Origin of the sequence: Pelagibius sp. CAU 1746 (genome assembly GCF_039839785.1) — a bacterium.
Lineage (GTDB): Bacteria > Pseudomonadota > Alphaproteobacteria > Kiloniellales > Kiloniellaceae > Pelagibius.
Genome location: NZ_JBDOQT010000002.1, coordinates 453,321 through 507,802 on the forward strand (window position 1 = coordinate 453,321; position 54,482 = coordinate 507,802).

A 54,482-nucleotide genomic window follows, 5' to 3' on the forward strand; every position below is an offset into this window, starting at 1 on the left:
TGATACCTGGGAGGGTATCATGACCACCTACCGCGACGATTCCACCGAGGCGGACCCGTTATCGATCCCCGCCGAGCGCCTTCGCGGCATGATCCGGGCTCGCGACGCGAAAACCGACCGTCAGCCCTTGCTCGCCGCCCTGAGGCTGCGCAGCGACATCACACCCGCGGAAAAGGTCGTCGACTTCGCCGCCGTGCTGCGCGACCGGGAAGAGTCGCCCTCTCTGCGGTTCACCGCCGCGGCGGAGCTGGGACGGCTGTCCACCCGCGAAAGCCGCGCGGCGCTCGCCGAAGCGCTCTCACTGGCGGCGGCGCGCGACGAACCCGAAATCGTCGTCCGCGGGGCGGCTTGCGCCCTGCTCACGGACGATGCCGCGGATCCGGAAGAGATCGCCGCCGCCATCGCCGAGCGGCCGGAATTGGCCAGGAGCCTGCGCTTCCCCTTGACGCTTTTCGCCCTGCGCCACGACCTGGCCCCGGAAGAGCTGAATGCCCCGCCGCTGGACCTGGGGAGCCTGAAAGGCACGCGCGTGAGAAAAGAGGAAGCGCGGCCCATGGCCGTCTTGCCGGCCTCACCCGAAGTCGTATCGCGCATCGCCGCGGGAGCGGCCCCGATCCTGGGCGCCGCCGAACTCGATCCCCGCACCGTCACCTGCCTGCAGTGCGGCGATCAGCAGCTCGCCGTCGCGGTCACGGCAGGCACGCTCTCCGAAAGGGGCCTGCTTCGGCTGCAACGCCGGCGGGGCGTTATCGGAGTTGTCTCGGTCCACTACCACCTGGAAAGCGATAGCTGGGAGCCCAAGTACGCGCTGACGACGCGCCCCGGTGCGAAGAAAGGGACACTGGAACTGATCCTCCTGGACACCGCAGGCACACCGGCCTTCTTGGGCGAGGCCGCCGTCAACCGCTCGGAAGTCCGCTTTTCCCTCAAGGCGCTGCGGAAGCCCGGGGCCATACCTGCCCGGCTGAAAGGCCGGGTCCGCCAGGGCCGCCTGGAATTCGACGAGGCGCTTTCCGAACTGCACAAGATCGGGCGCCGCAAGCCGCGCCGCCTGGCCCCGCCAAAGCGTTAGCCTGCAGCCAGGACAACCTCGCCGATATCTGCTTCGGTTGATTGCAACACGATAAAGTTCGCCTTGAACAAGGCAATATCGACGCCAGGCTGAAGTCGCTACCGGGCGCGCAACCGGAATGCGGTAGGTTTCCCATTTTCGCCTCCGATGCCGCGTAGTTGTCACGGTTTGAATCAACTCTTCACCAGCGATTAATGCCAGACTGGGAAGCTTTCACCGTGAGAAGCGTCGGCTTCATTGATGGGTCTCCGCAGGCAGCGGAGACGACAAAAGAGGGAGATGCGTATGACACGATACGGTAGCGCCACGAAGCTCGCCCTGGCGGCCTTGTTTGCCGCCGGCATGACAGCGGCGCCGCTTTCCGTTTCCGACGACCTGGGCCTCGATTCCGCGGCCGCCTTTGCCAAGGGCGGCAACGGTGGCGGCAACGGCGGCGGAAATGGCGGCGGCAACGGTGGGGGTAACGGTGGCGGTAACGGTGGCGGTAACGGCGGCGGCAACGGCGGCGGCAACGAATCCGCCAGCGCCAGCGGCCGCGAGGAGGCCCCCGGCCAGAACAAGCCCGAAGACGGCAGCAGGAATGGCGGCCTTGGCAGCCTGAGTGCCAGCAACGCCTCCGAGACGGCCCGCCAACATGCCGCCGAGGGCTCGCAGGTCGGCAAGATGCGCGACTACGAGAACGCGATGGCCGCCGGCGATCTGGATGCCGCCGCGGCCGCGCTTGGTTCGGCCGCCAATAAGGAGATCACACCGGAGGTGGTCCACGAGGTGAACCAGAACATAGGCATCGAGGCCACGCCGGAGGAAGAGGAAGAGGTCGCCGGAAAGGCCGAGGCGGCGCGGACCGCCGCGCCGGCCGAAGCCGAGGGTGAGCCCGGGGAAGACGGCGAGATGGCCGCGGGCGAAGGCGAAGAGGGTGACCCGGACGATGAGCCGGATGAGATCGCCCAGGCGGCCGACGAGTTGGTCGATGGCGGCGCTCAGTAATCGCTTCCTACGGCAGGCAGCCTGAACGGACGTGCAATGGCGGGGCCTTCTGGCCCCGCCGTTTTTTTTATTCCGCCCGCCTCCCGTTCCGCTCCGCTATCACGTGCCCGATCTTCGCGGTAGAAGGGAGCAGGAACAAAACGCTGCGGGAGCCGGCCCATGACCTATACCACCCTCGACTACGACGTTCGCGACGCCGTCGCCTGGATCAGCTTCAACCGGCCGGACCGCTTCAACGCCCTGGATCCGGTCATGGCCCGCGAACTCTGCGATGCGGCCAACCGCTGCAGCAGCGACCGGGGCGTGCGCGCGGCGGTATTGACCGGCAGCGGCGAACAGGCCTTCTGCGCCGGCGGCGATGTCGCCGTCTTCGGTGAACATCTCGACTCGCTGGACCTGCTGGTCAAGGAGATCACCGCCTATCTGCACGCCGCGATCTCCCGCTTCACCCGCATGCGCGCACCTCTGATCGGCGCGGTCAACGGCGTCGCCGCCGGAGCGGGTCTGGGGCTGGTTGCCGCCTGCGACCTGGTCGTCTCCGCCGAGAACGCCACCTTCACCAGCGCCTACACCCGCATCGGCCTGGCGCCCGACGGCAGCTCGACCTACTTCCTCAACCGGCTGCTGGGGCCGCGCCGGGCCATGGAGCTGTTCCTCACCAACCGCGTGCTCTCCCCGGCCGAGGCCCTCGACTGGGGCCTGGTGAACCGGGTGGTGGCCGCCGACAAGCTGGCCGAGGAGGCCGGCGCCCTGGCCCGTCAACTGGCCGAGGGGCCGACCGGCGCCCACGGCAGCGTCAAACGGCTGCTGGAGAGCGCCGCCAGCGCCGGCCTGGAGACCCAGATGGAGCTGGAGTCCCTCGCCATCGCCGCCGCCGGCGCCAGCACCGACGGCCAGGAAGGCATCCGCGCCTTTCTGGAAAAGCGGACACCGAGTTTCACCGGAGGCTGAGACCCCAGCGGCACTCCCGCAACCCTCGCCGCGGCTGGGCGGCCACAACACAGGCTTCGGCCCTTGACGTTGATAATACTGCGAGTCATTCTCATTCGCATGATTTCATCAATGGATGCCGAGATGCCAGCCAATACCGACCTGCCCGACGGCTTCGCCGGGTCGCACTTTCATCGCGCCAAGGGCGCGGCCCCGCGCCATGTCGCCAACCTGGCCTTCCCCGAGGTGCTGGTGATCTGGGCACTGCGCCGCTACGCCAACAGCCGACAGCCGGCGGAGACGCGCAGCGCCGTCGTCGCGCCGGAGTTCTCCCGCGCGCTCGGCCTCGCCCGGCTGGAGGAGACCCTGGCCGCCTTCTCGGCGCTGGCGGAGAGCCTCATGGCCGCGGCCCGCCTGCCGCAGGCGCTCTCGGTCATCGAGGACGACCGCGTCAACCCGACCGAGGAAGCCCTGCTCTCGGTGCTCGCCGCCTTCCAGCAGGGCGAGACGGCGCAAGCCCGCGCGCTGGGTGAATGGTGCCTGCTGCCGCCCGGGCGCCGCCGGTTCATCGATGGCGCCGAGCGTCTGGCGCAGAGCCTGCGCGCGGCCGGACAGATGATCCCCTACCAGGCGCCACGCCGCCGCGCGCTGATGCTATCGGGCCGGACCGATGACGCCCCGCCGATGCCCTCCGCGACAAACATGGCGGCCCTCGAGGGCGCCGAACGCGGAGTGGTGACGGCAACCCGGCTCTGGGTCGCCGCCTACCGACAGGATCAGGACGCCCTGGCCGCCGCACGGCGGCACTTCGAACGCCAATTCAACGCCTCGGACGCATTATGGGGCGACCGGCGCAGCGGCGATGCCGCCGGGCTCCACCTGCACGCCATCCTGCGCAACACCACCCTGGCGGCGAGCCGCCCGGTGGACGTGCGCTGTCCGACCTGCCCAGGCCTCTCGCCGGACGAGGCCCGCCTGCTGGAGGCGCTCGCCTGGCTGCAGCGCGACCTCGGCGAGCCCGCCGCCGCGGCGCTGGGCGATTGGCTGACGCCGGCCGCGCTGCGCCTCTCGCTGCCCGCCGCGCGCGGCCTCGCCCAGGGCCTGCTGGCGGCCGAGCAGCCGCTGCCGCCGCGCGCCTGGGATCTGGCCGCCCTGGAAGCCGCCGCCGCCGAGCCGCACCATCCCGCAAAGCCTGCCGCCGAGCCGCGCCAGGCCGACCGTCCGGCTGGCACGCCCACCCTGCATTGATTCCGATGCATCGAAGAAACCAAGGAGCGAAGAACATGCGCGAGGCCGGCGAGCGCCTGCCCCAGGTCACCTTCAAACTGCGCCAAGACGGTGCCTGGTCGGAGAAGACCAGCGACAGTCTCTTCCGCGGCCGCCGCGTGGTGCTCTTCGCCCTGCCCGCGGCTTTTTCCACCACCTGTAGCGCACGACACCTGGCTGGCTACGTCGCCCTGGCGCGCAACATTCGCGCCATGAGCATCGACGAAATCTTCTGCCTTGCCGTCAACGACGCCTTTGTCATGAATGCCTGGGCGCGCGACCAGGGCCTCGCCGGCGAAGTCACCCTGCTGCCCGACGGCAGCGGCGCCTTCACGCGCGAGATGGGCATGCTGACCGACAGGTCGGCAGAGGGCTATGGCCAACGATCCCGACGCTACTCCCTGTTGGCCGACGACGGCACCATCGAGCGGATCTTCGTGGAAAGCCGGGAGGGCGGCATGAATGCGCTGGACGTCAGCGACGCCATCACCATGCTCGACCATCTGGATGACCGGCGGCTGGCCGCCCGCCAGCGCGTCGCTGCCGAATAGGTCGCTCCGGGCTCAAGCCTTGACGGCCCCGGCTTGAGGCATCTCAATGCCGCTCCGGCTGCGGCTGCTAGGTTGCCCGCAGCCAGGACGAAACCAGCGGAGAGGGCCTTGCCGAGCAAAGCGGCGCCGAAGACGGCAACCCATGTGACCGGCGACCAGAGCGCCGTCCTGCGTCTGCTTGCCGATCCGGCAACCTATGGCCCGGAGGTGAAATCGGTCGAACGCATCGACACCCACGGCGCCGTAGTCTTCCTGGCGGGACCACGCGCCTACAAGATCAAACGCGCCGTCGCCTATCCCTATATGGACTTCTCGACCCTGGAGAGGCGGCACCGCTTCTGCCTGCAAGAGCGCACAACAAACACGCGCAGCGCGCCGGGACTCTATCTCGATGTGGTTCCGGTCACCGAAACCGACGGCCGTCTGTGCCTGGACGGGGATGGAGAACCCGTCGAGTGGGTGCTGGTCATGCGCCGCTTCGAGCAGGACTGCCTGCTGAGCTCCCTGGCGCGGGCCGGCGAGTTGACGCCGGAGATCATGACCGCCCTGGCCGACGCCATCGCCGCTTTCCACGAAAAAGCGGAGGTCCGCCGCGGCCGCGCCGCCGGCGCCGGGGCCATGACCTGGGTGGTGCGCGAAAACGGCGAGGAATTCCTGGAACGCCAAGACATCTTCAATCGCGGCGATGCGGAAAGACTGACCCGGGCGGCCCTGTCGGAGATCGACCGCCTGGCGGCGCTCCTCGATGCCCGCGCGGAGGTCGGGCGGGTGCGGCTCTGCCACGGCGACCTGCACCTGCGCAACGTGGTGCTGCTGGACGGTAGGCCGGCCCTCTTCGACGCCATCGAGTTCAACGACGCCATCGCCTGCATCGACGTCCTCTACGACCTCGCCTTCCTGCTGATGGACCTGGACCACCGCGGCTTGAGGCCCTTCGCCAACCTGGTGCTGAACCGCTACCTGGAGCAGACGGAGGAGGCCGGGGCCCTGGCTTTGCTGCCGCTCTTCCTCGCCACCCGCGCGGCGGTAAGGGCCAAGGTGGCGGCCAGCCTGGAAGCGGTCGGCGAAACCGAGCCCGCGAAGCTGCAACACCGCGCCGAGGCCGCGGCCTACTTCCAGCGCGCCGCCAGCTACCTGACGCCAGAGAAGGCCCGCCTGGTCGCCGTCGGCGGCCTTTCGGGCAGCGGCAAGACCACCCTCGCCCGTGCCCTGGCGCCGGCGCTGGGCCGCGCGCCCGGCGCCCTGCACCTACGCAGCGACGTGCTGCGCAAGCGCCTGGCCGGGGCGGCGGAGCTGGAGCGGCTGCCCCCCGCGGCTTACACCCAAGAGGCCAGCGACCGCGTCTATGCCGAACTGCACGAACGCGCCGCCGCCGCCCTGCGGAGCGGCCAGTCGGTCATCGTCGACGCGGTCTTCGCCAAGCCCGCGGAGCGGGATGCAGTGGCGCGAACCGCGGCCCAGGCCGGGGCCGAATTTACCGGGCTGTGGCTGGACGCCGCGCCGGAGACCCTCACCGCCCGAGTGACACAACGCCGGGGCGATGCTTCCGACGCCGATGCCGCGGTGGTCGAGCGGCAACTCGCCTACGACCTGGGACGCATCGACTGGCCCCGCCTGGAGGCCGGCCGTCCGCTTCGCGAATTGCAGCGCGCGGCCACACGGATCCTGACCGCCGTTCCCTGATTTCCGTCTCGCCTTTGCCGCTTGTTAACTTCAGCGTGCGAGGGTCCAAGCAGGTCCCGGCAGCGCCGCCGCCCGCCTCGCCATGCGGAAAACGCAGAGGCGGGTCGCGCAAAGGGAGCTTGCCGCAACGGCAGCCTTTCCTTACGGAACGGCGCCGCCCGAGACGGGCGCACCTCCGGGAAGAAAGGCCGCCGTTCGCCGTCTATCCGGTGAGAACTTTGGTAGCGATTAGGAGTAGCGTCAGGATGACTTCCATAGCGGCAGGTAGCGGCCACAGCGGCCAGGACCCCGAGGAAGCAGAGCAACAAAACACGCCCCGCGCCGGGGACCTTGCGGCACTGGCCCGCGACCTGGTGGACAAAGTGGGCATCGAGGGAGCCATCCGCTATTGCAGCAGCCTGGGCTGGCGCGGCGTCCTGGACCAGGTCGAGCTTCTGCGCCGCAGCCACTAGGTCGATCCACGATCCGGTGGACTCATCCGATCGAGGAAGAACTGATCAGTCCTAGAAGGTTAGAGCAGTTTGTCCGCGGCCGCCTGGACGCGGGCCGATCCTGCGGGGAACCTGGGCACGCCGCTGCCCTTTAGAGGCAGCGCTTCCCACTCCGGGCTACTCCCTCTGCCCAGCTTGAGACCATAGCCGCCCCAACGCAGACTGGTCCCCACGCCGAACGCGATGAAGCCTCATCGGAAGTCTTCTTCGGCGTGTCCGTTTTTTGCCCGACACTCCCTGTTTCGACGACTCCCCCGGCGTTCGCGCGCCGGGGCCTTCTTCAGCGACACTCAGTCCAGCAGGAACCCCTCGGCGAGGGGATCCTCGGGCTCCAGAGTGAACCGCGCCTCGCCGTGGTAGTGGGCCTGGCCGGAAACTTCGACCGTGACGGCGCGATAGGGCCCGGCGCGGGTCTCCTCCACCGCGGTGCCGGTGAAGCGCGCGCCGGTCAGGCTCTCGAAGCGGCGCGCCTGCCCGAGGCCGATCTCGCCGCGGGTCCACTGCAGGGCGAGCCGCGCGGAGACGCCGGAGCCGGTCGGGCTGCGGTCCACTTGGCGGCCGGCGAAGACGCAGGCGTTGCGCGTTGGCGCCTCGTCGTCGTAGGCGTCACGCCCGTCGGTGAAGATGGTCCCGTAGAGGAAGGCCAGGTCCTGGTCGTCGGGATGCGAGAGGCGCACTTGCATCGCCGCGGCCCGGGTAATCGCCTCGCCGGCGTCGGCCAGCAGGCGCGCCGGGCAGTTATAGAGATCCAGCCCGATGTTGTCCGCCGCGAGGATGGCATAGAAGGCGCCGCCGTAGGCGATGTCGACCTGCAGCGGCCCCCACTCCACGGTGTCGACCACCAGTTCGCGGGCGAAGACGAAGGCGGGAACCGAGCGAAAACTGACGGCGCCGCTTTTGCGCCCCGCCTCACCGCTCTCCACGGCGACGCGGGCGCGCACCAGCCCGCAGGGCGTCTGGATGGCTACCTCGGTCTCCGGCTCCTTCACTTCCACCAGGCCCGAGTCCACCGCCCAGCGCCCCAGGGCCATGATGGCGTGGCCGCACATGGTGGAATATCCCTCGCCGTGCAGGAACAGGACCGCCAGGTCGGCTTCCGGATCGTCGGGCTCCACCAGCACCGCCCCGTACATCTCCGCATGGCCGCGCGGCTCGTGCATCAGCAGACGGCGGAAGGTGTCGTGATTGGCCAGGGCGTCGCGCCGCTTGTCCAGCAGGCGGCGTCCCTTCAGCTTGGGATAGCCGGACGTGACGATACGCAGCGGCTCACCGCCGGTGTGCATCTCGATGGTGGTGACTTCGAAAGCGCCGGCTAGAAAAGGCGTTGAGGCCATGCTTCGTTCCGCTCGACCGAGGTCGGCTCGTCATAGAATCCCACCCGGCGGCTCTCTTCGCCCGCCAGCGGGCGGGCGTGGCAGTCGACCTCCGCCAGGGTGCGGTAACAGGGCCGCTCCGCATAGCTCAGGGCCGGAAAGGGCTCGGCCGCACAGCCGGCCAGCAGCAGCGCCGCCCCGGCCGCTGCCGTTATCGTCGGAATGGTCTTGGCCACCTTGCGTTCTCCTTCTACGGAGGGTTGAGGAGGGTCCCCGACAGCATAACCCACGGGAGGCGACGGTTGGCAAGCCGGAATAGGCCCGGAAATGGGACGGGAGGAAGCCGAACCGAGCGAGGCGCGCCGTGCTTCCCGCGCGGCGCGCCTCCTCCCCCCGGGAAATGGCTTTCCCCGCGGGGAAAGCCCGCCGGTCAGATGGCCAGGTACTGGTGCCGCAGGTCCTCGTCGTCCAGCACCGCCTGGGCGGTGCCGTCGAAGACCACTTGGCCCATGTCGAGAATGATCGCCCGGTCGGCCAGATGCAGGGCCGCGATGGCGTTCTGCTCGACGATGATGGTGGTCAGCCCCAGGGACTTGATCTCTTCGACGATCTTCTCGATTTCCTGCACGATGACCGGCGCCAGGCCCTCGTAGGGCTCGTCCAGGAGCAGCAGCTTCACGTCGCGCGCCAGGGTGCGCGCTACCGCCAGCATCTGCTGCTCGCCGCCGGACAGCGTCACACCCTCCTGCTTGCGGCGCTCGGCCAGGCGCGGGAAATGCTCGAAAAGGCGCTCGATGGTCCAGCCGTGCGGCTTTTCGATCTGCGCCAGCTGCAGGTTCTCCTCCACCGTCAGGCCGGGAATGATGCGCCGGTCCTCCGGGACCAGCCCGACGCCGACGCGGGCCGCCTGATAGGCCTGCATCTCGTGCAGCGGCTGGTGGTCCAGCCAGACCTCGCCGTGGGTCAGGTGCGGCTCGGCCAGGCGCGCGATGGTGCGCAGGGTCGAGGTTTTGCCCGCGCCGTTGCGGCCCAGCAGGGCGACGATCTCGCCTTCATGGATATTGAAGCTGACGTCCTGGACGATGTAGCTCTCGCCGTAGTAGGCCTTGAGTCCCCAGGCCGAGAAATAGGCCGGCTGCGACGCGGCGCGCGAGGCCAGGGCCGCCGACTGGAATTGGCTGTGCAGACTCATAGGTGGGCCCCTCCCAGATAGGCATCGCGCACGCGCTGGTCGCCCTTGATCTCCTCCGGCGCGCCTTCGGCGATGATGGTGCCCTGGGCCATCACCGAAATACGGTGCGCCAGGGAGAACACCACATGCATGTCGTGCTCGATGACGATCTTGGTGATGCCGCGCTCGCCGATGCGCTTCAGCAGATCGATGGTGTCGTTGGTATCGCCGCGCGACATGCCGGCCGTCGGCTCGTCGAGCAGCAGCAGCTTGGGGTCCTGCACCAGGCACATGGCCAGCTCCAGGCGCCGCTTGTCTCCGCGCGACAGGTAGTCGGCCTTCATGTCCTTCTTGTCGATCAGGTTGACGTCTTCCAGCAGGTGTTCGGCCTTTTCGGTGACCTCCGCCTGGCCGTCGACCCGGCCCCAGCCGTTCAGCTTGAAGGCGCCGTCGCGCTTGGCCAGCGTTGGAATCATCATGTTCTGCAGCAAGGTCAGGTCGCCGAAGATCTCCGGCGTCTGAAACACGCGGCAGACCCCGACCTGGTTGATCTGGTGCGGCGCCAGCCCCAGCAGCGAGGTTCCGTTGAAATCGACGCTGCCGGTGTCCGGCTCCAGGCGGCCGACGAAGCAGTTCAGCAGGGTCGACTTGCCCGCGCCGTTGGGGCCGATGATGGCGTGCACGCTGCCCTGTTCCACCGTCAGGTTGACGTCGTTGAGGGCGCGCAGACCGGCGAAGCTTTTGTGAACGCCTTTGACTTGAAGAATGCTCATGATACGGCCCTCACTCGGCGGAATGCGGCTGCTGGACCGCGGCCGGCGCTGCGGCGTCGGGCCGCCGGCGCGCGAAGTCGGTCAGCTTTCCCAGCCCTTCGATGACCCCGCCCGGCATGAAGATGACGATCAGCATGAAGACCGCCCCGAGCGTCAGGTGCCAGCCTTCGCCGACGAAGAGGCCGAGCACGCCGGCGACCGGCTCGGCCAGCCAATCCGGCAGGAAATCGAAGGCGCTGAGCAGCGCTGCCTCGTGGAACGACGAGAAGATGTTCTCGAAGTACTTGATGATGGCCGCGCCCAGCACCGGGCCGAGCAGCGTGCCCGCGCCGCCCAGGATCGTCATCAGCACCACTTCGCCGGAGGCGGTCCACTGCATCCGCTCGGCCCCCGCCAGCGGGTCCGTCACGGCCATCAGCGAGCCGGCCAGGCCGGCGTACATGCCCGAGATGACGAAAGCCGCCAGGGCATAAGGCCGCGTATTGACGCCGATGTAGTTGAGGCGGTTCTGGTTCGACTTGATCGCCGAGAGCATCATGCCGAAGGGCGAGCGGGCGATGCGCAGGGCGATGATGAAGCCGATGATCAGCAGGACGGCGCAGAAGTAGAAGCCGACGTAGCCCTGCATTTCGAAGCCGAAGAGGTTCGTCACCGGCAATCCGGCCTCCGGCACCACGCCGATGGCGCGGTCGATGACCCGCGGGTCCTGCTGGCTGAGCTGCAGGCCGGTCTCGCCGTTGGTGATCGGCGTCAGCACCGAATAAGCCAGGTTGTAGGACATCTGCGCGAAAGCCAGCGTGAGGATCGAGAAGTAGATGCCCGAGCGGCGCAGGCTGATGTAGCCGATCAGCGCCGCGAAGACACCGGCCAGCAGGGTGCCGAAGATCACCGCCGGAATGACGTTCATGGTCAGCAGCTTGAACGACCAGACCGCCGTGTAGGAGCCGACCCCCAGGAAGGCGGCATGGCCGAACGACAGGTAGCCGGTGAAGCCGAAGAGAATGTTGAAGCCGATGGCGAAGAGCCCGAAGATCGCGAACTTCTGCATAAGGTCGGGATAGGCCGCGCCGATCGGCTGAAGCCAGATCGGCATGGTCAGCACCGCCGCCGCGAAGAGGCCGCTCAGGATAACGTCCTGCCGTGCGTTCTGTGACTGCATGTCAGCTCTCCATCACACCCTTGCGGCCCATCAGGCCACGCGGGCGAACCAGCAGGATCACAACGGCGACCAGATAGATGATGATCTGATCGATGCCGGGGAAAATCGATTTGATCTCGGTCATCGAGGCAAAGGACTGCAGGATGCCCAGCAGAAAGCCCGCGGCAACTGCGCCGGGCAGCGAGCCCATGCCGCCGACCACCACGACGACGAAGGACAGCACCAGGAAATCCATGCCCATGTGATAGTCCGGCGGCAGGATGGGCGTGTACATGACGCCCGCCAGCCCGGCCACCACCGCGGCGATGCCGAAGACGATGGTGAAGCGGCGCTCGATGTTGATGCCCAGCAGGCCGACCGTCTCGCGGTCCTGCATCCCCGCGCGCACCACCATGCCGAAAGTGGTGAACTGCAGGAAGGCGAAGACCAGGCCGATGATGGCCAGGGAGAAGGCGAGATAGACCAGGCGCCACCAGGGATAGACCACGCCCTGTCCGAGGCCGAACAGCAGGCCGATGTCGGCGCTGCCGGAGACCACGTCGGGCGCCGGCTGCGGGATCGGGTTCGCGCCGAAGACCGTCTTTATGATCTCCTGCAGCACGATGGCCAGGCCGAAGGTCACCAGGATCTGCTCGGCGTGGCTGCGCTTGTAGAAGAAGCGGATCAGGCCGCGCTCCATCGCGAGGCCGATCAACAGCATGGCGGGAATGGCCAGAAGAATGGCCAGCGGCACCGAGTAGTCGATGATCGCCTTGCCGCTGTCGCCCAGCCATATCTCCAGATAAGGCACTTCCTTGTAAGCGTCGAAGAAGGTGACGCTTTCGTCCTTGATCCGCTTGGACAGCGTCAGGAGCTGCTGCAGGCTGACCGCGCAGAAGGCGCCCAGCATGAACAGCGCGCCGTGGGCGAAGTTGACCACGCCCAGGGTGCCGAAAATCAGCGTCAGGCCCAGCGCGATGAGGGCGTAGGCCCCGCCCTTGTCGAGACCGTTCAGGATTTGCAGAAGGATTGCGTCCATAGCCAATCACCCATTGTCTTGCCCCCTCCCCGGCGGGCAGCTGCCGGAGAGGGAACAAGATACAGCGCATGCCGGCCGTCTTTCGGGACAGCCGGCACACACGACTTTCGACGCGACTCAGACCTCGTAGGGGCCGAGCTCGCCACCGAAGATCGACGGGTCGTACTCGACCTGGCTGCGCGGCACTTCCTGCACCACTTCCAGCAGGTCGAACTGGCTGGTCGGGTTTTCGTTGCCACGCACCACCAGCACGTCCTTGAAGCACTGGTGGTCTTCCGCGCGGTACAGCGTCTTGCCGTTGCCCATGCCGTCGAACTCGAAGCCTTCCAGCGCCTTGATGACTTCCGGCGGATAGAAGGTGCCCGCGGTCTCGCAGGCGTTGGCATAGAGCAGCGTCTGCACATAGCAGGTGTGCGCGGCCTGCGACGGCGGGAAGCCGTACTCCTGGCCGAAGGACTTCACGAAGGCCTGCGAGCCCGCGTCCTGCAGCGACCAGTTCCAGTTGGTCGAGCCCAGGATGCCCTTGATGTTCTCGCCGGCGCCCTGCGCCATGAGGCGGGAGAACAGCGGAACCACGATCTCGAAGTTCTTGCCGTTCGCCTGCTTGTCGCGCAGGCCGAACTGAACCGCCTGGGTCAGGGAGTTGACCATGTCCTTGCCGTAGTGGTTCAGGATCAGCACGTCGGCGCCGGAGTTGAGCACCGGCGTGATGTACTGCGAGAAGTCACCGGCGCCCAGCGGGGTCTTGACCGCCGCGACGGTCTCCCAGCCCAGGCCTTCGGTGGTGTTCTTGATCGACTCTTCCTGGGTCCAGCCCCAGGTGTAGTCGGCGGTCAGGTGATAGGCGCGGCGGTCGGAGCCCATCTCTTTCTGCAGCACCGGGCCGAGCGCGGCGCCCGACATGTAGGCGTTGAAGAAGTGACGGAAGCCATAGCGGCGCTTGTCCTTGCCGGTGGTGTCGTTGGAGTGCGTCAGGCCGCACATGAAGACGATGCCCATCTCCTGCGCCAGCGACTGCTGGGCGATGGCGACGCCGGAGGACGAGCCGCCGGAGTACATGATGACCCCGTCCTTCTCGATCATGCGGCGGGCCGAGGCGCGGGCCGCATCGGACTTGGTCTGGGTGTCGCCGGTCACGTAGGTGACCTTCTTGCCCAGGATGCCGTTCCCCTTGAGCGCCTTCGGCGTCATGGTGTTCAGCATGCCGCCGTCGCCCTCGCCGTTGATGTGCTTCACCGCCAGCTGGTAGGCGCGCAGTTCGTCCGCGCCTTCGTCGGCATAGGCGCCGGTCTGCGGCACGTTGAAACCGAAAGGCACGGTGGCGTTGCTGCCCGGATTGTTCCGGAACTCGGCACCGAAGGCATGACGCACGAAAACCGTCGGCGCCAGGGCGGCGCCGGTCAGCGCCGCGCCGCCCTTGAGCACCGTACGGCGGCTAAAACCATTGGGGAATTTGACCATGTTGTTCCTCCCAGTTTCTTCTTTTTTGGGTAGCCCGCCGGAGGTTTCCGGCGGGCGGAGCGCGGGGCTAACGCGCAACGATTCCGTAAAGAAAGCTAACCGAGATCAGTCAATTCAACAATAAGTCATTGTTCTTCAAAAGATTTTCTGTAAAAACTGCTGGACAAGAAAATCCCTTTCTGTAAAATGTTTACATTGCGGCGCACAAAGTTTCGTGAAACGAGAGGCTTACGCCATGCCCACCCCACTCATCGGGTTGAGAATCCGCGAGCGCCGCAAGGAACTCGGCCTCACTCAAACCGAGCTGGCCGCGCGTATCGGCATCTCCGTCTCCTACCTGAACCTCATCGAGCACAACAAACGCAGCATCGGCGGCCGCCTGCTGCTGCAGATCGCCGAAGAACTGGACGTCGGGCTGGAGATGCTGGACGGCGCCACGGAGCGCCGCCTGGTCGGCGACCTCAACGAAGCTCTGGCCGAGCCGCTGTTCGACCAGTTGCGGCTCGACCCGGCCAGCATCGGCGATCTGGTCGGCCGCCACCCCGAATGGGCGCAGGCACTGGTCACTCTGCACCGCGCCTTTCTCGACCGCTCCCAGGCTATGCATGCCCTCGCCGACCGTCTCAATCAGGACCCCTTCCTGGGCGACGCCATCCACCGCATCCTCACCAACGTCTCGGCGATCCGCTCGATCTCGGAGATTCTGACATCGGTCGAAGATGTCGACGCCGCCCAGCAGCACCGCTTCCACACCATCCTCTCCGAGGAAAGCGCGCGCCTGTCGAGCGCGGCCCAGGGGCTCTCGACTTTCTTCGACAAGGCCCACACCGCCACGCGCTCGACCACTCCAACCGAGGAGGTCGACGACTTCATTCTGGAGAACCGCGCCCACTTTCCAGTCCTGGAGGACGCCGCCAAGCGGCTGCGCCGCCGGTTGGGCGCGCACCCGCGGGTCATGGAGGAGCGTATGCTGGAGGTGCTGGCCGAAGATCACGGCCTGCACATCAGCCACGCCTCGCCGGATAACGAGAGCCACTACGCCTCGCGCGCGCCGCTGCGCTACAGCCCGCACAACAAGCGTGTTCTGCTGCTGGACAGCGCCCCCGCCGCCGGCAGGCGCTTCGCCCTGGCGCGGCTGCTGGCCCGGTTGGACTTCGCCGGCGAGATCGGAGGCATCATCTCCGCCAGCGCCACGATGACCACCCCGGCCGCGCGCGAGCGGGCGGCCGCCGCTCTGCAGTCCTACTGCGCCGGCGCCGCCCTCATGCCTTACGACAGCTTCCTGGAAGACGCGGTCAAGGCACGCTACGACATCGACCTGCTGCGGCGCGCCTACGGCACGAGCGTCGAGCAGGTCTGTCATCGCCTGGTGACCCTGCGCCGTCCGGGAAGCGAAGGCATCCCCTTTGCCTTCCTGCGCTCCGATCCCGCCGGCTACGTGACCAAGCGTTTTCCCCTGCCCAACCTGCCGCTGCCGCGCTACGGCGGCGCCTGCCCGCTGTGGGCCGTCTACCGGGCCTTTCAGATGCCGGAGACGGTCGTCAGCCAGCTCGCCGAATTCCCCAGCGGCGACCGCTTCCTCTTCGTCTCCCGCGCCGTGACCAAGGGCGACGCCGCCTACGGCCAGCCGCGCCACCTGCTGTCGATCATGCTGGCCTGCGAGGCGCTCTATGCCGACCAAACGGTTTACGGCGACCGCCTCGACCTCTCCGCGGCGGCCCCGGCCGACCGTGTCGGCGCCACCTGCCGGCTTTGCGCGCGCGGCGATTGCCCGCAGCGCCAGGAAGATGTGATCATCAAGTCGCCGCCTCCCGGCCTCGGCGGAGCCGGCCCGGCTGCCGCGTGAGGCCGTCGCCGGAGCGGCCGAGACGATTGTTGGCCCCGCTTGCGGCAGCCTGTGCTACATCAAGGCCGCCCTCCGGGCAGCGGGGCTAAATGACAAAGGAGCGGCGTCCGAAGAAGCGCCGCCACGTTGGGGGAAATTGTGTCGATGCGCGTGATGATCGTCGAGGACGAGCCGAATATCGTCGAATCCTTGAGCTTCGTATTCAGCCGGGAAGGCTGGCAGGTGGCCGCGGCCCTGGACGGCGACACCGCCATCGAACGCCTGCTGAGCGAACCGCCGGACGTCCTGGTGCTGGATGTGATGATCCCGCCGCACAGCGGCTTTGAAGTCTTGAAACGGGTCCGCAGCGAGGCTTCCCTGCAAGACCTGCCGGTTCTGGTCCTCACCGCGAAAGGCCAGGAACAGGACCGCCATACGGCGCTGCGCCTGGGCGCCGACGCCTTCGTCACCAAACCCTTTTCCAACCGCGACATCGTCCAGCAGGTGCGCGACCTGGCGAATGGCGATGGCCGCCCGCCGGCCCGCTAGATCGGATCGCGATTAAACGGAACCGCAAAGTGGCCCCGTCTCATCGTGTGAATCCGAACTCTCTCAAAGGTATAGAGCGGGGTCGCAGGGACGGTGGATCGCCTTCGGCGCTTCCAACCGACCCTGATCCGCTCTAGACACCCCCTCTTGACGATGAAGAGGCCGGGCGGAGTTTAGAGGAGCTTCCACTCGCCGCTGGGAACCTTGCAACGGTCGAAGATGTAGCGGAAGGGATCGGCGACGTTCTTGATCTTGATGTCGTGCTGCAGGCGGCGGCAGGGCAGCCCCTTGTGCTCGAAGATGCCGATCAGCTGCACCGAGCCGGTGTTGCCCGACTTCGGATTCGACCAGGTCTCGACCGTGCCCACAGGCACCGACTCATCGCTATAGAGCTTCTCGGCGGTGCCCCTGACGATCTCGATATCCTCAGGCGACAGCTCGAAGCCGGCCCGGGTGAAGGGGTTGAGCTGTGCCTGAACCGGCGCCCCCAGAACTGCCAGCACCACAGCGGCCGCGAGGCCTCCCAAAATGAACTTCGTCACGCCCTGCGCCCTCCGATTTCTTCACGAAACAAACAGGTTGTCGCTGCGGGGGAGTTTACACGACGCGGCGCGCAAATCCATGGATCTCCCGCCCCCTCCTCGGGAGCGACGGCCGGATGCCCGACCGCGGCCGTGCCTCAGCCCTTTGGTCCGGCAAGAAACCAGATGATCAGGCCCAGCAGAGGCAGGATAAGGATCAGCACGATCCAGAACACCTTTGCACCGGTCGAGGCGTTGCTCTGAACGGTTTTCACGATGGCCCAGATATCGGCCACCAGCAGCAGCAGACCGAAGATTCCGCCGACCTCAATACCCATGTTTCTTCACTTTCCGGCTGGTCAAAGATCCAGAATGACATGAGGGGACGGCACCGCAAATGCAATGGATCGCCCCCAAAGCGTCACTCAACCTGCATAATGGCCTGAAATTCATTCTATTCCAATTGCTTATAGTTTGAGCACCCCGTCCAAGCGGCGCCGGGCGTCTTCCGCCAGGGCCGAAGCGGCGGCCTTTTCATCGCCGCGCAGCGGGGCGCGCCGGGCAGCCTCCGCCCGGCTCAGCACCTCCTCCTCCCGCGCCCGGCAATCCGCCAGAAGGGTTTCTTCGGCATCCCCGGCCAGAGCCGCCTTGCCGCGCGCCAGGGCCGATTGCAGCAGGCTGCGTTCCTCCGGCGGCCCCTCGGGGATGTCGTCCTCGGCCAGCATACGCTCGCCAAAGAAGTCGGCCTCTCGGTTGCGTTGCGCCGCGAGGGCCTCAAGGGCCCCGGCGCGGGATTCCTCCGGCAGAGACTCGGCCACCAGCGCGCAGTGACGCGCAGAGGCGCGGCAGGCCTCGACCAGGTCGTGCAGGGCGACAAGACGCTCGTCACGCAAGATGCTCATACCAAGCCTCCTCGCTCTCCAACGGCCGCCGGCGGCGGGGCGAAAACCTCGACAGCGCCCGGCAGCACCTCGACGACAACCGGCGTCATGCCGTCCAGCTCTCCATCGACGTTCACTGCGCGCGGACGCCGGGTGCGCAGTTCGACACGCTTGGCCCGCTTCACCTCGGCCTCCGGCGCGCGCCGCAGCCAGCCGAAGCGCAAGGCCGGCAGGACCCGCAGCATGGCGAGCGGCCCGGCCGGCCGCAAGTAGTAGACGCGCAGCCAACCGTCGTCGATCTGCGCCTTCTCATCCACGGTCATGCCGCCGCCGTAGTGACGTCCGTTGCCCACGGCCACCTGCATGCAGAGGCACCTGATCGGCTCGCCGTCGACCACCAGCTCGGCGCGAAACGGCCGATGCCGCCGAAAGGCCTGCCAGGCGCTCAAGGGATAGTTCAGCACGCCCAGGCGCTTCTTGCGTTCACCTTCGTGCTCGCGCGCCACCTCCGCGCTAAGGCCGATACTGGCGACGTTGAAGAAGGGACGCCCGTCGATGAGGCCGAGGTCGATACGGCGCGTCCGCCCCGCCGCGATCACCGCCGCGGCCTGCACGGTATCGAAGGGAATTTCCAGGGTGCGGGCCAGGTCGTTGGCGGTGCCCAGCGGAAGGATGCCGAAGGGCCGCTCCAAGGACATAAGCGCCGGCGCCGCCGCGTTCATGGTGCCGTCGCCTCCTGCGAGGATCACAGTGCTGTCGCCGCTGTCGCGGATCCGGCGGCGCAGGTCGTCGACACTTTCGGGCGCCGCCAAGGTGACCGAAAGGCCGGCGTCCTCCAGGCGGCGGACCGCCGGTTCCAACCCATTGTCGGCCCCGCCGCTGTGCTTGTTGGTCAACACCAGGACGGAACGCACAGCCTCTGCCAAACCCGTCCCCTTCCTCAAGCCCGGACGTCCACGACGACCCGACCGCGCACCCCGCCTTTCAGGATGTCGCCGCCCAGCGTCAGCAGGTCGGCCAGCTTCGCCTCCACGATCATGCCGTCCAGCTTGTCCATGGGCAGTTCGCACACCAGACGGGCCCAGGCTTCCCTGCGCTCCGCCGGCGGCGACAGCACGGAATCGATGCCCAGCAGGTTCACCCCGCGCAGCAGGAAGGGGATCACCGTGGTCTCCAGCTTGTTGCCGCCGGCCAGGCCCACCGCCGCCACCGAGCCGCGGTAGGCGATCTGCGGCAGCACAGAGGCCAGGGTCGAGCCGCCGACCGCATCGATGCAGCCCTGCCAGCGCTCCTTGTCCAGCGGCCGGCCGCTGGGCTCGGCGATCTCCTGGCGGTCGATGAGCGTCGTCGCGCCCAGGTCCTTCAGGTAGGCGTGGGTCTCGGCCCGCCCGGTGGAGGCCGCCACCCGGTAGCCGAGCCTCGCCAGCACCGCGACGGCGACCGAGCCGACGCCGCCGGCGGCACCGGTCACCAGCACCTCACCCTTATCGGGCGCGGCACCGTGGGCCTCCAGCGCCATGACCGCCAGCATGGCGGTAAAGCCGGCGGTGCCGATGGCCATGGCGCGCTTGGTCGTCAGTCCGTCGGGCAGCGGCACCAGCCAGTCGCCCTTGACCCGCGCCTTCTCGGCGTAGCCGCCCCAATGATGCTCGCCGACCCGCCAGCCGGTGAGGGTCACCTTGTCGCCCGGCTTGTAGCCGGGATGGGAACTCTCTTCGACCGTGCCGGCGAAGTCGACGCCGGGCACGTGCGGATAGCTGCGCACCAGGCGGCCAAGGCCGTTCAGCACCATGCCGTCCTTGTAATTGAGAGTGGAATATTCGACGGCGACGGTGACATCGCCCTCGGGGAGCCGCGACTCCTCCAGTTCGGTGAGTCCAGCCGAGACCTTACCCTCGCTTTCTTCCAGGAGGATCGCCTTGAACATCTTCCTTCTCCCCTGTGTTTTCTCTTCGGCCTAAGCCGGGAGCCACTCCTGCAGGACCAGTTCCAAGGTGATGCAGATGGGATTGGCGCCACGCCGGAAGCGGCCGCCGTAGACCTGGGCCTTGCCGTCGGCGATGGTGCCGCGCAGCTCGGCCCGCGGCTTGCCGCCGGCATCGGGGCGCACCTCGCCGGCCAGCGTCAGGATCTCGATACCGGGGCCCGGCACCTGGATGGTCCTCTCGCCGGCCTCCAGCACCGCGTCGACCAGGCTGCCGACCGCCGAGCGCACCACGGCATGGCTGAGCGCGTGCTCACCGCAGGCCGCCTCCACCGCGGTTACCAGATCCTCGTTGGGACGCAGGCGCACCACGGCAATGCGGCCCAGCTTGCCTTCCTCGAAGGTGGCGCTCCCGCTCATGCCGGCAACCTTGTCGGCTGGAACAGAGGATAGTTGGTCTCGCTGTCGTAGCTGGCGGCGAAGACGGCTTCGCGCAGCGGCGTCGCCAGCGCCACCGCGCCGCCCGCGCCCAGCAGGCAGTCGCCCGGCGGCAAATGGCCGCCGTGCAACCGCCCCGCGGCGTCGACCACCACCGCGTGGCAGTGCAGCAGGGTATCGCCGTCCGGGCCGGGCCCCAGGATGCCGTTGGCGCCCAGCAGGGTTACCGGCCCCTCCAGCCAGGTCGGCGGCCCGTAGGTGGCAACCCTCTCGCCGCTGGGGTCCTCGGCGCCGGTCAGATAGGCCATGCGGTCGATCTCCGCCGCGACCACCTGCACGGCGGCGTGCGCCACATCCCGTTCGGCCAGGGCAGATACCAGGCCGCGCAGCAGGTCCTGGCCGCCGGCCAGGCAGACGCGCAGGTCGCCCGCCGGCGCGGCCCATTCCAACAGGCGGCGCGGCTGCAGGGCTTGGCCCGGCTGGACGAGCGTTCTCATTGCGCCGCCGTCTCTTCCGCCAGGTCGCCGCGCGCGTAGAGCTCGTCGCGGATCAGGTGCTTGGGCACCTTGCCGTAGCCGGACTTCGGCAGCTCCTCCCAGAAGAAGACGCGGCGCGGCTGCTTGTAGCGGGCGAGCTTGTCCTTCAGGAAACCCAACAGCTCTTCCGCGCCGGCGCTCTGCCCCGCTTCCAGCACCACCACCGCGACACCGGTCTCGCCCCATTCCGGATCCGGCACACCCAGCACCGCCACCTCGGCGACGGCGGGGTGGGTCAGCAGCACTTCCTCGGCTTCGCGCGGATAGACGTTGGAGCCGCCCGAGATGTACATGTCGGAGGCGCGCCCGGTGATGGTGAGGAAACCCTTGTCGTCGAGCCTGCCGAGGTCCCCGGTATGGAACCAGCCCTCCTTCAGGGCCTTGGCGTTGGCTTCCGGGTTGTTGTGGTAGCCGGCGAAGACGGCGGGGCCGCGCACGCAGATCTCGCCCTGCGCCCCGGCGGGCAGGCGCTTGCCCCCTGCGTCCTTGATGGCGATCTCCATGCCGGTGCGGGCATAGCCGCAGGAGCCCAGCGGCATCTCGGCGTCGTCCAGGCTGTGCGCCTCGCGCGGCAGCACGGTGATGTTCCCCGTCACCTCGCCCAGGCCGTAGTACTGCACGATCACCTTGCCCAGTTTCTGCAGCGCTTCCTTCTGGTCGGCGCGGTACATGGGCGCGCCGGCGTAGATCACGTAGCGCAGCGAGGAATGGTCGACGCGGTCGACCGCCGGGTGGCGCACCATGCGGGTCAGGATGGTCGGCACGGTGAACATGTTGGTGATGCGGTGCTCCTCGACCAGACGCCAGATCTCTTCCTCGTCGAACTTCTCGCCGGACAGCAGCACCGACTTGGTGCCCCGCGCCACCTGGGAGAGGGCGTGCGCCCCCGCGCCGTGGCTGAGCGGCGCCACCACCAGCGAAGCGTCGCCCCAGTGGGTGGTGCCGGGCATGAGGTCGGCCAGGTGGTTGTTGGTGACGAAGGCAAGCTGGCCGTGGGTCAGCACCGCCGCCTTGGGCCGCCCCGTGGTGCCGGAGGTGTAGAAGAACCAGCAGGGATCGCCGTAATCGACCTCCGCCTCCTCCACGTCGCCGCCGTCATCCTCGGCGACCAGGTCCTCGTAGGCTTCCGCACCGTCTCCCGCGGTCCCGATGACGATGACATGGTCCAGCGCCGCAGAGGCCTCCCGCACCGCCGCGGCGTGTTGCGGGAAGCTGTCGTCGACGATCATCGCCCTGGCGCCCGAGGAGGAACCCAGGTAGGCGACCTCGGCCGGGGTCAGGCGGTAGTTGGTCGGCACCCAGATGCCGCCCAGCTTGAAGGCCGCCCACATGGACTCGAACATCTGGTTGGAGTTCCTGGCCTGCACCAGGATCGGATCGCCCTTGCCGAGGCCCCGTCGCCGCAAAGCGGCGACCAGCGCATCGACGCGGGCGTCGGTCTGTGCCCAAGTCCAGGTCTTGCCGCCCCAAACCAGCGACGTCGCCCCGGGCAGACGCCGCGCCGTGTCGGACAGCAGCCGCCCCAGGTTCATGACGTTGCCCATGCCTCTCTCCCCCGGAGAGCTTACGAGCGCAGCGGTTCGAGGATCGAGACGTAATTGGCCACGGCGGCGCCGCCCATGTTGAAGATGCCGCCCAGCTTGGCGTCCTTTACCTGGATGCCCCCCGCGGCACCGGTGAGCTGCATGGCGGAGAGCACGTGCATGGAGACGCCGGTGGCGCCGACCGGATGGCCCTTGGCCTTGAGGCCGCCCGAGGGATTGACCGGCAGCCTGCCGTCCTTCTCGGTCCAGCCTTCGGCGACGGCGCGGGCGCCCTGACCGCGCTTGGTCAGGCCCATGGCCTCGTACTCCAGCAGCTCGGCGATGGTGAAACAGTCGTGGGTCTCGACGAAGCTCAGGTCGTCCAGCTTCACGGCGGCAGCCTCCAGCGCCTGGCCCCAGGCCTGCTCGCAGCCCTCGAAGAGCGTGATGTCGCGCTTGCTCATGGGCAGGTAGTCGTTGACCTGCTCGGCAGCACGGAAGGCCACCGCCTTCTTCAGGCCGAGGGCGCTCTCCACGTCGGCCAGCACCAGCGCCGCCGCGCCGTCGGAGACCAGCGAACAGTCGGTGCGCTTCAGCGGGCCGGCGACCAGCGGGTTCTTTTCCGAGACGTTGCGGCAGAACTCGAAGCCCAAATCCTTGCGCATCTGCGCCAGGGGGTTCTCGACACCATTCTTGTGGTTCTTGGCGGCGATGCCGGCCAGGGCGTCCGACTGGTCGCCGTGCTTCTGGAAGTACTTCTGGGCAATGAGGCCGAAGACCCCGGCGAAGCCGCCCTCGATCTCGCCGTCCTCCTTCTGGTAGGAGGCCTTCAGCAGCACGTCGCCGATCTCCTTGCCGGAGATCGCCGTCATCTTCTCGACGCCGATGACCAGCACGAAGCGCGCCTTGCGCGCGGCGATGGATTTCAGCCCCTGATAGACGGCGGCCGAGCCGGAGGCGCAGGCGTTTTCCACGCGCGTGGCCGGCTTGAAACGGAAGTGGTCGCTGAACTGCAGCGCCAGGGACGACGGGAAGGCCTGGCGCGAGAACCCCTCGTTGAAGTTGCCGACGAAAATCTCGTCGACCTCGTCGGGGCCGATGCCGGCGTCTTCCAGCGCCTGCACGGCCACCCGGCCGATCAGGGATTCGATATCGTCGTTCTCGTGCTTGCCGAAAGGCGTATGGCTCCAGCCGACAATACAGGCGGTCATCTCAATTCTCCCTTTGGGCACTCCCTATAGGCGGGGCCCGTTGTATTCCGCGGCGCAGCATAGCAAAGCGCCCCCTCAGGGTACAGGGGCGGCAGGGGGCTGCGGCGGCGGCTCGCGGCGCCCGGCGGGGCAAAAAATCCTCCGCAAAGGTGGCCCGCCGGGAATGAAAAGGGTAGGACTGACGTCCAGAATCAGACGCTGACCGCTCAGAGGTAAGTTTGAGGCATTTACGCACTCTTAGGCGCGGCCTCCTATCGGCCCTTTTTCTCGCCGTCTGGCCGCTCGCGGCCGGCGCCCAGGACGGCGCGGCCAAAGAGAGCGCCGACGGGATCGAGGACGCCGATCCCGCCTGGATCATCACCGGCCAGTTCAGCAACGACCTCTTCGGCGGCTCCGACCGCCACTTCACCCATGGCATGCGCCTCAGCGCCCTCTCGCCCGAAGGGATCGTGCCGGACTTCATCGAGGAGGCGGGCAAGGCGCTGCCGATTTTTCCCGACAAAGGCCGCCTGCGGGTCACCTACAGCCTGGGCCAGGAGATGTTCACGCCGGAGCGCATCGAGCTTCGCGAGCTGATCGAGGACGACCGGCCCTATGCCGGCTGGCTCTATGCCGGCGTCGGACTGGTTTCAGCAACCGACGACCGGCTCGACAACCTGGAGCTCAATGTCGGCATGGTCGGCCCGGCCTCGCTCGCCGACAAGACGCAGATCGAATACCACAAGCTGATCGGCGTGCAGGTACCGGAAGGTTGGGACAATCAGCTCGAGAACGAACCCGGCATCGTCCTCTACTACGAGCACAAGTGGCGCAGTCTATGGAAGGCCAAGGAGGGGGACGTACCGCTGCTGGCCGATCTGCCGCTGCTCGACAAGCTGCAGTTCGACGTCACGCCGCATCTCGGCGGCGCGCTGGGTAACGTCTACACCTACGGCGCCGGTGGCCTGACCCTGCGGATCGGCGACGACCTGCCCGCCGACTATGGCCCGCCGCGTATCCGGCCCGCTCTTCCGGGCTCCGACTACTTCCGTCCCAACGACTGGTTTAGCTGGTATTTCTTCGCCGGCGCCGAAGGACGCGTGGTGCTGCGCAACATCTTCCTGGACGGTAACACCTTCCAGGACAGCCACAGCGTCGACAAGTACCCGCTCGTGGCCGATCTGCAGGCCGGGGTCGCGGTGATGCTGGGCGAGCAGCTACGCCTCGCCTATACCCATCTGTGGCGCACCAAGGAGTTCCGCGAACAGGACGCCCCGAATCAGTTCGGCACCCTGAGTCTGTCGGTACGCTTCTAGGGCCGGGCCGATCGACCGCCGCCTGAAGACCGCGGCCTTCTCCTTAGCTTCTTCGAAGTTCAGTCCCCGCCCCCCTGCCGCAGGGTCTCCGTGAAGCGCACGGGGCGCCCCGTCGGGCCGCCCAGCAGTTCGCCGTCGCGCATGGCGACGTGGCCGCGGATAACAGTGGCCATCGGCCAGCCGGTGATGGGCTTGCCCTCGAAGGGCGACCAGCCGCACTTGGATTGCAGCCAGGCCCGCTCGATGTGCTTCTTGGCTTTCAAATCCACCAGCGAGAAGTCGCCGTCGTAGCCGACGGCGATACGGCCTTTGCCGGCGATGTTGTAGATGCGCTGGGCGCCCGCCGAGGTGAGGTCGACCAGGCGCTCCAGGGTCAGCTTGCCGGCATTCATGTGGTCGAGCAGCAGCGGCAGCAATGTTTGAACGCCGGGCATGCCGGAGGGCGAGCGTGGATAGGGCGCGGACTTTTCCTCTCGCGTGTGGGGCGCGTGGTCGGAGCCGACCACGTCGACGATGCCCAGACGCACCGCCTCCCACAGCGCCTCGCGGTGGCGCGCCTCGCGGATCGGCGGGTTCATCTGCGCGAAGCTGCCGACCTCCTCATAGCAATAGGGCGCCGCCAGCGTCAGGTGCTGCGGCGTCACCTCCATGGTGGCGATGTCCTTGGCGGCGGCCAGCAGCGGCACCTCCTCCGCCGTCGTGATGTGCAGCACGTGAACGCGCTTGCCCGCCTCCCGCGCCAGGCGCAGCAGGCGCTTGGTCGAGCGCAGAGCGGTTTCCACGTCGCGCCATTCCGGATGCTGGGAGACCTTGCCGCCCTCTCGGATCATCTCGAAACGCTCGCGCAGCCGCACCTCGTCCTCGGAGTGCACGGCGACGCGGCGGCGCACGTGCTTCAGGATGCGGCGCAAATCATCATCCTCGTGCACCAGCAGCGAGCCGGTAGAGGATCCCATGAAGATCTTGACCCCGCAGACGCCGGGCAGGCGCTCCAGCTCGCCCAATCGCTCGGCGTTCTCCGCCGCCGCGCCGGCGAAAAAGGCGTGGTCGCACCAGGCGCGCCCCTCGGCGCGGGTCAGCTTGTCATTGATCGCCTCTGCGTCGATGGTGGCGGGCGAGGTGTTCGGCATTTCGAAGACCGCGGTGACGCCGCCCATGACCGCCGCGCGGGTGCCGCTCTCCAGATCCTCCTTGTGCTCCAGACCCGGTTCGCGGAAATGCACCTGCGTATCGATGACGCCGGGCAGCACCGTCAGGCCCTTGGCGTCGAAGACCTCGTCGGCGCGCGTCGCATCCAAGGCACCGATATCGGCGATGCGCCCTTCTGCCACCGCCACGTCGGCGGGGACCAGTCCGGAGGGGGTGAAGACCTCGCCGCCGGTGATGATGAGATCCCAGTCCTTGGCCATACTTCTGCCTTCCCTGCCGTTGCTCACGACGCGGCGGCGGCCGGGCGCGCGGCCAGCAACCGGTCGAAGAGTTCAAGATAGCGCCGTACGGCCACCGCCTCCGTAAAGCCTTCTTCGAAACGCGCACGGCCGGCCTGGGCCAGGCGCTCTGCCGTCTGCGGATCGTCGATCAGACGCTTGAAGGCCGCCGCCATGGCGCCGGCGTCGTCGATGGGCACCAGCAGGCCGTCCTCGTCCTCGCGCATCAGCCACGACGGCCCCTGGCTGGCCGCGGCCACCATGGGCAGGCCGTGCATCCAGCCCTCCAGAACCACGCTGCCCAGCGGCTCGTGGCGCGAGGGCACGACATAGAGATCGGCGGCCGCGAAATAGGGCGCGGCGTCATGCTGCCAGCCGAGGAAACGCACTCGTTCGGCAAGGCCGAGTTCGCCCGCCTGACGTTCCAGCGCAGCGCGCAGGGGGCCGTCGCCGGCGAGCCACAAATAGGCGTCGGGAAGCCGCGATACCGCTTGCAGCAGCACGTCGAAAGCCTTGTTCTCGTGCAGGCGCCCCAGGGCGAAGATCAGCGGCGCCTCCGCGGGCGTGCCCAGAGCCGCGCGGTCGGCGGGCGGCGTCGCCCGCCGGTCCTCGACGAAGTTCGGAATGACGTGGACGCGCGCCTCGGGAAAGCCGTGCTTCACGCAATGCGCCTTGATGTCCGGCGTGATGCAGACCAAGTGGTCGCAGTTGCGGTAGTACTTCATGTTGTAGTAACCGCCGAGGCGCGCCAGATGCAGGAAGTCGCCCCTGGGCATGGCGGCGGACGCGCGGTTCATGTAGGTCAGCGCCAAGTCGGGGCGGAACTCGGCGATCTCACGGCGCAGAATCCGCCCGGTCTTGCGATCGAAAAACCCGCCGAAGGGCGCCGTCACCGGATCGATGCCGCCGGCGCGCAGCACCTCCAGGCTCTTCCCGTGCGGTCGGATGACCACGCGCTGCTCGACCCCGGCTCGCTTCAATGCCAGGCAGAGTCGCAGAAAGTGCATCTCCGCGCCACCTTGCGGGGCGCCCGCCAGGGCCTGCAGCAAGCGCGGCATGGAAGCGGTGGAACTCCTCAGAAGCGATTTCAGTGCGCCGCCGCTGCGGGGCGCGGCGGCAGTCCCGCCGCGCGCCGGGCGCGCAGCCGGTTGCGGAACACGATCAGATAGAAAAGGATGAAGAGATAGATGTAAAGCTCCTGCACCTCGCTGGCGTTGTAGAAGATCGTCCCGTCCCAGAGGCCGAGACCGCGCAGACGCTCCGACATCTTGGCGATTTCACCGATCACGGCCACCGGCAGGCAAGCCATCGGCGGCAGAAAAAGCGCGAAGCGTCCCTCGCGGATCGACGGATACCTAAGCGCCAGCAAGGGGATAACGATGCCGCCGACGATAACCCCGATCTCCAGCAAAGTGCGCGGCTTCTGATCCAGCCAGGCCGAGGTGTTGTGCAGGTTGGTCTCGCCCTGGTCGTTGACCGCCTGCCAGCCTTCCGGAGTCAGCCAGCCGATGTAGTGCTGACCCCAGCTCGCTTCCTCGCCGGCCATGTAGACGCAGCCCAGGAGACCGAGCAGAACCCAGACAAAAACCAACGGATCCCGGCGCACCTCGGACAACAGCAGGATGCGCAGCGCAACGACCGCGGCGATCAAGGGAATGATGACGTGCGTCGATTCCAGCGGCGCGGTCTCGCCGACCACGAAATCGCGATAGAAATCCGGATCGAGATGCCAGGTCAGCACCAGCGCAAAGGCGACGGCCAGCGGGAGCCAGAGCGACAGCCAGAGAGGCAGACGCTCGGCTTCCCGCAGGCGCGGCGCGGCCTGCGCCCCGGCGGCGCCCGTGGTGGTATCGCTGTAGTGAGACATTTTTTCCGCGTCCCGGCTGCGCAGAACCTTGCCAAGCGTCCTGCCCTGATGGAGCTGCCAATATGGCAGCTATGCCAGAAAATTCAATCGCATGGGGGAAGCGCACGGGGAAAGCGCACGGGGAAAGCGCCGGGGCCGCCGGGCGGCCGGGAGCGCCTGCCGGCTGGAAATGCCGGGGCAGGCGATGCCGCGGCGCAAGCCCTCGAGGCGGTTGTTGGGATTGCCACGCCGCCAAGATTGCCATGCCGCCGCGCTTGCCCTATCCCTGGAGATCGACCGCGCCCACGGAACCCCATGCCCTCAGACGCTCCTTCCCGCATCCTGGTCATCAAGCTCTCGGCCTTCGGCGACTTCGTGCTGTCGATCGCCAGCTTTCAGGCGATCCGCGCCCACCACTGCGCGGCGGAGATAACGCTGCTGACCACGGCGCCCTTCCGGCCTATGGCGGAAGCCAGCGGCTGCTTCGACCGGGTGTGGATCGACCGCCGCCCGGCCTGGTGGCAACTCGGCGCCTGGCTCGACCTGCGCCGGCAACTGGCCGGCGGACGTTTCGAGCGGGTCTACGACCTGCAGCGCTCCGACCGCAGCGCCGGCTACTTCCGCCTGTTGCCGACGCCAAAGCCCGAATGGGTCGGCATCGCGCCCGGCTGCTCCCACCGCTACCGGCCACCCCAGGACAGGGGGCTGCACATCTGCGACCGTGAAGCACAGCAGCTCGCCCTGGCCGGCGTGCCCCGACCGGGCCTGCCCGACCTCTCCTTCCTGGATGCCGACCTCAGCGGCTTCGACCTTCCGGCGCGCTTCGCCCTGCTGGTCCCGGGCGGCTCGGCGCACCGTCCCGGCAAGCGCTGGCCGGCGGAGAACTACGCCGCCCTCGCCCGCCACCTCTTGGCACAGGATATCGTGCCGCTGTTGCTGGGGGCCGAGGCCGAGCGGGCGGAGATCGAGGCCATTGCCGCCGCCGCGCCCGGCGTCCGCGACCTCTGCGGCAGGACCAGCCTGGAGGCCATTGCCGCGCTCGGCCGCCGCGCAGAGCTTGCGGTCGGCAACGATACCGGGCCCATGCACCTCATCGCCGCCGCGGGCGCGCCCTCGCTGGTGCTCTACTCCCACGAATCGGACCCGGCCAAGATCGCCCCGCGCGGCCCCAGCGTGGCCACCCTGCGCCGCGAGCGCCTGGCGGAGCTGTCCCTGGAAGAGGTGCTTGCCGCCTTGCCGGCGGAAGCCTAAGCGGCCGACACCCGGGCCCAGAGGTTGCGGGCGGCGGTCTCCGCCGCGTCGACGCTGAGGCTTTCCATGAAGCACTGGCGGGCGGCGAAGTCGAAATCCGGCGCGCCGGTCAGTTCCTCGAAGCTCTCCGGCGTGCGCACGAAGGCGGCTTTCGGCCCCCAGGGGCGGTAGCGCGCCTCGGGACTGGGGCCGAAGAGTCCCAGGGTGGGTATGCCCGCTGCCGCGGCGAGGTGCATCAAGCCCGAATCGTTGCCGACGAAGAAGTCCGCGCGCTCCAGGCAGCCGGCGGCCATCAGAAGATCGCTTTTCTCGAAGAGGTTGACCCCGCGCTCCCCTGCCGCCTGCAGCACCGGCCGCGCCTGGAACATCTCCTGCGGCGCCGCCAGCACGGCGATACGCGCGCCGGGCAGGATGCCGTCCTCGGCGGTGAGCCGCAGGGCCAGCTCGGCGAAGCGTTCGGCCGGCCAGGTCTTGCCCTGCCAGTTGGCGGCCGGGGCCACGGCCAGCACCGGCCTGCCGTCGTCCGGCAGCAGCGCTGCCGCCCTCTCGCGCACCGCCGCGGCCAGCCAGAGGCGCGGCGCCGGCGGCGGCGACATTCCGATCAGGTCGCCCAGTTCCTCCACCCGGTGGCGGCCCGGCTTGCGCTTGCCGATAACGTAGCGCCGCCCCGCCGGCACCAGGTAGGAGACCGCCGAGCCGCGCAGGTCGATGACGATGTCCCAGTAGCGGAAGGCCGTGTGGCGCCAGACCTTCAGCCAGTGACGGTTGTAGCTCTGCTTGTCGATGAGGATGATGCGCTCCAGCCCCGGCACGGCGGCGAAGAGCGGGGCCGAGAGGCGGCCCACCGCGACGGTCACCTTGATCCCCGGACGGTGTGCGATCATCTCGCCCAAGAGGCCGGTCGAGAGCACGGCATCGCCGATGCGGGTCGCGGTGATGAAAAGCAGGCGCATGAGGCTCGGCGGGCGGCTTGTCCGGAGAAAAGGGGCTTATCTGCGTTATAGGGCTGCCGCCGGGGCTTGGCAAAGCCCCCTTGCGCCGCGGCAGTAGGGATGCCACCTGTTAGGCGCTGAAGAAATGGGTAGGATTCGGCAAATCATGGCAGATTCCAAAGCGGTCGTGCTGGAGCACCGCGGCGTCCTGCGGATCGGCGGTGCCGAACGGCGCGACTTCCTGCAGGGCATCGTCTCCAACGACGTGACGCGGGTTACCTCGGAGAGCGCGGTCTGGACCGCCTTTCTGACGCCCCAAGGCAAGTTCCTGCATGAGTTCTTTCTGATCGAGCGGGAAGATGCCTTCCTCGCCGACTGCGAGGCCGAACGCGCCGCCGACCTGGCCCGGCGTCTGAAGCTCTACAAGCTGCGCGCCCAGGTTACTATCGAAGCGGCCGACGACCTGGCCGTCGCCGCCCTCTTCGGGGCCGGCGCTCTCGCGAAACTGGAGCTGCCCGCCGAGCCGGGGCGCGCGCGCCCTTTCGCCGGCGGCCTCGCCTTCGTCGACCCACGCCTGCCGGAGCTGGGCGCCCGCATTCTCCTGCCGAAGGCAGGCGCGGAGGCGGCCCTCGGCGAGGCCGGATTTTCGATGACGGCCTTGGCCGACTACGACGCCCTGCGCATCGCCGCCGGAGTGCCCGACGGCAGCCGCGACCTGGAGGTCGAGAAGGCGACGCTGCTGGAAAGCGGCTTCGACGAGTTGCACGGCATCGACTGGGACAAGGGCTGCTACATGGGCCAGGAACTGACCGCGCGCACCAAGTACCGGGGCCTCGCCAAGAAACGCCTGATCCCGGTCGAGATCGCCGGCCCGGCGCCGGAGCCCGGCACGGCGATCACCCGCGACGGCAAGGAGAGCGGCACTCTGCGCTCGGCGGTGGCGCACAACGGCGGCTCCATCGGCCTTGCCCTTCTGCGCCTCGACGCCCTGGCAGACGGCGCGCCGCTGATGGCCGGCGAGACCGAGGTCACGCCCAGGAAGCCTGCCTGGGCAGAGTTTTAGGGTCTATCTTGGGGTGTCACCCTCGGGCTTGCCCCGAGGGTCCAGGGGCAAGCGACAGATGGCCGCCCTGGATGCTCGGGACAAGCCCGAGCATGACATCAAACGAAATCTGGCAAATCGTCAGTCGACGATGGCGGCCGAAAGGTCGGCGAGGCGCTCGTAGGGAGCGTCGCCGCGGTCCAGGTTCATGCGGCAGCCCAGCAACTCCGCGCGCTTCACGCCTTCGCGCCCGAAACGGGTGGTCAGCGCCTCGCGGAACCACAGCTTGGCGTTGGCGTGGCGGCGCGCCTCCAGGCGGCCGGCCTCGCCGAGCCAGTCGCGGTGGCGGTCGATGGCCTCCACCAAAGGCGCGAGGCCCGATCCCTTCTGCGCGCCCACCGGCAGGATCGGCACGGTCCAGCCGTCGCGGCGGCGCTGGTGGGCCAGGGCGGCCTTCAGGTCGGCCTTGGTGCGCTGGGCGGCCTCCATGTCGGCCTTGGTGACCACCGTCAGGTCCGGAATCTCCATGATGCCGGCCTTCATGAACTGCAGGGAATCGCCGGAGCCCGGCTGCACGCAGAACACCACGGTGTCGGCGACCCAGGCCACGTCGGTCTCCGACTGGCCGACGCCCACGGTCTCGATCAGCACCACGTCGTAGACGGCGCGCATCAGCAGCATGCCGCCGACGGTCATCTCCGCCAGCCCGCCCAGGCGGTCACGCGCGGCCATGGAGCGCACGAAGACACCTTGATCCTCAGGGTCGGTCATGAGGCGCAGGCGGTCACCCAGCAGAGCGCCGCCGGTCTGCCGCGAGGAAGGATCGACGGCGATGACACCGACCGTCCGGCCGCTGTCGCGCAGCTTCGGAATCAGCGCGCCCAACAGCGTCGACTTGCCGACGCCGGGCGGGCCGGTGATGCCCACGACCTGAGCGCGCGGCGCCGCGAAGGCCGTGTCCAGCAGGCCGATGGTCTGGGGCGAGTCAGGGGCGGATTCGAGTACCGCCAGGGCCTCCGCCATGGCGGCCTTGCCGCCGGCGGTCAGGTCCTGGAGGGTCATGCTGCGCCCGAGTGACATGCCCTCAAGTTGGCCGCGTCCCGCCCCGGGGGTCAAGGGCGAAGATGTTACCAAAGCCCTTAAAACACACGAAAACCGGACGCAGAAGACCTACTCCGGAGGGTTGATCTGCCTCAAAGCGCCACCTATCTGGGAGGCCTAGGCTCAATCGAACGTCATCCAAAGACGTCCTTTGTTTTCACAGGAGGTTAGGAATGGCTCTCAGAGATTTAGCCCCATGGCATCACGGCAAAAGCGGAACTCCGGCGCTGAGCGATCTGCAGCGGGAGGTCGACCGCGTTTTCGAAAGCTTCTGGAACGGCCTGGGCAGCACCTCGCTGCTGCGCGAAAACGGTGGTGCGATGGCCTTCGACGTACGCGTCGACACCAGTGAGGACGACAAGGCCTACCACGTGACCGCCGAGCTGCCCGGCATGACCGAGAAGGACATCGAGGTTACCTTCGCCGACAACATGCTGACCATCTCCGGCGAGAAGAAGGAGGAGAAGGAGGTCAAGGAGGAGAACTATCACCGCCGCGAGCGCTCCTTCGGCAGCTTCCGCCGCTCCTTCACCCTGCCCAGCGAGGTCGACGAAGGGAAGATCAGCGCCGCCTTCAAGGACGGCATCATGACCATCGACCTGCCCAAGGTGAAGTCGGCGCAGAAGAAGGCCAAGAAGATCACCATACAGCGCGGCAAGTAGTCCGCGCGGGGCTTAGCCTCAACGCATTTGTTTCCCAAGCCCTATCCTCGGGCCGCCTCTTGCGGGCGGCCCTGTTTCTTTGTGCGCTCAGGCGGAGTGCGTCAGCCGCTTCTGCAGCTTGCTCAACAGCATGTCGCCGGCATGGCTCTCCGATTCCAAGGTCACACCATTGGGGAACTCGTCATAGACCAGGCGAAACGGTAGCGTCTCGATCTTGACGTTCCAGATGTGCATGCCAGCGGCATAACCCTTCTCTGTTACCTTGCCGTCGAGCCGGCGCATCAGTTCTTCCGCGTAGCGTCCGAAGTCTTCAAAAACCATCCGCTCGGTCAGCAGCAGGGAAAGGTGCCCGCCGGCCTGCCGCTCGATCTTCAATGCTTCCAACGGCGGGTTCACGATCATGGGATCGCCGTACTCGAAGCGTCTGACGAGCGACCTGATACGCCGATGCAGGAAGAACGCACCGAAGAACGGGAGATACAAGAAGAGAAGGAAGGTTCCGAAAGCCTGGAGCCCACCATAGTACAGGCCTTTCTCCGCCTCGAGCAGCCTTACCGAAGCGGCGATCCACAGGTAGAACCATGCCACGCCGAACAGCGCCGCCATGCTGCCCGCGACGTACCGTGCTGCAGTTGGGACCTCATACGCACTGCCGGTAACCAGGTAGCCAACAAGTAAAACGAACAGGCCGCCGATTCCGACATAGATGAAGGCTGCGACAGGCAGACGCAGTCCCCGTGGTGAGGAGGACGCGAATCGGCCGGAAACGAGCAGGATGACGAACAACGGATAGGACTGCAGCAGGAGCAGTACGACCGGGCCAGTCAGAACCTGAGCAACGGCACCGGTTCTTTGGAGCATCTCGTCCCAAAGCGCGCCGCCAAATCCTGCCGCGAAGTAAAATAGCATTACGAGGCCCGGGTGCAGGCGCGCGAGGCGCCACAGTGGGCCATCGGGGCCGTTCGCGGGGTTCATCTCTTTCTGTTCGGCGGCAGTATCGACCATGCCTCCTTATATCACAGGTTGCAAACCACATACCGAAATGCGCCGGCAGGGGTAATCCGTTAACCTTTGTTAAGTCTTAAGGTCGGATACTGCGCGGCAGCACAGAGCGCCGAGGGCGCAAGGATGGAATTCATGACCTTCAAGCACCTGGTGTCGCACGACAACCCGGACGGCAAGCGCACCGAGGAGATCCTCACGGAGATCCGCGCCGAGATCCTGGTGCGCATGGCGAACTACGGCGACGATCCGCGCCCCGAGGCCAAGGCGGTGATGGAGAACAACCTGGAGATCGCCCAACTGCTCACCGAGGCCATCCACCTGGCCGAGGTCAACACCAACACGTTGGCCGAGGACATCTGACGATGTCGGGGGCCGAGGACATCTGACGATGTCGGGGGCCGAGGACATCTGACGATGTCGGGGGCCGAAGACACCTGAGGGCAATCAAACGATGCGACGCGACCAGATGAAGCGCGGCAAGCGCAAGGGCTTGCAGGCTCTGCCCCGCCGGTGCCATGCTCGCCTCACCGATGAGCCAATTACCCTCCGTCGCACAGCACTACGCCCGGGAAGGCGCGCTGACAGGCCGCATCCTCTCCACGCTTACGGCCGAGGGTAAGGACCTCGACCGGCTCACCGCCGAAGACCTCTCCCCCTACGATCAATTCCACAGCCGCGGCCATCAGGCCACGGCCGAGCTGGCGCAGCTTCTGAACCCCCAGACCGGGCAACTGGTGCTGGACCTCGGCTGCGGCATCGGCGGTCCGGCGCGCTGGCTGGCGACCCATCGCGGCTGCCGCGTGGTCGGCCTGGACCTGACCGAGGTCTACTGCCGCACCGCCGGCGAGCTCAGCGCCCGCGTCGGGCTGTCCCGGCAGACCGCCTTCGTCTGCGCCGACGGCCTGGCCCTGCCCTTAGCCGAGGCCGGCTTCGATCTGGTCTGGACCCAGCACGCGGCCATGAACATCGCCGACAAGGCACGCCTTTACCGCGAGGTCGCCCGCGTGTTGAAACCCGGCGGGCGCTTCGGGCTCTACGACGTCATGGCGGGTCCGGCCGGCGCGCCTTACTTTCCCGTGCCCTGGGCGTCCAGCGCCGAATGGAGCCACCTGACGGCGCCGGAAGGCGTGCGCGAGACCGTCCTCGCCAGCGGCCTGAAGCAGCGCCACTGGCGCGACCTGACCGCCGAAGCCAAAGTCTGGAGCGAGAAGGCCGTGGCCGCGCAGACCGCCGGCCCCAAACCGGGTCGGGGACCTTCCGGCCCGGCCATCATCCTCGGCCCTTCCTTCGCCGAGATGGTGGCCAACCTGCGGCGCAGCCTCTTCGAGGACCGCATCGCCGTCGTGCAGGCGGTCTTCGAGAAAGCCGGCTGAGGCCCGCCGGACCCGGCGCCCAAAAGCCCTACCTCTTCTTTGACCTTCTCCTGCCACCCCCGAGATATTGCGAATTTTGCAATCGACGGTATTAAATGGCATCTCAGGCAAGGATCATCCTGTGCCGCCACCAGATGGGAGGAACGCGTCATGGCCCTACCCGCAACCGAACCCCACAACCGGCTCGAACGCGGCGCCAAGGGCGCCGAGGTCGAGGCCCTGCAGGCCCTGCTGAACCGCGTCGGCGCCCTGTTGAGCACCGACGGCGACTTCGGCGGCGGCACCGAAGGGGCCCTGCGCGAAGCCCAGATGCTCGCCGGCCTGCCGGTCAACGGCGCGGCCGACGCCGCCACCTGGCAGTGGCTGGAAAACCAGCCCGAGCCTTCCGGCATCATCCCTACGGAGGCGGTGACCTTCATCGTGCGCGAGGAGGTCGGCGGCCGGAAGTTCTACGACGAGCACGTCGCAATGCCGCACTTTCCGGGCGAGGCCAGCGGCGTCACCATCGGCGTCGGCTACGACCTGCGCTTTCAGGAACCGCAGGACTTCGAGGCCGACTGGACCGGCATCCTGACGCCGGCACAGATGGACGCCCTGCGCCCGCACCTGGGCAAGAAGGGCAGCCAGGGCGCCGTCAACGCCTTGTCGAACCTGCGCATTCCCTTCCACGCCGCCTGGAAGGTCTTCGTGAAGCGCGCATTGCCGCGCGGTATCGAGCAAACCGAAAGCTGCTACGGCGATCTGGCGAAGCTGCCGCCGCTATGCCGCGGCGCCCTGGTCAGCCTGGTCTACAACCGCGGCACCAAGCTGAGCGGCGACAGCCGGCGCGAGATGAAGGCGATCCGCGACCACATCGCCGGCGGCGCGTTGGACGAGGTCGCCGCCGAGTTCGAGCGCATGAAGCGCCTCTGGCCCGGCAGCGAGGGCCTGCGCAAGCGCCGCGACAAGGAAGCGGCGATGTGGCGCCAGGGCCTTGCGCAAGCCGGACCGCCGGGCGCCTAAGCGGTCTTGCCGCGGCGACGCAGGCTGCGCCGCGCGGTGGCCTGGATCTCGGCCCTCGCGTCCTCTTCATCGTGGGCGGCGAACAGCCAGTCGATGAAGACACTGACGATGGGCGCCGCCTTCACCTCGTTGCGGCAGGCGACGTAGAAGCGGTCGACCGCCGGCACCGCCAGGTCGAAAGGCGCCACCAGGCTGCCGTTGGCCATGAGGCGGCTGGCGGTCATGTTGTCGCCCAGGGCCACGCCGTTGCCGGCCAGGGCCGCATCCATGGCCAGGCGCGCATCGCCCATGAAGTGATGCGGCCCGCGCTCCAACTCCAGCGCCTTGGCCGCCGTCTGCCAGGTCTGCCATTCCCGCCCGCCGTCGGCATGCAGAATGACGTGGTCCGCCAAGTCCTTCACCGAGCGCAGCGGCCGCATGTTCAGCAGCGTCGGGCTGGCCACGGGGAAGAGCTCGATCTCCGCCCACTCCCGCACCCAGCAATCGTTCCACTCACCCTGGCCGTAGCGGATGCAGATGTCGATATCGGGGTCGAAGACATCCGCGGGGTCGTTGGAGCCCAGCACCCGCAGGCGGATGCCCGGAAACTGCTCGGAGAAGCGGCCCAGGCGGGGAATGAGCCAAAGCGAGAGCAGCGCCGGGACGCAGCTCACCACCAGATCGCCGCCAGTGGTCGGGCGCGTCATGCGTGCGGTGGCGGCGGCGATCTCCTGGAACGCGACGGTCAGCGTCGGCAGCAGCGCCGCGCCGTGCGGCGTCAGGCGGACGCGCCGTGCACCGCGTTCCAGCAGCGTCACCTTCAAGGCCGCCTCCAGGCTGCGGATCTGATGGCTGACGGCGCCGTGGGTGACGTTCAATTCCCTGGCGGCGCGGGTCACCGAGCCGTGGCGGGCCGCCGCCTCGAAAGCACGCAGCGGGTTGAGGGGCGGCAGGCGGGCGGACATGGCGAAATCCATTGTGAAAATTTCTCACAAAAAACGCTACAACAATGTCAATTGCGGTCGCAACGCGAAATCAGCAGTATTTTGCGTGATACGGCGCGAGGTTCTTACGGGGTGGCGAACGAATGACGTGGGATCGGGAAAAACTGGACTCTCTCCGGGAGAAGTACGGCCAGGGTCACGGCGGCGACCTCTTCGATCCGGCCTTTCAGAAGGTCGCCAACAAGATCTTCGACAAGACCGGCACGCGCATGGCGCCCTACGCCGGCATCTGCACCCTGCTCGACGCCCCCCAGCGCGACGTCGACCCGGCCGACCCCGACTTCGGCGACCTGCAGGTCGCGCTGATCGGCGTCCCCATGGATCTGGGCGTCACCAACCGCCCCGGCGCCCGCTTCGGCCCCCGCGCGATCCGCGACATCGAGCGCATCGGCCCCTACAACCACGTTCTGGAGTGCGCGCCGGTCTACGATCTGCGCGTCGCCGACCTGGGCGACGTGCCCTTCGCCAGCCGCTACCGCCTGGAAGGCAGCCTCGACGACATCGAGCGCTACTACCAAAAGGTCCACGCCGCGGGCGTGGTGCCGCTCTCGGTCGGCGGCGACCACTCCATCACCCACCCGATCATGAAGGCCATCGGCAAGGACCAGCCGGTCGGCATGATCCACATCGACGCGCATTGCGATACCGGCGGCGCCTTCGACCACACCAAGTTCCATCACGGCGGCCCCTTCCGCAACGCGGTGCTGGACGGCGTGCTGGACCCGACCCGCACGGTGCAGATCGGCATCCGCGGCTCCGCCGAATATCTCTGGGAATTCTCCGTCGACAGCGGCATGACCGTGATCCATGCCGAGGAAGTGCCCCAGATGGGCATTCCCGCCGTCATCGAGAAGGCGCTGGAGGTCGTCGGCGACGGCCCGACCTATATCTCCTTCGACATCGACGGCATCGACCCGGCTTTCGCGCCGGGCACCGGCACGCCGGAGGTCGGCGGCCTGACGACCCGCGAGGTTCTGGCGATCCTGCACGGCCTCAAGGGGCTGAACATCATCGGCGGCGACGTCGTCGAGGTGGCGCCGCAGTACGACACCACGACCAATACCGCGCAGGCCGGCGCGCAGGTGTTGTTCGAGATATTGAGCTTGATGGTCTACAGCCCCCGCCTCGCCTGACCCGCCCGGGGCCAAAGCCTTGTAACGAGTGAACGGGTTTCAACCGATAAGCCGCATGAAGCGGCCACGGCAACGACAGTGGAGGAAGCAAAAAATGAGCAAAAAGATCCTTAAAGCGGGCGTCAGCCGCCGCAGCGTGGTGGCCGGCGGACTTGCCGGCGCCGGCCTCCTGGCCATGCCCTCGGTCCTGCGCGCGCAGGACCGTTCCTTGAAGGTCGGCGTCTATGGCGGCTACTTCAAGGACTCCTTCGACAAGCACATCTTCCCGGACTTCACCGCGGCGACCGGCATCGCCGTCGAGTCGGTCGCGGAGCCGACCGGCGAAGCCTGGCTGGTGCAACTGGAGCAAGCCGCGCGCGCGGGGCGCGCCCCGGCCGACATCTCCATGATGTCCCAGGTCGCCATGCTGAAGGGCCAGTCGACCGACCTCTGGGCCGCGTTGGACCTGAAGCGCCTGCCCAACGCCGAGAACCTGATCCCGACCTTCGTGAATCGCTACACCGACGGCCGCGTCGCCGGCATCGGGGCGGTTGCCTGGTACATCACCCTGGTTTCCAACACCAACGTCTTCCCGCAGGCACCGACGTCCTGGGCGGAGCTGTGGAACCCGGCCAATGCGGACAAACTGGGCCTGCTGGCCCTGGTCTCCAACTCCTTCCTGCTGGAGGTGACGGCCAAGACCTTCATGGGCGGCACCGCCGCGCTGGACAGCGAGGAGGGCCTCATCAAGGCCTTCGAGAAGCTGGCGGAGGTGAAGCCGAACGTCCGCCTGTGGTACCGCGACGAGGCACAGTTCGAACAGGCGCTGAAGTCCGGCGAGATCCCCATGGGACAGTACTATCACGACGTGACGGGCCTCGCCGCCGCCGACGGCCATCCGGTGCGCTCCACCTTCCCCAAGGAGGGCGGCATCCTGGACAGCGGCTGCTGGGCGCTCTCGCGGGCGTCGAAAAAGAACGACGAAGCGCACATCTTCATCGACTACATGAGCCAGTCCTCGATCCAGGCCACGATGTCCCGCAAGGTCGGAACCGCCCCGACGGTGAAGCGCAGCCTGCTCGACCTGAGCGACGACGAGTTCGCATCGGTTTCCTCCGACATCGATCCGATCATCCCGCGCTACGACCTCTATCAGGGCAAGTCGGACTGGTTGAATCAGAAGTGGACCGAGCTGATCGTCGGCTGACGGTCGCTTCATGAAGGGGGGCAGCCGGCAGGACCGGCGCCCCCGCCACCGTCCGATACAACCAAAGCGGCGGACACAGCATGTCGGGTCTCTCTCTCGAGGGCATCACCAAGCACTTCGGTAACGTTGCCGCGGTCGACGATGTGGCTCTCAACGTGCCCCACGGCACCTTCGTGTGCCTGCTCGGCCCCTCGGGCTGCGGCAAGACGACCCTGTTGCGCATGATCGCCGGCCTGGAGGACCCCAGCGCCGGGCGCATCCTGCTGGACGGCGGCGACATCACCGGGGTGCCGACCCATAAGCGCGACTTCGGCATGGTGTTCCAGTCGCTGGCGCTTTTTCCGCACCTGAACGTCGGCGACAATATCTCCTACGCCCTGCGCATCCGCGGCCTGCCCAAAGCGGAGCAACGCGCGCGAGTGGAGGAACTGCTGGCCCTGGTGCATCTGCCGGGCTACGCCGAACGCCCGGTCAGCAAGCTTTCCGGCGGCCAGCGCCAACGTGTCGCCATTGCCCGCGCCCTGGCGGTGTCGCCGCGCCTTTTCCTGCTCGACGAACCGCTCTCGGCCCTCGACGCAAAGCTGCGCGAGGCCATGCAGGTAGAACTGCGCCAGCTTCAGCAGCAGCTCGGCATTACCACCATTGTCGTCACCCACGACCAGCGCGAGGCCATGACCATGGCCGACCTGGTGGTGGTGATGAGCGAAGGCCGTATCCGCCAGGCCGCACCGCCGGTGGAGATCTACCGGAGCCCCGCGGACAGCTTCGTCGCCGACTTCATCGGCTCCACCAACCTGCTGGAGCTGACGCGGCACAACGGCCAGGCGGCCATCGCCGGCCACGTCCTGCCGGACCTCGCCCTGCCGGAAGGGCAGGACAACGCGCGCCTGTCGATCCGTCCGGAGGACGTCCGCCTCACGGCGCCGGGCGACTGCGCGCTGACCGGCCGCGTCACCTTCCTGCGCGACCTGGGCGGAACGGTGGAGATCTTCGTCGAAGTCGCCGGCACCACCGTGACCGTGGTCACCCCGCCGCGCGAGCGGCCCGGGGTCGCAGCCGGCGATGAGGTGGGCGTGGCGCTGCCGCCGGACGCCTGCGTGGTGTTGAAGCAATGAGACGGGACAAGCCGCACAGCCTCGCCGACCTGGCGCCGCTGATCTTCCCGGCACTGATGCTGCTGGTGTTCTTCGTCATCCCTTTCGGGATCATGATCGCCGTCAGCTTCTTCCAGCGCGAGCAAGGCGGCTTCTACACCACCGACTTCGTTCTCGACAACTACCAGCGCTTCCTCAGCTTCTTCTTCGGCAGGGTGCTCGGTTTCTCGCTGCTGCTGGCGGCCTGCGTCGCCGTCTGCTGCGTGGTTCTGGCCTACCCCTTCACTTACTTCCTGACCTGCCGGGCGCGCTCCGTGCAGATCGCCTGGCTGGTCGCACTGCTCTCGGTGCTCTCCCTCTCGGAAGTCATCATCGGCTTTGCCTGGTCGACGCTCTTCTCGCGCACCGCGGGGATCACCAACCTCCTGACCGCGCTCGGCCTCATGGAGCAGCCGACGGCGCTGCTGCCCGGCTTCGGCGCGGTGCTGACAGGCATGGTTTACCAGGCCCTGCCTTACACGATCCTGGTGCTCTACCCGGCGCTGATCCGCCTGGAGCCGACCCTGCTGGAGGCCTCGCGCACCCTCGGTGCCTCGCCGCTGCGCGGCTTCTTCGACGTGGTCATTCCGGCTTCGCGCAACACCATCGTCGCCACTTTGATCATGGTCTTCGTTTTCGCCCTCGGCTCCTACCTGCTGCCGCAGATTCTCGGGCGCCCGCAGCACTGGACTCTTTCGGTCCTCATCACCGACCAGGCGATCTACCAATCCAACATGCCCTTCGCCGCGGCCATGGCGGTCTTCCTAGTGCTCATTTCCCTGGCGCTGGTGGGGCTGACCCTGCTCGTCGGCGGACGGCGGGAACTGCAGGCATGAGGAGGCCTCCGTCGTGACCCCGGTCTGGCTGCGCAACGGCTACATGGCGCTGATCGCCCTCTTCCTGGCTGCCCCCCTGGTGGTGGTGGCCGGCGTCTCGGTGAACGAGAAGAAGTCGCTGCTGTTCCCGCCGCAGGGCTTTTCTCTTGCCTGGTATGCGGAAATCTTCGCCGCCGGCGACTGGCGCGCCGCGCTCTTCGCCTCCATCGGCGTCGCCGCCCTCTCCGCCGCCTTGGCGGTGGCCATCGCCATGCCGCTGGCCTGGTTCCTCTGGCGCCGCGTCGCGCCCTGGGCGCGGGTCTTCCAGTTCCTGGGCATCGCCCCCTTCCTGCTGCCCCCGGTGATCACCGCGCTCGGCTTTCTATCCTTTTGGGCCACCGCCGGCGCCTATGGCGAGCCCTGGACCGCGGTCATCAGCCACGCCATCTTCTTCGTGACCCTGCCGCTGGTCACGCTTTCCCTCGGCTTCGCCTCCATCGACCGATCCCTGGTCGAGGCGGCGGCCACCATGGGCGCCGGCGACGGCCAGGTCTTCCGCAGCGTCATCCTGCCGCTCATCACGCCTTATCTCGTCTCCGGCTACGCCTTCGCCTTCGTCCTCTCGCTGAACGAGTACATCGTCGCCTACATGACGGTCGGCTTCACCCTGGAAACCCTGCCGATCAAGATCTTCAACGCCCTGCGCTACGGCTATACGCCGACCATGGCCGCGGTCTCGATCTTCTTCGTCGCCATCGCCGCGGCGGTCTTCGGCCTGGTCGCCCGCTACGGCGACCTGCCGCGCCTGCTGGGCGCCTGGTCCTCGGACGAACGGACATGAAGGCCGCGCTGCTGCAGATGCAGGCCGCCACCGGCGCGGTCGAGGCCAACCTGCAAACCATTGAGGAGGCCGCCGCGCAGGCCGCCGCTCAAGGCGCCGAACTGCTCATCGCCCCGGAACTGGCGACCACCGGCTATGGCGCCGGCGAGGCGATCCGCGATCTCGCCGAGCCCGCCGCGGGTCCGCAGGTCGCACGCCTCGCCAGCATCGCCGCCCGCCACGGCCTCGCGGTGGCCGCCGGCTTCGCCGAACGCGACGGCGATGACGTATTCAATTCCCTGGCGATGGCGGCCCCCGGCCTGGCGCCCGCGGTCTACCGCAAGACCCACCTCTACGGCGACTACGAGCGCGCGCTCTTCACGCCGGGAGAGGTCCGCCCCGCGATTGCGGACTGGGGCGGCCTCAAGCTCGGTTTCCTGATCTGCTACGACGTGGAGTTTCCGGAAAACGTGCGCCGCCTCGCCGAGGCCGGTGCCGAGGTCATCGTGGTGCCGACGGCGCTGCCGGAGGGCCCCTACGCAGGCTTCATCGCCACGCAGGTCGTGCCGGTGCGCGCCTTCGAGAACCAGATCTTCGTGATCTACGCCAACCACGCCGGCCGGGACGCGCGCTTCGGCTACGCCGGCCTGTCGTGCATCGCCGCCCCGGACGGCCGCTGCCTTGCCGCGTCGGACGGCAACGAACCCGCCCTGCTCTTCGCGGAGATCGACCCGGCCGCCTACGAAGAAAGCCGCCGGGCCAACAGCTACCTGGCCGACCTGCGGCGGCCTTAAGCGTTCTTCCTGGCCAGCGCCGCCTGCGCTGCCGCCAAGCGGGCGATGGGCACGCGGTAGGGCGAGCAGGAGACGTAGTCCAGAGGCACGGTCTGGCAGAAGGCGATGGAGGCCGGGTCGCCGCCGTGCTCGCCGCAGATGCCCAGCTTGATGTCCGGGCGGGTGGTGCGGCCGCGCTCGGCGCCGATCAACATCAGCTCGCCGACGCCTTCGGGGTCCAGCGAGATGAAGGGATCCTGGTCGATCAGGCCACGCTGCTCGTAGGCGCCCAGGAAATTCCCGGCGTCGTCGCGGGACAGGCCGAAAGTGGTCTGCGTCAGGTCATTGGTGCCGAAGGAGAAGAACTCGGCGCCCTCGGCGATCTCGGCGGCCCGCAGGCAGGCCCGCGGCAGCTCGATCATGGTGCCGACGAGGTACTTGATCTCGACGCCTTCCGACTTGCGCACGTCCTCGGCCACCTTGTCGACCAGTTCGCGCAGCACCTCGAACTCCTTCTTCACGGAGATCAGGGGGATCATCACTTCGGGTTCGACGGAGGTGCCGGTTTCCTTTTCCACCGCGGCCACGGCCTCGAAGATGGCGCGGGCCTGCATCTCGTAGATTTCCGGATAGGTGATACCCAGGCGGCAGCCGCGATGGCCGAGCATGGGATTGGTCTCGACCAGCTTCAGCGAGCGGGCGCGGACATGTTCCACCGTCAGGCCCGACGCCTCGGCCACCTCCAGCACCGCCGCATCCTCGTGCGGCAGAAACTCGTGCAGCGGCGGGTCGAGCAGGCGAATGGTGACCGGACGGCCGGCCATTTCCTTGAACAGGGCGATGAAATCCTCGCGCTGGTAGGGCAGCAGCTTGTCCAGCGCGCGGCGGCGCTGCTCGCTGCTGTCCGCGAGAATCATCTCGCGCATGGCGACGATGCGCCCGGCATCGAAGAACATATGCTCGGTGCGGCACAGACCGATGCCCTCGCAGCCGAACTTCACCGCCACCTTGGCTTCCTGCGGCGTATCGCAGTTCACCCGCACGCCCATGGTGCGGTACTTGTCGGCCCACTCCATGACGGTGGCGAAGTCTCCGGAGAGCTCCGGCTGCACCGTCGGCACGGCGCCCTGCATGACCTCGCCGGTCGAACCGTCGAGGGTGATAAGATCGCCCTCCTTGAATTCCAGGTCGCGCACCCGCATGACGCCGCTCTTGTGGTCGATGCGCAGTTCGCCGGCACCGGCCACGCAGGCGCGGCCCATGCCGCGCGCCACCACGGCGGCGTGGCTGGTCATGCCGCCGCGCGTGGTCAGAATGCCGGCCGCGGCGTGCATCCCGTGGATGTCCTCCGGCGAGGTCTCGGTACGGCAGAGGATGACGCGCTCGCCGTCGTTGGCCTGCGCCTCCGCGGCGTCGGCGGTGAAGACGATCTTGCCCGAGGCGGCGCCCGGCGAGGCCGGCAGGCCGCGGGCGATGACCTTGCGCTCGGCCTTGGGGTCGAGCGTCGGATGGAGGAGCTGATCGAGCGAGTTGGGGTCGAGCCGCTGAATCGCCTCGGCCTCGGTGATGAGGCCCTCGCCGACCATGTCGACGGCGATCTTCAAGGCCGCCGGCGCCGTGCGCTTTCCGGTGCGGGTCTGCAGCATGTAGAGCGTGCCGCGCTGCACCGTGAACTCGAGATCCTGCATCTCCTTGTAGTGCCGCTCCAGCACATGGCGCACGTCGTCGAGTTGTTTGAAGACCTCCGGCATCACCTCTTCCATGGCCGGCAGCTTGGAATTGTTCAGCTCCTTGCCGCGCAGGGTGAGATTCTGCGGCGTGCGGATACCCGCCACAACGTCTTCGCCCTGGGCGTTGACCAGATACTCGCCATAGAAGGCATTGTCGCCGGTGGAGGGATCGCGGGTGAAGGCGACGCCGGTGGCGCAGTCGTCGCCCATGTTGCCGAAGACCATGGCCTGCAGGTTCACCGCCGTGCCCCACTCCGCCGGAATGCCGTTCAGGCGGCGGTAGGTGATGGCGCGCTGGTTCATCCAGGAGCCGAAGACGGCGCCGATGGCGGCCCAGATCTGGTCCTTGGGGTCCTGCGGGAAGGGTTCGCCGGTCTCAGCCAGCACCTTGGCCTTGTAGTCCTCGATGACCTTGGCCCAGTCGTCGGCGGAAAGCTCGGTATCGAGCATGTAGCCGCGGTCTTCCTTGGCCAGTTCGAGGATCTCCTCGAAATGGTGATGGTCGACGCCCAGCACCACGTCGCCGAACATCTGGATGAAGCGGCGGTAGCTGTCGTAAGCGAAGCGCTGATCGTTGGCCGCCCTGGCCAGGCCCTGCACGGTCTCGTCGTTGAGGCCGAGGTTCAGGACCGTGTCCATCATGCCCGGCATGGAGGCCCGCGCGCCGGAGCGCACGGAGATCAGCAGCGGCGCCTTGGTGTCGCCGAACCTGGCGCCGACGGTTTCCTCGATCTTGGCCAGGGCTTCGTTGACCTGCGCCTCCAGGTCGTCCGGATAGCGCCGTTCGTTGGCGTAGAAGTAGGTGCAGACTTCGGTGGTGATGGTAAAGCCGGGCGGCACCGGCAGTCCGAGAGAGGACATCTCCGCCAGGTTGGCGCCCTTGCCGCCCAGCAGTTCCTTCATTTCGGCCCGGCCGTCGGCGGCGCCGCCGCCGAAGCTGTACACCCACTTGGTCATCGCGTGCTTTCCGTTTTCCTGCCAGTTAGTGCCTTGGGGAATAAGCCCCATCGCGTAGTCCTGATCCGGGGACGGCTTGTCGCCGCCTCTTCGTGGTTAGCCTTCGATCTTCGAGAAATCCGCCACCGCGGCAAGCGTGGCGCCGATGGCGCTGAGGAGATTCAACCGATTCTCCCGCAAGGACGCGTCCTCCGCGTTTACCGTCACCGCGTCGAAGAAAGCGTCGACCGGCTGGCGCAGCCGCGCCATGGTCTCCATCGCCATGGTGAAGTCCTCCGAGCCCAACGCGCTCTGCGCACCCTCGGCGGCATCGGAGAGGTGAGAAAAAAGGATTCTCTCCTCTTCCTGCGCCAGAGCGCCCGCTTCGACCGCGCCTTCGTAGCCACGCTTATCCTTCTTTTCCTCAATGCGCACGATGTTGGCGGCGCGGCGGTAAGCGACCAGCAGGTTGGCGCCATCGTCCGTTTCGAGGAACGACTTCAGCGCGTCGACCCGCGCCAAGAGGCGGACGAGGTCGTCCTCAACCTCGGCAGCCATGACCGCGGTGATGAGGTCATGGCGCACCCCCTGGTCGCGCAGCACCACTTTCAGGCGCTCGCCGAAGAAGTCGAGCAGTTCGCCAGCGACGTCCGGCGCCGAGAGGCCGGCATATTTGCCCTGGGCAGCGGCGAAGACTTTGATCAAAGGCAGACGCAGCTTGTTTTCGACGACGAGCCGGATGACGCCCAGCGCGGCGCGGCGCAGCGCATAGGGGTCCTTGGAGCCCGTCGGCTTCTCGTCGATCATCCAGAAGCCGACGAGGGTGTCGATCTTGTCGGCCAGGGCGACGCAGACGCTGACCGGCGCCGAGGGGCAGGCGTCGTTGGGGCCCAACGGGGCATAGTGCTCGGCCACGGCTTCGGCCACCGCCGGCGCCTCGCCGTCGTTCAGCGCGTAGTAGCGGCCCATGACGCCCTGCAGCTCGGGGAACTCGCCGACCATGCCGGTGACGAGGTCGGCCTTGGCCAGCCGCGCGGCCGAGCGCGCCTCGTCGCGGTCGGCGCCGGGCACGTAGGTGCTGATCTCGGCGGCCAGGCTCTCCAAGCGCGAGACCTTCTCGGCGACGGTGCCGAGCTTGGCATGGAAGACGATGTCCTTCAGCGCCGGCACACGCGCGGACAGCGGATTTTGGCGGTCCTGGTCCCAGAAGAAGCGGGCGTCGGCCAGGCGCGCGCGCAGCACGCGCTCGTTGCCGGCGACGATGGTCTTGGCGCGCGCGCTGTCCGGCGCGGCCTCCATGTTGGCGACGACCAGGAAACGATCGGCCAGGCTGCCGTCCGGCGTCTCGGTCGAGAAGTACTTCTGGTGCGCGCGCATGGTGGTGGAAAGCACCTCGGCCGGCAGGTCCATGAAGCCTTCGTCGATGCGGCCGATCAGCACCTGCGGCCACTCGACCAGCCCCGTCACCTCGTCCAGCAGGCCGTCATCGGCCTTCAGCGCGATGCCCGCGCCCTTGGTCAGCGCTTCGGCCTGCTGTGCGATCGTCGTGCGCCGCTCGGCGGGGTCCAGCACCACCTTGGCCTCGGCCAGCTTCGCGCGGTAGTCGGCGAAGCCGGACACCTCGAAGGCGTCGGCCGCCAGGAAGCGGTGGCCCCGGGTCGTATTGCCGAAGGCGACCTCGCGCCCCTCGGCCATGGCCAGCGCGCCCTTCAACGGCTTGCCGTCGAAGACGGCGAGGATACCATGCAGCGGGCGCACCCAACGCTGCGTGTCGGTCGCCCAGCGCATGGACTTGGGCCAGGGCAGATCGGTCAGGGCCTTGGCCAGAATCTCCGGCAGCACCTCGGCGCTGGGCCGCCCGGCAATCTGCCGCACGACGAAATAGAAATCGCCCTTGTCGGTCTGGCGCAGCTCGGCTTCCTTATCCAGCGACTTGATGCCGTTGGCCTTCATGAAGCCCTGGATCGCCTTGGCCGGGGCGCCGTACTTCGGGCCCTTCTTCTCCTCGGTCAGGTCGGGCTGCTGCGCCGGCAGGCCGTCGACCACCAGCGCCAGGCGGCGCGGCGTCGCATAGGCCTCGGCCTTGTCGAAGGAGAGGTTGGCGGCCTTCAGCCCCTCGGTGACCAGGCGCTTCAACTCGCCGGCGGCGCGCGCCTGCATGCGCGCGGGGATCTCTTCGGAAAAGATCTCGACCAGCAGCTCGGCCATCAGCCCGCGTCCCCCTGGGCATCGGAGGTTTGGGTCGCGACCCAGGCCTCGCAGCAGGCCTTGGCCAGCGCGCGCACGCGGCCGATGTAGGCCTGGCGCTCGGTCACGGAGATGACGCCGCGCGCGTCCAGCAGGTTGAAGACGTGGCTGGCCTTCATGCACTGGTCATAGGCCGGCAGCGGCATGGGCCGGCCCTCGCGCCCGGCGAAGGCGAGGATCGCCTGGCACTCGGCCTCGGCGTCCTTGAAGTGCTGGAACAGGATGCCGGTGGACGCGGCCTCGAAGTTGAAGGCGGAGAACTGCTGCTCGGCGGCCAGGTAGACGTCGCCGTAGGTCTTGCCGCCCTGGTCCTTGGGCACGCCGTCCCAGTCCAGGTCGTAGACGTTCTCGACGCCCTGCACGTACATGATGAGGCGCTCCAGCCCGTAGGTCAGCTCGGTGGAGACCGGGTTGCAGTCGATGCCGCCGACCTGCTGGAAGTAAGTGAACTGGCTGACCTCCATGCCGTCGCACCAGACCTCCCAGCCCAGGCCCCAGGCGCCCAGGGTCGGGCTTTCCCAGTCGTCCTCGACGAAGCGGATGTCGTGCGCCAGCGGGTCGATGCCGATGGCCCTCAGCGAATCCAGGTAGAGCTCCTGGCTGTTGGCCGGCGAGGGCTTCAGGATGACCTGGAACTGGTAGTAGTGCTGCAGCCGGTTGGGGTTCTCGCCGTAGCGCCCGTCGGTGGGCCGGCGCGAGGGCTGCACGTAGGCCGCCTTCCAACTGCCCGGCCCCAGCGCGCGCAGGGTGGTCGCCGGATGGAAGGTGCCGGCCCCGACCTCCATGTCGTAGGGCTGCAGGATGACGCAGCCCTGGCGCGCCCAGAAGTCCTGCAGGCGGAGGATCAGGCGCTGAAAGCAGGTGTCCGGATTGGCGTGTGGCATAGGGGCTCAGGCGGTTTGAAACGCCGCGGATTGCTGCACCGCGAAGCGCGGCGCACCTTAGCGGGGGGCCCACCCCGAATCAAGCCGTGGGATTCTCCGGTTTCGCCCGGAATGGCGGGCGGTTTCGGGCAGGCCCGGCAAGCCCGCTGGATTTCGCCGCGGCAAGACGCCACAGTGGCGCTTTGCCCCGCCCGGAGCCGTCCTCATGTCCCCCGAATTGTCCCTCGAATTCCTGGTCACCTGCCTCGTCGTCGTCATCGCCCCGGGCACGGGCGTGATCTACACCCTGGCCAGCGGCCTGGGCCTGGGCGCCCGGGCCGGCGTCATCGCCGCCCTGGGCTGCACCCTGGGCATCGTGCCGCATATCGCGGCCTCGGTCCTGGGGCTGGCCGCGGTGATCCACGCCAGCGCCCTGGCCTTCCAACTGCTGAAATATGCCGGCGTCGCCTACCTGCTCTACCTGGCCTGGAGCGCCTGGCGGGAAAGCGGCGCCCTGCCGCTGCCCGATCAGGCCCGGGGCCAGGAGGTCTCGCAGCGCATGGGGCGCATCCTCGGCCGGGGCATCACCCTCAACCTGCTGAACCCCAAGCTGTCGATCTTCTTCCTCGCCTTCCTGCCACAGTTCGTCGACCCCGCCGCCGGCGGCCTCGCCTGGCAGATGGCCGGGCTGGGCCTGGTCTTCATGGGGCTGACGCTGGTGGTCTTCATCGGCTACGGGCTGCTGGCCGCCTTCGCCCGGGCCCAGGTGGTCGGGCGCCCCGGCGTCATGACCCTGCTGCGGCGCGGATTCGCCCTCGCCCTGGGTGGCCTGGGACTGCGCCTGGCCTTCGCGGAAGGGTGAGAATCAAACGATGCCCAGGGGCTGAGGATCAGCTCTTGCGGCCGCAGTCGCAGGTGCTGCCGGCCTGGACGTAGGCGCCGCAGGAAGGACACTGCACCAGGTCTTCGACCTGCCCGCCTTGAGATTTGCCCTTGGCGCCGTCCTTCGGGGCGCCGGCCTTGCGCGCCGGCTTGCCGCCCTGCGACTCGCGCAGCCGCGCCTCTTCCTCGCGCGCCTTCTGCAGGCGGCCGAGGAACTTGAAGCCATACCAGACGGCGGCGACGACCGCGGCGAGGACGATGAGTTTCTGAATCGAGGGCAATCCGAACATGGCGGCATTAAGCGGCGCGGAAGCGGGAAGGTCAACCAGCCGCGGCGCCGAAGGCCGCTAAAGACCGAAACGGGACCAGAGGGCGCGTTCCTCCACGGCGGCGAGCAGACCGGCGGCCCAGTCTTCCGGCGCCGGGAAACCGCCGCCCCAGCCCACAAGCCCGCCGTCGGCCCGGCCCCGCCCCAGCCCCAGGCGGCGCAGCAGGCGCTTCGGCCCCTGAATGCGGCGCAGGCGGACCCGCTTGCCGAAACGGTCGCGGAGCACCTGGCGCATGTCCCCCAGGGAATCGGCGAGGCCCAGTTCCACGGCCTTGCCGCCGGCCCAGAACTCGCCGCTGAACAGTTCCTCCTCCGCCGCCTTCAGGCGCTGGCCCCGGCGGTCGCGGACCATCTCCTTGAAGACCTCGTGCAATTCCTGCTGCAGCGCCTTCAGCCGCGCCACGTCTTCCGGGTTCTCCGGCTTGAAGGGGTCCAGGGTCGACTTGTGCTCGCCGGCGGTATAGACGCGGCGCTCGACGCCGACCTTTTCCAGCAGATCGGGAAAGCCGAAGCCGGAGGTGATGACGCCGATGGAGCCGACGATGGAGGTCGGCTGCACGAAGATCTCGTCGGCGGCGCAGGCCAGCCAGTAGCCGCCGGAGGCCGCCACGTCCTCGCAGAAGGCCAGGACGGGCAGATCCTTCTCCTGCGCCAGATCGCGCACCCGCTTGGAAATGAGGGCCGACTGGGCGGGCGAGCCGCCCGGCGAGTTGATGACCAGCGCCACGGCCTTGAGGCGCGGCTGGGCGAAGGCGCGCTCGATCAGCGGCTCCAGGCTGGCCAGGCTCATGCCGCTGCGCAGCGGGCCGAAGCCGCCGATCGTGCCGCTCATGCGCAGCACTGCCACTTCCGGGCGCGGCCGGCGCAGCCATTCGAAAGTCACCAAGCTCCAAATCCTGCCAAACATGCCAGTAACAGCGTCCTCAATACTCTGATCCGAACAATGGACTGCCGGGCGGGGCCTGCATTCCCTGCGATTCCATCTGTAAGACTCTCAGCCCGGGGCGCAAATGCCAAGAACAGTCTGCCACCGCTTCAGAGCGCTTTTAGAGTGCAAGGCCCTGGGCGTCGCGCAGCACCGCCTCGGCGGCTGCGGTGTAGCAGCCCTCGGCGTCGTGCAGCGCCAGGCCGGGCAGGACCCGCAGCGGGCCGCCGCTGCCCTTCAGGCCCTGGACCAGGATCCGCTTGGCCCCCTCGCCCTGACGCGGCCAGAGCGGAAAGACCGTCAGGTCGCCGCAGCTCCGCGACAGACAGGCGAGCAGACGGTCCAGGCGGTCGGCGCGGTGGATCACCGTCAGGCTGCCGCGCGGCCGCAGGCGCGACAGGGCGCAGTCCAGCCAGGTCTCCAGCCCGGCCGGCCCCTCCACCGTGGCGAGCCGGCGCAACTCGTGGGCCGAGGCCCGCGTCGAGCCCGCCTCCAGGTAGGGCGGGTTCAGCATGACGTGGTCGAAGCCGCCCGAGAGCAGCGCCTCCGGCGGCGCCGCCACGTCACCGGAGAGAATGCGGAACTGCGTTTCGTAGCCGTTGAGCGCCGCGTTCTTCTGCGCCAGTTCGGCCAGCAGAGGCTGCAGTTCCAGGCCGGTCACCCGAATGCCGGGCACCCGGGCCAGCAGACAGAGGCCGGCCGTGGCCACGCCGCAGCCCAGGTCGGCCACCCCCTCGCCCGCCTGGGCCGGCACCGCCGCGGCCAGCAGCACCGGATCGATGGCCGCGCGGTAGCCGTCGGCGGGCTGGCGCAGGCGCAGGCGCCCGCCCAGAAAGGCGTCCTCGGTCAAGGGGTGCAAGGGGGTCACGGGCTGTAGACCTCCTCGCCGGCGTCGCGCAGCACCAGCCGGGCCCGCAGATAGTCGTCGTCGCTCACCATCAGGCGGCGCGGCAGGATGCCGATCGACCCCTCGATGATGCTGGTGTGGAGGTCGAGCACCAGCGTTTCGATCCCGGCGTCGGCCAGCAGGGCTTCGAGCCAGGAGAGCTTGACGATGTCGTTGGTGCGCAACAATTCCTTCATGGCAAGAAACGTTATAGCGCCTTTCGTCGCAGCGGGTACCCACTAAGGGTATCGGGCTTGACCGCCCGGCGGTTAAACCTATGCTGCCACAAAGGTCCGCGCCTGCTTCGCGGAAGCTGTCTGGGCGCCCGCGGGCCGGGTTGCCGGACGGCTGCCGGGAGGTGGAGATCGGGCTGGGTTGCCGGGCGGAACGCTTGGTGGTTGGCGGCTGTCGTGAGAAGCTGCGATCGCAGGAAGCGAGCCCAATTTGGGTTACATGAAGCGTGAGGGGACCGTCTTGGCGCTAGCCGCCGAAATCGACAAACAGGCGAAAGGGTCGGCGAAGAGCGGCCTGGAGCCGCTAAGCGCCCTGGTGACGGACGATCTGCAGGCGGTGAACCGCCTGATCGTCGAGCATATGCAATCGCCGGTGGCCCTGATTCCGCAGCTCGCCAGCCACATCATCGCCGCCGGCGGCAAGCGGCTGCGCCCCATGCTGACCCTGGCCTCGGCCCGGCTCTGCGGCTACGAGGGCGAGCGCCATCTGGGCCTGGCCGCCTGCGTGGAGTTCATCCACACCGCCACGCTGCTGCACGACGATGTGGTCGACGCCAGCGACCTGCGCCGCGGGCTGGCTACGGCCAACGCCGTCTGGGGCAACAAACCCAGCGTCCTGGTCGGCGATTTCCTGTTCAGCAGGGCCTTCCAGCTGATGGTGGCCGACGGTTCCCTGGACGTGCTGCGCATCCTCTCCAACGCCTCGGCGGTGATCGCCGAGGGCGAAGTGCTGCAGTTGATGACCGCCAACGACACGACCTCCGACGAGGCCGCCTATATGCAGGTCATCGAGGCCAAGACGGCCGCGCTTTTCGCGGCCGCCTGCCGGGTCGGCGCGGTGGTGGCGGAGCGGCCGGCGGCGGAGGAGGAAGCCTTGGAGCGCTTCGGCAGCTGCTTCGGCGTCGCCTTCCAACTGGTCGACGACATCCTGGACTACTCCGCCCTGCAAGGCGAGCTGGGCAAAGCCGTGGGAGACGACTTCCGCGACGGCAAGATCACCCTGCCGGTTGTCCTCGCCTTCCAGCGGGCCGACGAAGCCGAGCGCGCCTTCTGGCGGCGCTGCCTGGAGGAGCAGGACCACCGGGACGGCGATCTGGAACAGGCCATCGAATACATGCAGCGCCATGACGCCCTGGCCGACGCCATGGGCCGGGCCCGCGACTACGGGGAAACGGCGCGCCGGGCCCTCGACGGCTTCGCCGACGGCCCGGCCAAGCAGGCCCTGCTGGATGTGGTGGAGTTCTGCGTCGACCGGGCCTATTGAGGCCCCCTGGCCTCGGCCTCCCGCCACTTCAGGAACGAAGTCCTCAGTGTTCCTCCTGCCCCAGGAGATCCTCCTCCAGGGCCTGACGCCACTCGCCCAGCCAGCTCAGCTCGTCGAGGAACACCATCAGCTTCACGCAGAGCGCCACGGGATGCGGGATCCGGGATTTCCCGGAGGCCCAGCGGCGCACCGTACGGTCGTTCACTTTCAGTTCCCGGGATAGGGCCGTCTGCCAGCGCCCAGACCCGTAGAGGCGGGTGCAGAGCTCACGGAGCTGCTCGGCCGACATGCCGTCTTCGTCATCTGTCACCATAAAAAATCCCTCAAGGGCGGCGATGCCGCTTCGGCGCCTGAGCAAGCTAGGGCAAATTATCCAGTTCCGCAAGAGGAAACGGGCATTTTGTCCAAAACAACAAAGCCACGTTGGCTATTATGCCCTATTTATGCGTGCAGAATCGCATTTATGGAAGAGAAAGCGGGCATAATAGCCTATTTATGGCTTAATAGCGGCAGTATCTGTAAGTATTTTTCCTTGGAAAGATCTTTTTTCATTGACTCGGCTCCGCGGCGTATGTATATTCTAGTCATCGTTCGGAAACAGAGACAAACCCATATCGCATTCCTGATCTAAGTACTCCGCATCGCATCTCTTGTCTCGTACTTGAAACCGACCGACATCGCATATTCAAGAATTGGGGGTCGATTTATTCGACCCCCTTTTTTTGACCTGAAGGTGGAAACGGGGGCGCCTTCGACTGGAGATCGTTTCAACGCCCCGGCACTGCCGGGCGAAGACAGGTGAGGACATAGGTAATGACCAACCTATCTGAGAACGTGACCCGCGACCGTCCGCCGCAAAAGGTTCTGATCGGCGCACGGCTGACGCTGGAGAAGCTGCAACCGGTCCTGGAAGCCCATGCCCGCTACCGCGCCGGACGGGCCGATGGCCGCCGGACGGTGCTGCTGCGCTGCAATCTCAGGGGCCTGGACCTCTGCGGCATCGATTTGAGCGGCGCCGACCTGGTCGAGTGCGACTTCCAGGGGTGCAACCTGACGGGGGCCCGCTTCGAGGACGCGACGCTGACCGGTTCCAGCTTCGTCGACAGCCTGCTGAACGCGGCGCGCT

General features: G+C 67.7%; 57 protein-coding genes (2 of these 57 cut by a window edge). 26 read left to right on the top strand and 31 right to left on the bottom strand.

All coding sequences use genetic code 11. From position 1 onward, the window contains the following. The 8 genes from AAFN88_RS18915 to AAFN88_RS18950 all read left to right on the top strand — a co-directional run. Positions 1–3, top strand: the 3' portion of a protein-coding gene (locus tag AAFN88_RS18915) for a hypothetical protein (RefSeq protein WP_347522167.1). 726 nt of this gene lie to the left of the window's left edge; 3 of the gene's 729 nt are visible here — the last part of the coding sequence; its start codon lies off the left edge, out of view; the stop codon is at positions 1–3. Between the two features lie 16 nt (positions 4–19). Further along, entirely contained in the window at positions 20–1,072 is a 1,053-nt protein-coding gene (locus AAFN88_RS18920; RefSeq protein WP_347522168.1) for a hypothetical protein, read from the top strand. Positions 1,073–1,357: 285 nt separating this feature from the next. Beyond that, complete coding sequence (locus AAFN88_RS18925; RefSeq protein WP_347522169.1) at positions 1,358–2,059, top strand: hypothetical protein; 702 nt, start codon at positions 1,358–1,360, stop codon at positions 2,057–2,059. Between the two features lie 159 nt (positions 2,060–2,218). After that, positions 2,219–3,010 (top strand): enoyl-CoA hydratase-related protein, encoded by a 792-nt coding sequence (locus AAFN88_RS18930; RefSeq protein ID WP_347522170.1) that lies wholly within the window; start codon positions 2,219–2,221, stop codon positions 3,008–3,010. A gap of 123 nt (positions 3,011–3,133) precedes the next feature. Beyond that, entirely contained in the window at positions 3,134–4,237 is a 1,104-nt protein-coding gene (locus AAFN88_RS18935; RefSeq protein ID WP_347522171.1) for a hypothetical protein, read from the top strand. A 35-nt stretch (positions 4,238–4,272) separates the two neighbouring features. Further along, the gene (locus tag AAFN88_RS18940; RefSeq protein WP_347522172.1) at positions 4,273–4,806 is read left to right on the top strand and encodes a redoxin family protein; all 534 of its coding nucleotides are present in this window, start codon (positions 4,273–4,275) and stop codon (positions 4,804–4,806) included. Positions 4,807–4,914: 108 nt separating this feature from the next. Beyond that, positions 4,915–6,489, top strand: a complete 1,575-nt coding sequence (locus tag AAFN88_RS18945) for an AAA family ATPase (RefSeq protein ID WP_347522173.1) — start codon at positions 4,915–4,917, stop codon at positions 6,487–6,489. A 245-nt stretch (positions 6,490–6,734) separates the two neighbouring features. After that, complete coding sequence (locus AAFN88_RS18950; RefSeq protein ID WP_347522175.1) at positions 6,735–6,941, top strand: hypothetical protein; 207 nt, start codon at positions 6,735–6,737, stop codon at positions 6,939–6,941. Between the two features lie 329 nt (positions 6,942–7,270). On the opposite strand, the gene AAFN88_RS18955 is transcribed toward AAFN88_RS18950, so the two are convergent. The 7 genes from AAFN88_RS18955 to AAFN88_RS18985 all read right to left on the bottom strand — a co-directional run bounded on the left by AAFN88_RS18955 (position 7,271) and on the right by AAFN88_RS18985 (position 13,875). Then, positions 7,271–8,314, bottom strand: coding sequence for a proline racemase family protein (locus AAFN88_RS18955; RefSeq protein ID WP_347522176.1), 1,044 nt, complete (start codon positions 8,312–8,314; stop codon positions 7,271–7,273). Continuing rightward, on the bottom strand, positions 8,293–8,529 hold the full coding sequence (locus tag AAFN88_RS18960) for a hypothetical protein (RefSeq protein WP_347522177.1): 237 nt from the start codon (positions 8,527–8,529) through the stop codon (positions 8,293–8,295). The genes AAFN88_RS18955 and AAFN88_RS18960 overlap by 22 nt, the downstream gene beginning before the upstream one ends. Positions 8,530–8,723: 194 nt before the next feature. Continuing rightward, a complete protein-coding gene (locus tag AAFN88_RS18965) occupies positions 8,724–9,485 on the bottom strand; it encodes an ABC transporter ATP-binding protein (protein WP_347522178.1) in 762 nt (253 codons plus the stop codon). After that, positions 9,482–10,237, bottom strand: a complete 756-nt coding sequence (locus tag AAFN88_RS18970) for an ABC transporter ATP-binding protein (RefSeq protein ID WP_347522180.1) — start codon at positions 10,235–10,237, stop codon at positions 9,482–9,484. Before AAFN88_RS18970 ends, AAFN88_RS18965 begins: the two co-directional genes overlap by 4 nt. Positions 10,238–10,247: 10 nt before the next feature. Further along, a complete protein-coding gene (locus tag AAFN88_RS18975; RefSeq protein ID WP_347522181.1) occupies positions 10,248–11,396 on the bottom strand; it encodes a branched-chain amino acid ABC transporter permease in 1,149 nt (382 codons plus the stop codon). Between the two features lies 1 nt (position 11,397). Beyond that, a complete protein-coding gene (locus tag AAFN88_RS18980) occupies positions 11,398–12,414 on the bottom strand; it encodes a branched-chain amino acid ABC transporter permease (RefSeq protein ID WP_347522183.1) in 1,017 nt (338 codons plus the stop codon). 117 nt (positions 12,415–12,531) lie between these two features. Next, positions 12,532–13,875: a substrate-binding protein gene (locus tag AAFN88_RS18985; protein WP_347522185.1), complete on the bottom strand. Its 1,344-nt coding sequence runs from the start codon at positions 13,873–13,875 to the stop codon at positions 12,532–12,534. Between the two features lie 235 nt (positions 13,876–14,110). Here AAFN88_RS18985 and AAFN88_RS18990 point away from each other — a divergent pair, with 235 nt between their 5' ends. After that, positions 14,111–15,721 carry a short-chain fatty acyl-CoA regulator family protein gene (locus tag AAFN88_RS18990; RefSeq protein ID WP_347522187.1) on the top strand — a complete coding sequence of 537 codons (1,611 nt, stop codon included), beginning with the start codon at positions 14,111–14,113 and terminating at the stop codon, positions 15,719–15,721. Positions 15,722–15,865: 144 nt separating this feature from the next. Next, the gene (locus AAFN88_RS18995; protein WP_347522188.1) at positions 15,866–16,249 is read left to right on the top strand and encodes a response regulator; all 384 of its coding nucleotides are present in this window, start codon (positions 15,866–15,868) and stop codon (positions 16,247–16,249) included. A gap of 173 nt (positions 16,250–16,422) precedes the next feature. Here AAFN88_RS18995 and AAFN88_RS19000 read toward each other — a convergent pair whose 3' ends face one another. The 9 genes from AAFN88_RS19000 to AAFN88_RS19040 all read right to left on the bottom strand — a co-directional run bounded on the left by AAFN88_RS19000 (position 16,423) and on the right by AAFN88_RS19040 (position 23,283). After that, entirely contained in the window at positions 16,423–16,791 is a 369-nt protein-coding gene (locus AAFN88_RS19000) for a hypothetical protein (RefSeq protein WP_347522189.1), read from the bottom strand. A gap of 137 nt (positions 16,792–16,928) precedes the next feature. Continuing rightward, on the bottom strand, positions 16,929–17,108 hold the full coding sequence (locus AAFN88_RS19005; protein ID WP_347522191.1) for a PLDc N-terminal domain-containing protein: 180 nt from the start codon (positions 17,106–17,108) through the stop codon (positions 16,929–16,931). Positions 17,109–17,237: 129 nt separating this feature from the next. After that, positions 17,238–17,672, bottom strand: coding sequence for a hypothetical protein (locus AAFN88_RS19010; RefSeq protein ID WP_347522193.1), 435 nt, complete (start codon positions 17,670–17,672; stop codon positions 17,238–17,240). Further along, positions 17,669–18,577, bottom strand: a complete 909-nt coding sequence (locus AAFN88_RS19015) for a lipid kinase (protein WP_347522194.1) — start codon at positions 18,575–18,577, stop codon at positions 17,669–17,671. Before AAFN88_RS19015 ends, AAFN88_RS19010 begins: the two co-directional genes overlap by 4 nt. A 14-nt stretch (positions 18,578–18,591) precedes the next feature. Beyond that, complete coding sequence (locus tag AAFN88_RS19020; RefSeq protein WP_347522196.1) at positions 18,592–19,578, bottom strand: MDR family oxidoreductase; 987 nt, start codon at positions 19,576–19,578, stop codon at positions 18,592–18,594. A gap of 30 nt (positions 19,579–19,608) precedes the next feature. Continuing rightward, positions 19,609–19,995, bottom strand: a complete 387-nt coding sequence (locus AAFN88_RS19025) for a PPC domain-containing DNA-binding protein (RefSeq protein WP_347522197.1) — start codon at positions 19,993–19,995, stop codon at positions 19,609–19,611. Next, complete coding sequence (locus tag AAFN88_RS19030) at positions 19,992–20,510, bottom strand: DUF296 domain-containing protein (protein ID WP_347522198.1); 519 nt, start codon at positions 20,508–20,510, stop codon at positions 19,992–19,994. The genes AAFN88_RS19025 and AAFN88_RS19030 overlap by 4 nt, the downstream gene beginning before the upstream one ends. After that, positions 20,507–22,093, bottom strand: a complete 1,587-nt coding sequence (locus AAFN88_RS19035; RefSeq protein ID WP_347522199.1) for an acyl-CoA synthetase — start codon at positions 22,091–22,093, stop codon at positions 20,507–20,509. Before AAFN88_RS19035 ends, AAFN88_RS19030 begins: the two co-directional genes overlap by 4 nt. Positions 22,094–22,113: 20 nt before the next feature. Continuing rightward, positions 22,114–23,283, bottom strand: coding sequence for an acetyl-CoA acetyltransferase (locus AAFN88_RS19040; RefSeq protein WP_347522200.1), 1,170 nt, complete (start codon positions 23,281–23,283; stop codon positions 22,114–22,116). 218 nt (positions 23,284–23,501) lie between these two features. Here AAFN88_RS19040 and AAFN88_RS19045 point away from each other — a divergent pair, with 218 nt between their 5' ends. Beyond that, positions 23,502–24,578, top strand: a complete 1,077-nt coding sequence (locus AAFN88_RS19045) for a lipid A deacylase LpxR family protein (protein WP_347522201.1) — start codon at positions 23,502–23,504, stop codon at positions 24,576–24,578. A gap of 59 nt (positions 24,579–24,637) precedes the next feature. On the opposite strand, the gene AAFN88_RS19050 is transcribed toward AAFN88_RS19045, so the two are convergent. From AAFN88_RS19050 to AAFN88_RS19060, 3 genes are read right to left on the bottom strand one after another with little or no spacing between them, the layout of a single operon-like run. After that, the gene (locus AAFN88_RS19050; RefSeq protein ID WP_347522202.1) at positions 24,638–25,987 is read right to left on the bottom strand and encodes a dihydroorotase; all 1,350 of its coding nucleotides are present in this window, start codon (positions 25,985–25,987) and stop codon (positions 24,638–24,640) included. A gap of 23 nt (positions 25,988–26,010) precedes the next feature. Further along, positions 26,011–27,063 carry a glycosyltransferase gene (locus AAFN88_RS19055; RefSeq protein ID WP_347522203.1) on the bottom strand — a complete coding sequence of 351 codons (1,053 nt, stop codon included), beginning with the start codon at positions 27,061–27,063 and terminating at the stop codon, positions 26,011–26,013. Between the two features lie 29 nt (positions 27,064–27,092). Next, positions 27,093–27,872 carry a hypothetical protein gene (locus AAFN88_RS19060; protein ID WP_347522204.1) on the bottom strand — a complete coding sequence of 260 codons (780 nt, stop codon included), beginning with the start codon at positions 27,870–27,872 and terminating at the stop codon, positions 27,093–27,095. A gap of 294 nt (positions 27,873–28,166) precedes the next feature. On the opposite strand from AAFN88_RS19060, the gene AAFN88_RS19065 reads away from it, so the two are divergent. Then, complete coding sequence (locus tag AAFN88_RS19065) at positions 28,167–29,102, top strand: glycosyltransferase family 9 protein (protein WP_347522205.1); 936 nt, start codon at positions 28,167–28,169, stop codon at positions 29,100–29,102. Here AAFN88_RS19065 and AAFN88_RS19070 read toward each other — a convergent pair. After that, on the bottom strand, positions 29,099–30,055 hold the full coding sequence (locus AAFN88_RS19070) for a glycosyltransferase family 9 protein (RefSeq protein WP_347522206.1): 957 nt from the start codon (positions 30,053–30,055) through the stop codon (positions 29,099–29,101). The genes AAFN88_RS19065 and AAFN88_RS19070 overlap by 4 nt on opposite strands. Before the next feature lie 145 nt (positions 30,056–30,200). Here AAFN88_RS19070 and AAFN88_RS19075 point away from each other — a divergent pair, with 145 nt between their 5' ends. After that, positions 30,201–31,097 carry a folate-binding protein gene (locus AAFN88_RS19075; RefSeq protein WP_347522207.1) on the top strand — a complete coding sequence of 299 codons (897 nt, stop codon included), beginning with the start codon at positions 30,201–30,203 and terminating at the stop codon, positions 31,095–31,097. Between the two features lie 120 nt (positions 31,098–31,217). Here the strand turns inward: AAFN88_RS19075 and meaB are convergent, their stop codons facing one another. Continuing rightward, entirely contained in the window at positions 31,218–32,138 is a 921-nt protein-coding gene (gene meaB, locus AAFN88_RS19080) for a methylmalonyl Co-A mutase-associated GTPase MeaB (RefSeq protein WP_347522208.1), read from the bottom strand. A gap of 212 nt (positions 32,139–32,350) precedes the next feature. Between meaB and AAFN88_RS19085 the strand changes: the two genes are divergently transcribed. Next, entirely contained in the window at positions 32,351–32,839 is a 489-nt protein-coding gene (locus AAFN88_RS19085; protein WP_347522209.1) for an Hsp20/alpha crystallin family protein, read from the top strand. Positions 32,840–32,926: 87 nt separating this feature from the next. Here the strand turns inward: AAFN88_RS19085 and AAFN88_RS19090 are convergent, their stop codons facing one another. Further along, the gene (locus AAFN88_RS19090; RefSeq protein ID WP_347522210.1) at positions 32,927–33,844 is read right to left on the bottom strand and encodes a DUF3630 family protein; all 918 of its coding nucleotides are present in this window, start codon (positions 33,842–33,844) and stop codon (positions 32,927–32,929) included. Positions 33,845–33,976: 132 nt separating this feature from the next. On the opposite strand from AAFN88_RS19090, the gene AAFN88_RS19095 reads away from it, so the two are divergent. From AAFN88_RS19095 to AAFN88_RS19105, 3 genes are all read left to right on the top strand, one after another. Then, on the top strand, positions 33,977–34,204 hold the full coding sequence (locus AAFN88_RS19095; RefSeq protein WP_347522212.1) for a hypothetical protein: 228 nt from the start codon (positions 33,977–33,979) through the stop codon (positions 34,202–34,204). Between the two features lie 170 nt (positions 34,205–34,374). After that, positions 34,375–35,217: a methyltransferase domain-containing protein gene (locus AAFN88_RS19100; protein ID WP_347522213.1), complete on the top strand. Its 843-nt coding sequence runs from the start codon at positions 34,375–34,377 to the stop codon at positions 35,215–35,217. A 150-nt stretch (positions 35,218–35,367) separates the two neighbouring features. After that, positions 35,368–36,219, top strand: coding sequence for a peptidoglycan-binding protein (locus AAFN88_RS19105; RefSeq protein ID WP_347522214.1), 852 nt, complete (start codon positions 35,368–35,370; stop codon positions 36,217–36,219). Here AAFN88_RS19105 and gcvA read toward each other — a convergent pair. Then, complete coding sequence (gene gcvA / locus AAFN88_RS19110) at positions 36,216–37,175, bottom strand: transcriptional regulator GcvA (protein WP_347522215.1); 960 nt, start codon at positions 37,173–37,175, stop codon at positions 36,216–36,218. The genes AAFN88_RS19105 and gcvA overlap by 4 nt on opposite strands. A 110-nt stretch (positions 37,176–37,285) precedes the next feature. Between gcvA and speB the strand changes: the two genes are divergently transcribed. The 6 genes from speB (at position 37,286) to AAFN88_RS19140 (ending at position 43,083) form a co-directional block, all read left to right on the top strand. Then, a complete protein-coding gene (gene speB / locus AAFN88_RS19115) occupies positions 37,286–38,335 on the top strand; it encodes an agmatinase (protein WP_347522216.1) in 1,050 nt (349 codons plus the stop codon). A gap of 94 nt (positions 38,336–38,429) precedes the next feature. Beyond that, positions 38,430–39,521 carry an ABC transporter substrate-binding protein gene (locus AAFN88_RS19120; RefSeq protein ID WP_347522217.1) on the top strand — a complete coding sequence of 364 codons (1,092 nt, stop codon included), beginning with the start codon at positions 38,430–38,432 and terminating at the stop codon, positions 39,519–39,521. An 80-nt stretch (positions 39,522–39,601) separates the two neighbouring features. Continuing rightward, positions 39,602–40,636 (top strand): ABC transporter ATP-binding protein, encoded by a 1,035-nt coding sequence (locus tag AAFN88_RS19125; protein ID WP_347522218.1) that lies wholly within the window; start codon positions 39,602–39,604, stop codon positions 40,634–40,636. Continuing rightward, on the top strand, positions 40,633–41,490 hold the full coding sequence (locus AAFN88_RS19130; protein ID WP_347522220.1) for an ABC transporter permease: 858 nt from the start codon (positions 40,633–40,635) through the stop codon (positions 41,488–41,490). Before AAFN88_RS19125 ends, AAFN88_RS19130 begins: the two co-directional genes overlap by 4 nt. Positions 41,491–41,503: 13 nt before the next feature. Next, positions 41,504–42,310, top strand: a complete 807-nt coding sequence (locus tag AAFN88_RS19135) for an ABC transporter permease (protein WP_347522221.1) — start codon at positions 41,504–41,506, stop codon at positions 42,308–42,310. Then, on the top strand, positions 42,307–43,083 hold the full coding sequence (locus tag AAFN88_RS19140; protein ID WP_347522222.1) for a carbon-nitrogen hydrolase family protein: 777 nt from the start codon (positions 42,307–42,309) through the stop codon (positions 43,081–43,083). The genes AAFN88_RS19135 and AAFN88_RS19140 overlap by 4 nt, the downstream gene beginning before the upstream one ends. On the opposite strand, the gene ppdK is transcribed toward AAFN88_RS19140, so the two are convergent. The 3 genes from ppdK to AAFN88_RS19155 form a co-directional block, all read right to left on the bottom strand. Next, on the bottom strand, positions 43,080–45,749 hold the full coding sequence (gene ppdK, locus AAFN88_RS19145; RefSeq protein WP_347522223.1) for a pyruvate, phosphate dikinase: 2,670 nt from the start codon (positions 45,747–45,749) through the stop codon (positions 43,080–43,082). The two genes, AAFN88_RS19140 and ppdK, sit on opposite strands and share 4 nt — an antisense overlap. A gap of 96 nt (positions 45,750–45,845) precedes the next feature. After that, the gene (gene glyS, locus AAFN88_RS19150; protein WP_347522224.1) at positions 45,846–47,936 is read right to left on the bottom strand and encodes a glycine--tRNA ligase subunit beta; all 2,091 of its coding nucleotides are present in this window, start codon (positions 47,934–47,936) and stop codon (positions 45,846–45,848) included. After that, positions 47,936–48,859, bottom strand: a complete 924-nt coding sequence (locus tag AAFN88_RS19155; RefSeq protein ID WP_347522226.1) for a glycine--tRNA ligase subunit alpha — start codon at positions 48,857–48,859, stop codon at positions 47,936–47,938. The genes glyS and AAFN88_RS19155 overlap by 1 nt, the downstream gene beginning before the upstream one ends. Before the next feature lie 205 nt (positions 48,860–49,064). On the opposite strand from AAFN88_RS19155, the gene AAFN88_RS19160 reads away from it, so the two are divergent. Beyond that, on the top strand, positions 49,065–49,700 hold the full coding sequence (locus AAFN88_RS19160; RefSeq protein ID WP_347522229.1) for a LysE family translocator: 636 nt from the start codon (positions 49,065–49,067) through the stop codon (positions 49,698–49,700). 28 nt (positions 49,701–49,728) lie between these two features. Here AAFN88_RS19160 and AAFN88_RS19165 read toward each other — a convergent pair whose 3' ends face one another. The 4 genes from AAFN88_RS19165 to AAFN88_RS19180 all read right to left on the bottom strand — a co-directional run bounded on the left by AAFN88_RS19165 (position 49,729) and on the right by AAFN88_RS19180 (position 52,056). Continuing rightward, positions 49,729–50,010, bottom strand: coding sequence for a hypothetical protein (locus AAFN88_RS19165; RefSeq protein WP_347522230.1), 282 nt, complete (start codon positions 50,008–50,010; stop codon positions 49,729–49,731). Between the two features lie 57 nt (positions 50,011–50,067). Next, a complete protein-coding gene (locus AAFN88_RS19170) occupies positions 50,068–50,880 on the bottom strand; it encodes a S49 family peptidase (RefSeq protein ID WP_347522778.1) in 813 nt (270 codons plus the stop codon). Positions 50,881–51,094: 214 nt separating this feature from the next. After that, complete coding sequence (locus AAFN88_RS19175) at positions 51,095–51,841, bottom strand: methyltransferase (protein WP_347522232.1); 747 nt, start codon at positions 51,839–51,841, stop codon at positions 51,095–51,097. Next, positions 51,838–52,056 carry a DUF2007 domain-containing protein gene (locus tag AAFN88_RS19180; RefSeq protein WP_347522233.1) on the bottom strand — a complete coding sequence of 73 codons (219 nt, stop codon included), beginning with the start codon at positions 52,054–52,056 and terminating at the stop codon, positions 51,838–51,840. The genes AAFN88_RS19175 and AAFN88_RS19180 overlap by 4 nt, the downstream gene beginning before the upstream one ends. A 277-nt stretch (positions 52,057–52,333) precedes the next feature. On the opposite strand from AAFN88_RS19180, the gene AAFN88_RS19185 reads away from it, so the two are divergent. Next, positions 52,334–53,356, top strand: coding sequence for a polyprenyl synthetase family protein (locus tag AAFN88_RS19185; RefSeq protein WP_347522235.1), 1,023 nt, complete (start codon positions 52,334–52,336; stop codon positions 53,354–53,356). Positions 53,357–53,399: 43 nt separating this feature from the next. On the opposite strand, the gene AAFN88_RS19190 is transcribed toward AAFN88_RS19185, so the two are convergent. Continuing rightward, positions 53,400–53,669, bottom strand: a complete 270-nt coding sequence (locus AAFN88_RS19190; RefSeq protein ID WP_347522236.1) for a hypothetical protein — start codon at positions 53,667–53,669, stop codon at positions 53,400–53,402. Positions 53,670–54,169: 500 nt separating this feature from the next. Here AAFN88_RS19190 and AAFN88_RS19195 point away from each other — a divergent pair, with 500 nt between their 5' ends. Beyond that, on the top strand, positions 54,170–54,482 hold the 5' portion of the coding sequence (locus AAFN88_RS19195; protein ID WP_347522238.1) for a pentapeptide repeat-containing protein. It continues 191 nt past the right edge of the window; 313 of the gene's 504 nt are visible here — the first part of the coding sequence; its start codon is at positions 54,170–54,172; its stop codon lies beyond the right edge, outside the window.

What these genes read in the sequence shown, in the direction of transcription:
- AAFN88_RS19005 (WP_347522191.1), bottom strand. Translation starts at nt 17,108, where the DNA reads ATGGGTATTGAGGTCGGCGGAATCTTCGGTCTGCTGCTGCTGGTGGCC.
- meaB (WP_347522208.1), bottom strand. Translation starts at nt 32,138, where the DNA reads ATGACCCTCCAGGACCTGACCGCCGGCGGCAAGGCCGCCATGGCGGAG.
- AAFN88_RS19100 (WP_347522213.1), top strand. Translation starts at nt 34,375, where the DNA reads ATGAGCCAATTACCCTCCGTCGCACAGCACTACGCCCGGGAAGGCGCG.
- AAFN88_RS19180 (WP_347522233.1), bottom strand. Translation starts at nt 52,056, where the DNA reads ATGAAGGAATTGTTGCGCACCAACGACATCGTCAAGCTCTCCTGGCTC.
- AAFN88_RS19070 (WP_347522206.1), bottom strand. Translation starts at nt 30,055, where the DNA reads ATGCGCCTGCTTTTCATCACCGCGACCCGCATCGGCGATGCCGTGCTC.
- gcvA (WP_347522215.1), bottom strand. Translation starts at nt 37,175, where the DNA reads ATGGATTTCGCCATGTCCGCCCGCCTGCCGCCCCTCAACCCGCTGCGT.
- AAFN88_RS19060 (WP_347522204.1), bottom strand. Translation starts at nt 27,872, where the DNA reads ATGTCTCACTACAGCGATACCACCACGGGCGCCGCCGGGGCGCAGGCC.
- AAFN88_RS18990 (WP_347522187.1), top strand. Translation starts at nt 14,111, where the DNA reads ATGCCCACCCCACTCATCGGGTTGAGAATCCGCGAGCGCCGCAAGGAA.
- AAFN88_RS19085 (WP_347522209.1), top strand. Translation starts at nt 32,351, where the DNA reads ATGGCTCTCAGAGATTTAGCCCCATGGCATCACGGCAAAAGCGGAACT.
- AAFN88_RS19090 (WP_347522210.1), bottom strand. Translation starts at nt 33,844, where the DNA reads ATGGTCGATACTGCCGCCGAACAGAAAGAGATGAACCCCGCGAACGGC.
- AAFN88_RS19040 (WP_347522200.1), bottom strand. Translation starts at nt 23,283, where the DNA reads ATGACCGCCTGTATTGTCGGCTGGAGCCATACGCCTTTCGGCAAGCAC.
- ppdK (WP_347522223.1), bottom strand. Translation starts at nt 45,749, where the DNA reads ATGACCAAGTGGGTGTACAGCTTCGGCGGCGGCGCCGCCGACGGCCGG.
- AAFN88_RS19170 (WP_347522778.1), bottom strand. Translation starts at nt 50,880, where the DNA reads ATGAGCGGCACGATCGGCGGCTTCGGCCCGCTGCGCAGCGGCATGAGC.
- AAFN88_RS18920 (WP_347522168.1), top strand. Translation starts at nt 20, where the DNA reads ATGACCACCTACCGCGACGATTCCACCGAGGCGGACCCGTTATCGATC.
- AAFN88_RS18940 (WP_347522172.1), top strand. Translation starts at nt 4,273, where the DNA reads ATGCGCGAGGCCGGCGAGCGCCTGCCCCAGGTCACCTTCAAACTGCGC.
- AAFN88_RS19155 (WP_347522226.1), bottom strand. Translation starts at nt 48,859, where the DNA reads ATGCCACACGCCAATCCGGACACCTGCTTTCAGCGCCTGATCCTCCGC.
- AAFN88_RS19065 (WP_347522205.1), top strand. Translation starts at nt 28,167, where the DNA reads ATGCCCTCAGACGCTCCTTCCCGCATCCTGGTCATCAAGCTCTCGGCC.
- AAFN88_RS19075 (WP_347522207.1), top strand. Translation starts at nt 30,201, where the DNA reads ATGGCAGATTCCAAAGCGGTCGTGCTGGAGCACCGCGGCGTCCTGCGG.
- AAFN88_RS19035 (WP_347522199.1), bottom strand. Translation starts at nt 22,093, where the DNA reads ATGGGCAACGTCATGAACCTGGGGCGGCTGCTGTCCGACACGGCGCGG.
- AAFN88_RS19095 (WP_347522212.1), top strand. Translation starts at nt 33,977, where the DNA reads ATGACCTTCAAGCACCTGGTGTCGCACGACAACCCGGACGGCAAGCGC.
- AAFN88_RS19140 (WP_347522222.1), top strand. Translation starts at nt 42,307, where the DNA reads ATGAAGGCCGCGCTGCTGCAGATGCAGGCCGCCACCGGCGCGGTCGAG.
- AAFN88_RS18995 (WP_347522188.1), top strand. Translation starts at nt 15,866, where the DNA reads ATGCGCGTGATGATCGTCGAGGACGAGCCGAATATCGTCGAATCCTTG.
- AAFN88_RS18985 (WP_347522185.1), bottom strand. Translation starts at nt 13,875, where the DNA reads ATGGTCAAATTCCCCAATGGTTTTAGCCGCCGTACGGTGCTCAAGGGC.
- AAFN88_RS19165 (WP_347522230.1), bottom strand. Translation starts at nt 50,010, where the DNA reads ATGTTCGGATTGCCCTCGATTCAGAAACTCATCGTCCTCGCCGCGGTC.
- AAFN88_RS19020 (WP_347522196.1), bottom strand. Translation starts at nt 19,578, where the DNA reads ATGTTCAAGGCGATCCTCCTGGAAGAAAGCGAGGGTAAGGTCTCGGCT.
- AAFN88_RS18965 (WP_347522178.1), bottom strand. Translation starts at nt 9,485, where the DNA reads ATGAGTCTGCACAGCCAATTCCAGTCGGCGGCCCTGGCCTCGCGCGCC.
- AAFN88_RS19030 (WP_347522198.1), bottom strand. Translation starts at nt 20,510, where the DNA reads ATGAGAACGCTCGTCCAGCCGGGCCAAGCCCTGCAGCCGCGCCGCCTG.
- AAFN88_RS19050 (WP_347522202.1), bottom strand. Translation starts at nt 25,987, where the DNA reads ATGGCCAAGGACTGGGATCTCATCATCACCGGCGGCGAGGTCTTCACC.
- AAFN88_RS18980 (WP_347522183.1), bottom strand. Translation starts at nt 12,414, where the DNA reads ATGGACGCAATCCTTCTGCAAATCCTGAACGGTCTCGACAAGGGCGGG.
- AAFN88_RS18970 (WP_347522180.1), bottom strand. Translation starts at nt 10,237, where the DNA reads ATGAGCATTCTTCAAGTCAAAGGCGTTCACAAAAGCTTCGCCGGTCTG.
- AAFN88_RS18930 (WP_347522170.1), top strand. Translation starts at nt 2,219, where the DNA reads ATGACCTATACCACCCTCGACTACGACGTTCGCGACGCCGTCGCCTGG.
- AAFN88_RS18935 (WP_347522171.1), top strand. Translation starts at nt 3,134, where the DNA reads ATGCCAGCCAATACCGACCTGCCCGACGGCTTCGCCGGGTCGCACTTT.
- AAFN88_RS19055 (WP_347522203.1), bottom strand. Translation starts at nt 27,063, where the DNA reads ATGCCGCGCTTGCTGCAGGCCCTGGCGGGCGCCCCGCAAGGTGGCGCG.
- AAFN88_RS18975 (WP_347522181.1), bottom strand. Translation starts at nt 11,396, where the DNA reads ATGCAGTCACAGAACGCACGGCAGGACGTTATCCTGAGCGGCCTCTTC.
- AAFN88_RS19160 (WP_347522229.1), top strand. Translation starts at nt 49,065, where the DNA reads ATGTCCCCCGAATTGTCCCTCGAATTCCTGGTCACCTGCCTCGTCGTC.
- AAFN88_RS19010 (WP_347522193.1), bottom strand. Translation starts at nt 17,672, where the DNA reads ATGAGCATCTTGCGTGACGAGCGTCTTGTCGCCCTGCACGACCTGGTC.
- AAFN88_RS19190 (WP_347522236.1), bottom strand. Translation starts at nt 53,669, where the DNA reads ATGGTGACAGATGACGAAGACGGCATGTCGGCCGAGCAGCTCCGTGAG.
- AAFN88_RS19120 (WP_347522217.1), top strand. Translation starts at nt 38,430, where the DNA reads ATGAGCAAAAAGATCCTTAAAGCGGGCGTCAGCCGCCGCAGCGTGGTG.
- AAFN88_RS18955 (WP_347522176.1), bottom strand. Translation starts at nt 8,314, where the DNA reads ATGGCCTCAACGCCTTTTCTAGCCGGCGCTTTCGAAGTCACCACCATC.
- AAFN88_RS18950 (WP_347522175.1), top strand. Translation starts at nt 6,735, where the DNA reads ATGACTTCCATAGCGGCAGGTAGCGGCCACAGCGGCCAGGACCCCGAG.
- AAFN88_RS18925 (WP_347522169.1), top strand. Translation starts at nt 1,358, where the DNA reads ATGACACGATACGGTAGCGCCACGAAGCTCGCCCTGGCGGCCTTGTTT.
- speB (WP_347522216.1), top strand. Translation starts at nt 37,286, where the DNA reads ATGACGTGGGATCGGGAAAAACTGGACTCTCTCCGGGAGAAGTACGGC.
- AAFN88_RS19025 (WP_347522197.1), bottom strand. Translation starts at nt 19,995, where the DNA reads ATGAGCGGGAGCGCCACCTTCGAGGAAGGCAAGCTGGGCCGCATTGCC.
- AAFN88_RS19130 (WP_347522220.1), top strand. Translation starts at nt 40,633, where the DNA reads ATGAGACGGGACAAGCCGCACAGCCTCGCCGACCTGGCGCCGCTGATC.
- AAFN88_RS19125 (WP_347522218.1), top strand. Translation starts at nt 39,602, where the DNA reads ATGTCGGGTCTCTCTCTCGAGGGCATCACCAAGCACTTCGGTAACGTT.
- AAFN88_RS19105 (WP_347522214.1), top strand. Translation starts at nt 35,368, where the DNA reads ATGGCCCTACCCGCAACCGAACCCCACAACCGGCTCGAACGCGGCGCC.
- glyS (WP_347522224.1), bottom strand. Translation starts at nt 47,936, where the DNA reads ATGGCCGAGCTGCTGGTCGAGATCTTTTCCGAAGAGATCCCCGCGCGC.